Raw genomic sequence first — 42,020 nt, 5'->3', positions numbered from 1 at the left:
AATTTTGCTGACTTGTCCCAAGCGGGATCTGGCTTTACTCAATTGAAACAACCAGGTGCATTGTCCCTGAATATCCAAGGTGCCATCAGCCTTAAAGGCTGGGGCGCCTTCAGGCAATGCCTTCACTATCCGCAATCCGCCATAACCTCCGTGCAGTTGCCAATCCAGCGCGCCGTAACGCCCATCGATTAAGAAGTCGACACGACCGAGCTTCATTTCGCAGAGCCCGATGCTGTAGCTAAGCGGCACTTTGAAGCTGTAGTTGTGTGGTTTTTTCTGCACTTCAGCTTCGAACGATTCCATATGGTCGCGAGTAATATTTCGACCCAAACCGATGCTGTAGGTTTGGCACTTTTCGGGGGTTATTGCTCCGTATTGAGCCTGGACCTCAATGGAAAAGTTGGCGGGCAACTCACCTTTAATGGTGAAGCTTTCAAAACCGCTACGCCCAGTGGTTGCCAGCGCAGCTTCCTTGGCGGCAGAACCAATCCAACTGCAAGCGCCGAGGCAAACCAGCACTGCCCCCATACCAGCAGTTCGAAGGAGTATTTTTTGGGTGCTATCGCTCATCCCTGATTACTCCGCGCAATTAACCGAAGAGTATTCGGCGGTTAATTTTGAACTAATTAAATTCCGTGCTGACTCAACCAGCAATGTAAAAGAGCCACTCCAGGCAGCGTCTTTCCCGCCATCATTTGAATAGACGTTAGCGCTGAAGATGCCAGCTAAAAAAATAAAATGCCAAGACCGAACTCTCATTATCTGCTCCCGGCAAATAAGTTCGAAAAATCTCGACAGCAACGCGCAAAATGCTTTTCTGGACTTTCACCTTCTAGTACATCCCACACTGTATGATTGGCGAGCTCAGGATTCAGTCGATGCTCAAGTAGAAACTGCATACTTTCAAGTGAGAGCCAACCCCACTGTTTGGCCTGAGTCAACTGCATATTCAGCCATGGCGCCAACTCCTGAGAATTCGACAACTGGCGGAGAGTGGCGTCTGAATGCATTTCCCAGAGCCAGTTTTCAAGAGTTATTCGCCTATTTTCGTCTAGCTGGGATTCTGGTTCAGGTAGGTCCAGCCACGGTGTAGCGAAAGGAGGGGGATAGTCAGCCGGACGAGGGTTATTCCTACTCAACCAGCGCTGCTCATCCCAATACAAGGCACTACAGATCGGGCCGAGCAACAGAGGAAGCTGTTGCTCGTTAAGTGCACCTAAGTCTTGTGCAATAACGCGATTGTCTTGAAAACGATAGAACGAGCGCTGGTCCTTCTCTACGATCACCATTCGATCTCGCCAGTGTTGGGCGATTTGTTTCAGATCGCAGTCTTTAGTGCTGACTATCCAGCCCCAGTTCTGTTGTGGGTTGTTCAGTAAATCTGTGATAGCGGAAATGCGCGTAGGGTCAAGTCGTACTAACCAGGGGCCAAGATCGGCCAGGTCAGAAAACTCGCTCTCTTGGTACAGGCTGATGTAATCATTCATTACTTGGGCGGTAAACAACTGCGCGATCGGATTTAATTCAGCCAGGCGATCGATGATTAAGATCAACTCGCGCTGCTGGGCATGCTGTTCGCTTAACCAATCACTGGGTGCACTCACGTTTGTTTGCATACCTGCATCTCTCTTTAGTATTTTATTAGTTTTCATGAGGTCGGCGTTCCTGCATACTTCCAGAGAGACCAACCTTTGACCGCCTCGGAGATAATTATCAGCACTAGGTAAATGATGCTGTATCCTGGAGTGAAGTGGGCAGCAATCAAAATTATTGATATCGATGGAGTAAGCAGGAGCAGCCGGAAAGGAATTTGGGCATAGGCGAGATACTTAGCCCCTCTAATTCTAAAAATAAACAGAACACAAGAAACAATGATAGATATTTGCAGAGTACTGGAAGCCGCAATTAGAGCAACACCAACACCTCCGTGGTCGGGAACTAGTTCCATGGAGGAACTCCAATCACTGATGTAAGGTGTGCGCCAGACCAATAAGCTATTTGCGCAATACCAGGCAATGTAAAGCGCATCAAACATCCCCCAAACCAAGAGCGTGTTACTGCGCGCATTGGACGCTCTCATTATCATTTTTTCAGGCGCCCTTGCTTTCGTTCAGAGTGCTTTTAGAACCCGCCTGCGAATTTCCGGAACTACCCAGTGCATTCATAAGTTGCTCACGACACGCTTCACAGATAAGACAGCGCTTATCCGCCTGCTCTCGAGCCTTGAGCATCAGGCTGTTCTGGACGTTGCCCATTTTCGGCTGGGCGCCTGCTTCATTGAGTTTGGCCGCCCCCGGTATTAGTGGCCCTAGTAGTTGAATACCGGACCCTTTGGCCTGGCCACCGCCTGCGTTGAGGCCCACCTTGGCGCCGTTGATCCACACACCGCTCGGATCAATCGTGATGAAGTGCCCACCGGCCTTGAGCGTCAACTCGGTACCCGCTTCGATCACCACCTTTTGTCCGGCCTTGAGATGGATTTCCTGGCCAGCCTCAACGAACTGCCCGACCCCGGCTTTAAGGTGTTGGCTTTGGGTTATTTCAAGATGGTCACCGGCCTTCAGTTGCACCTTTCTATCGCCATGGGTGACTCGATGCTCTTCGGCTTTCAGCTCGGTAAAGCTGTTGGCCACGACGATGTCATGCCGCTCATTACCGACTTCAATGATTTGGTCATTCTGAATCTTTTGGTTCCAATCACGTTGAGCGTGCAGGTAGATTTCTTCGGCGCCTTTGCGGTCTTCGATCCGCAGTTCGTTAGAGCCACCGCCGCCCAATGAACTGAGCGTCTTGAATACGGAGCGGGTTTTATTCGCGGGCAATGGGTAAGGCACGGCATTGCTGCCGTGATAGAGGCAACCAGTGACCAAGGGTTGATCAGGATCGCCTTCCAGGAAGGTGACCAATACTTCCATACCGATGCGCGGGATGGCGATAGCGCCATAGCGATCACCAGCCCAACTGGATGAAACCCTGAGCCAGCAGCTGCTGTGTTCGTCTAGCCGCCCTTCGCGATCCCAGAAAAACTGCACCTTGACCCGGCCATACTCATCCGTGTGCGCATCTTCTCCTGCTGGGCCGGTCACCCTGGCAGTCTGGCTGCCAAGTACTTTGGGTTTTCGATGTTTGAACGGCGGACGGTAGGTAACACCTTGGGGAGTAGCTTTAAAGGTATTGCGATAGCCTTGATGAAAGTCGTCCTTGCTGTCGGACGTTTCACTGGTCATCGACTCTTCGAGCGCCTGCGGCTGTCGGCCTTCATGAACGATGCCATTGATCAACCAACGCTGGTTCCAGTCCTTGCGCGGATGTTCGGTCATGTGCAGAAAGTGACCGCTACGCAAAGAGGACTGATCACTTTTGCCTTCTGCTAACTGATAATCGCTGCGGTGTCGTTCCAGGGCGCGATTGGCCAGGTGTTTACCGCGCTGCCCAGGCTCGGTGAAACCGCCCGGGTAGTCGTAATCCTCGTAGTCTGGCAACCCCTTGAACTGCTCTGTGTCCCAGCCTTTGAAGGTGGACTCGACCAGCAGGTCTGGGTTTTCAAAGTCATAGTCACGCCGGGTGACCCAAGAGGGCCGCGTTTCCAGGCGTAGGCTGAAGCGTTTGACCACTCGGTTTTCGGCCGCCAAACCGCTGTCCTGCACATACGCGGTTGGACGATCCGGCACCGGAAAAGCGCCTTCATGATCGCCGAAGAACAGGTGGTAGCTGTCTTTGGTGTGTTCAAAATGATAATGAATACCTTCCTCTTCGCAGAGGCGATGAATAAAGGCCAGGTCGGTTTCATCGTACTGGGTGCAGTAGTCGCGAGGAGGGAATACCGTCGGGGTTTCGATGAAGGTGAACACGTTGCTCAGGATGGCGTGATCCTTGAGCACCAGCGTGATAATTTCCGGCACGCTCAACTGTTGAAATATTCGTTGGTTGGTGCGGTGCTTCAGGTAGGCGATATGCGGTACCAAGCGCAGGCTATAGCGTGTCAGGCGTTTGCCTGAATCACCTTGTGCCATGCGATAGATCAGACCATGAACGCCCTCTGCGTTGTCACCGTAGGCGAGGAAAGCCGACTTGTGCAGGAGGCTTTCAAGATCAAGGTTTGGGTTTTCGCTGACCAGTTCGATATCGAAATGGTAAGGCTGGTTAATCGCCTCATGACCTTCAAAGGCGAGCACCTTGAAGTCGTGGTCTAACCCGGTGATGGTCAGGTTGAATTGTGATTGATTGGCGGGAGCGAACATGGCGTCTTCTCTTTGAACCTATAGGCGAGTTGGATTAGCGACGTTGTGCGGGGCGAGTGAGCACACAGGTCTGCCCGTCGAGGTTGATCATGGGTTGAGTCCTTGCTGAGCCTGCCCGGCAATCGTAACGGTGCCGTCAGCTTGTTCCTGGCCGAGCCAACTGGTCCAACCCAAGCGGCAGGGGTTGTTTTCAACGAGGCGAAGCTCACGAATTTCTTCGTACTTGAGCTCCAGGCGGATGTCGTAGGCCAAGGCGTCGCGCAGAGTAAATCGTGTCAGGGCGCAGAGTGGCTGGTAGCCCGCGCCGATGGGCAGGAACTCATGAAAGCGTTCCCAGCTCAGCTGCTTGATATCGATAAGGAACTTGCCGCCGCGATCACGTACGAATTTTCCCAGGATCAGGTTTTCACTTAATTGGTTATTGGCGGTGCCGAGGCCATTTTGTTGCTCGTCGAGGATTTTTTCCGTCCCCTCCAGACACTGCTCAATAAACAGTTCAGGGTGCTTGAAGTAGTAACGCAGCACGGACTCAATCAGGGCCGCAGAGTGTGCGCGCAGGCTGAGCAGGCCGAGGTAGGGTAATAAGCGCTTGCAGTCCAACTCGGGGGCGTCGCGCAAGGCGCTACTCCCCAGGCCAATCAATGCGAATACCTGCTCTGAAAACGAATCCACTGCCTCTGGCTGAAAGCTTGCGCAGTAGCGGTACTTTCGCCAAATCGGGAGCAGTAGCCGCTGAATCCGATTATTGAACAGATCGAGAAAATCGCGGGTGGTGGTGTCGTTCAGCGCTTGCTCGGCATAAAAAGCGGGAAGCGGTGAGTTGGCGCCGACCAGGCTGAGTAGATTAAGGCGCATACGGGCACGGAGTACGCCGTGCTCCTCGAAGAACTCAAGGCTATCAATATCGCTGCCAGGAAAGCCCAGGCTAGGGTTTCCCTGGAACTCCAGGCGCTCATACAGGGTGTGTTCATCCAGCTCCTGGCTCGGATTGGCCGCTTGCAACTGCTCCATGACCCTCTGTATCGCCAGAAACAGGTTGTACTCACGAATGCTGCGGCTCAACTTGGTTAGATCAGGGGCTGTAACCCCATGCGCGGCGTCCATGTGTATTCCTGTCCTTGGGTACTTTTTACGTTCAATTGGTGAAATGAATTGATGCTGGTGTACAGCGCAAAAAACTCGTTGAGTACGCTGGCAAAGAGGTACATGGCGCCTTCGCACTCGTAGTTATCTGGATTCATGTGCAACTCGGTACTGATACCGCGCACCGGGAGCCCACGAAATAAACGACTGCCGTAGGTGTGACCGATACTCATCAGGCCTTCGAGCTTCTTACGGCTGGTCTTGGCGGCCTTCTGGTCGTAGTGACGCGGCAGGTCATAGGTTTCGAGAATCACCCTGAGGGCATTGACGTTGGCCAGCGACAGGTAGTTGAGCGACATGTTGGAAATCAGCTTCCAGAGATAATCGCTGTGCAGTGGCGGGGCATAGCTAGCGGTAGCCAGGGTGATATTGCTGAAGGCGATATCCTTCGGCGTTCCTGAACAGCGCTCGCAGATGTCGCCTTTTTTCAACTGCAACGGTAAGTCCTGATTGGTGCAGGTCAGTTCGATGGACATGGTCAAGGACGCACCCACAGGGCCTCGGCTGAAGCTCAGATACGTATCCAGGCCATTACCGTGCAGGGATGTCTGATGGCGAACGGTGTAATGTGCTCGTGCTTTGCTCGCTTCGGCGCCATGGTCGTGCTCGAAGGACTCAAACGGCACGTAGTGTTCGGAATGTTTTATGCCGGACTGATAACTGGTGACAGTGTCCACGGAGAAGATGCCACAGTGCTGCGGGTCGAGTTCATGTGGCATCACCAAGTATCGAGCCTGTCTACCGTCCTGGGTTATGGGACTGGCGTCGTGCTCAAACAAGTTAACAACGGGGGTGCAGAACAGGCGTACGTTTTCTACGGTCGCAGGGATACGATGGACGTCAGCCTTCTCGATCCTGAAGTACAGTTCAAAGCCGCGAGCTTTTTTCAGGAGTGCTTCGGGCAGCACTGTCATACAGTCCAGGCCATCGAGATCGACGAACATGAACTTCTCCGGAAAGGCGAAGTATTCCTGTAGATACCGATAGCCCCGAAAGGTATTCAAGGGATAGGGGATCAACGCTTCCTCCTCTGCGAACCCTACCGGACGGACGCGCTCAGGCCCCAATTTCAAGGGTCTAGGATTGTGTTCCTGTCCGTCGTTTAGCGGCTTGCCCTCCGCGTCCAGCAGAACGATCTCAACACTTTTGAGGTGATGGAGCAGATCAAGATAGAGGGTCTGGCTGATGTACTTTTCACCGGCCAGGTACAAACGCAAGCGCTTGAGTGACAGTTGGTCCAGAGCATCATCCGAGGTCATCCCCAGCCGCAGAGTCAGCGTAACCCCATCGCCGGTGACGGCGTAGTTGAGCGCACTCAATGCCAGCGGCAGCACCTCGGTGTCATAGGCGGTGCGAAACTGACAATGAACACCCTTGATCTCTTTGGACTGAACAGGTGTATTGCGGGGAACCTGGAGGGACGCAGAGTTTTTCAGCGGCTGGAACTGCAACATGCTGAATGAGGGCAGCGGACGCATATAGTTCGGCCACAGCAGATTCATCAGCGAGTGAGTCAGCTCGGGTAAATCGTCATCGATCTTTTGCCGTAAACGGCCCGTGAGAAACGCAAAGCTTTCGAGCAAACGATCAACATCCGGATCACGCCCGCTATCCCCAAGCGAGGACACCAATGCCGGGTTACGTTCAGCCAAACGCTTGCCGTCTTGACGTAGCGCGGTGAGTTCACTTTGAAAATAGTGTTTGAAGGGCATAGGTAGAAGCTAATCCCAGAGCAGAAGTTTGCAGCACTGATGGATGTCTAAAATGGCGATGTAGCCATCTTTAGTCTCCCTGAATGACCAATCGCCGACGTTAACTAGCCACCAATCAACACTGTTTGCGACCCACCAATCACCACGTTGCCGTGGCTGCCTTCTGAACCGACCACGACGGCTGCTTTGCCATTGATCAGTACATTAGGGATGACATTGCTGTTCAATTCACTGCCGCATCGGGTGCTGTCGCCCTCGCGAGCCGCAGGTAAACCATCAAAAAGCACATCGGGGGAGCCGCTCGTGACTGGGTTATCTCCATGTCTAGGGCAATCGGTAAGATCGCTGACACGGGCTGCTGGCTTACCTGACATGCTCTTTTCCTTATTATTTGACACGTTCGATGGTCAGTTGCCCTTGTATGACAAACGACAGCGTCAACGGATCGTGATCAGACCGGTAATGGGGGGGCAATGGCCTAACCCCGTAGAAGGGGCAGCCGGTAAGACTCGCTAGGCATCATTAAACGGTCTCGACCCTGCTAAAGGTCGAGACTGTAGAACCGCTAATGAGGTTTAGCCTGCGACGGGGATGCGCCAGTCATCAGAACCAGAAGTACCGCACACCTCGTGGGTCCAAGTGATTTTGCGGTAGGTGAACTCGACGTCTTCCAGGTGGGTGAAGTGCGAGTTGGCCGGGTCTTGGCAGTTGTGCATGTAGTCCTTGATGTCCACGATGATCGCGTCTTCAAGTTTGGTGGTGTAGTAGTGTTCTTGGGTGCCTGCCGCCGAGGTGCGGTACCACTGGATAGTGATTTCGCTCAGGCGTTCACCGGAGGTCAGCGCCGCGAGCAACAGTGGCGACGACTTGTCGAAAACCTTGGTGATTTTGACGGGTTTGTGCACGCGCTGGCCTGTGGGTTGGCCGGACTGAGGGTCACGAGGGATGATGACTTCATGGCTGAAGCCCTGAACCATAACTTGGTCTTCGTGGCCTTCCTGGTAGGTGTTACCCACCGAGTCAGCGGTGAAAGCACCGGCAGTGATCAAACCTTGTTTGGTGCCGGTGATGGACATATATGCTGGCGTAGCCATTGATGCGTTCCTTGCTAAAAATGTAGCTATCTAAAAGACGGACCTGTCGTGCGGGCAAAGATATATCAAAAAAATCACTGTCCGATAGGCCGTCGCGCAGGAAAGCTGTTGCGAGATCTTACGCGCTGCATTTTATTAAACGGTGCCGTCAATCGCAAAAACGACCAAAGCCAACCCTAGGCAGAGTGCATCGTTTCCACTTGGCTCAGAGCCTGTTCACGATCTTCTAAGTAGGGCGCCAAAAAGGCTAGGTGGATGAACTGCATACTGATGCCGAGCAGCCTCGCGCAGTTTTTCCACAACCGCGCGCTCTTCTCCAGCAAAGCAAAGTTGCGCTCGACGATCCAGCGCTTTGGCATAACCTTGACGGTGTGCAACTTACTGCGCTTGGCGATCTGCACGGTGACCGCATCGCCCAGTATCTCTTCCACACCTTGCGCAAAGGGCTGGCGACTACAAGTCGCCATCGGCCAGGATATTTTGTACCGAACCCAGCGTATCAACGCCAAGGTGACGCTTGATGCCCGACCTCCTACCCGCGTCATAGCCCTTGAGCGCTGCTGTGTCGGTCTTCTTCATGCTCTGCGCATCCACGATCAAGAGCGTCGGCCCTGCGTTGCGTCCCAGTTTCTCTCGGGCCGCGCCAACCTGATTTTTTAATGCCTGCCCCAGCACGCCACTCCGTGCCGGTCAGGCTGTTTCCACTTCGCAAAGTAGGCATACACAGTTTGCCATATCGGAAACTCACGGGACAGGAACCGCCACTGACAGCCCGTGCGCAGCACATAGCAACACACAGAACACCTCTTACAGATCAACCGTCGCGGGCTTGGTACGCTTGCGCACGCTGCGTAGTAGCGACTCTATCTCTGCGAATTTTCCCCTACTGATGTCACTGGCATATTTTTCTCATCCCGGTAGGTTCGGGGTTTTATACACAATCGTAAACAGGCTCTCAGAACGGAGCGCTAGGATTCAGTTGATACAGCTTAGGCCAAGCAGGCAGGCAGATTTCCCGGTGCTAAATACGGCCTATTTCCAGCTGTAGCATGGACCCACTGGGTGACCACACCTCTCCAGGCAATCGCCCGAGGCGCGCCCCCTGCGCCATCCGCACAGACCAGTCCTTTTGGAATTAGGCCAGAGATGCAGATTACAACAGGTGACTTACCCAAGATCCCGCCGCCCTTCAGCCATCCACACTGCGGCGGTATCGACGATCTCGGTGGTCAATTGAGTGAGTCCGTTGGGCTCCATCAATCGCTGGCAAGCACGCGCCAATTCAATACTGTCGCGCCAGAATCCCTGACTCACCTGCATAAAGCGTTTAGCACACGCTCGTTCTACCTGACCAAACAACGGCTGCAAGATGTACGCTTGCCCTTCATCGATTCGGCGCATCCGGGTCAGGTGTAACGTTTTGGCGCCGATGCGTGAGGCCAACTGTGCCAGGTACACCCCCGTCTGCGGGGTGCGAAACTGGCGATTCATCAGGTCGGTGCCCATCAGCAATAAGGCCATGCCAGCCTCGTCGGCCAAAAAACGCAGACCTTCAAGCTGTGGCCACTTCAAGTGATTCGCCTCATCCACGATCACCAGGCGGTTTTTTACGTGAGGCCGTAAACGGGCAATCTGTGTGGCCGCCGTACCACCACTGGCATCCAGGCCCAGCGCAAGGCATAGATCCAGCATCAGCGTTTTGGTCGACATGCCCTGATAGGCACAGACGCGGACGGCACCCAACTGTTCAACCAAGTAATGGGCAATCGTGCTTTTGCCGGTACCCGGCTTGCCATCGATTTTACCCACTCGGTTGCTGTCAGCGCTCAGCAAGGTTTGCGCCAGGGTCAGGGCTTGTTGCACCGCGACCGTTTCAATCACGCGGCTCATAGGTCACCGCCCGACTGTTCCACACTGCGGGGTGGCAGTATCTGTATTGGCGGTGAACCTCCGTCCTCCTCGTCGAGCTCAGGCAGGATTAAGCCGCCGAGCAGGGCGTTGGGCGGCGTGGCCCATTGTGATGACGTGATGGGCGGACGACGCGTGTTTGTAGTGGTGGCTTGATGAGCCTTGACGGCTTGTAACATGCACGACTGGGTGGGGGTCAGCTGGATACTCGGCCCTAATGGCAGATGGGGGGCTTGCTCGGCCAGCTCGGTACGCCGATGCATGGCCTGCTCCAGATCAAGGCGCACAGTGTGGCTGCGTAAATCACGAATATGCCGCTTGAGTACCTTGGCCCGTTGTGCCTGAGTTTTAGCCCCTTCCTCACCAAAGAATGCAAACGTCTGGGCCTGCTCGGCGGCGCAGATCAGTTGATTGTGCTCATCGAAAACAAACAGGTAACGTTCATCCCACTTGGCAAACCGTACGCACAGGCGTTCTCCCGTGCGTTCAATCAGAGCGTCATTAAAATAGCTGTGGCCATTCCAGCTGACATAACCGCCGTCGTGAATCAGGCGGGTTTCTTCGCTCGAAAACGCCACCCGCAGGGCCAACGGATCCACCTGCGGCGCCCCTGACCAGCCGGCGTCGATGGCAGCTCCCAACGCCTGATGCGGGCTTTGCCCTTTGAGGGTGCGACTGCGGGGTTGGGCGCGGGCATGGTAATACGCCAAAGCACGGTCAAACGATTGATGAAACGCTTCCCAATCCCCAGGAAAGGCACGCGGGGTACGTCCAACGTTATGGGTTTTCTGGCGCATCCGGTTACCGCCGATCCAGCCTGGCAGCATGGACAGGACCTGCTGTTCCAGCACCGAAAAAATACCTTCGATAGGTTTGGCTTGGGCATTATAGGGCCGTGCACGGACGACGGCCCTGAGCGGGGTCACGTTGGACGCGTCAAATCGGGCGTCCATTGCCGCGCCGGTTAAACGGCTCAATTGGGTAAACCCTTCCATCATGTCTTGCCAGCCGTATTCGGAGCCGTTGTCCAGATAGAGCTGACGAGGCAACCCCCACGCGCTGCACATCGCCGCAAAGGACTGGGCCACATGCACCTGTTTAACCCCTTCGCCTTTTTCCAGTTGGATCAGGGTCACGTGCAGCCGTTGGGTAGCTACATCCAGCCACGCGATGGCCCGAGGCATCACCGCCGTACCATCCTCACGGGTTAACCGAATATCAATGGGGTGAACATCGCCCACAATGATGTCCATCGGTTTTAGCCCCTCACGGTGTCGCTGAATGCGCGGTACACGGCTATCAAAGAACAGGCGCGCGTCTTTATCGTGCATCGCCACCAGAGCGTAGCTGCGAAACTGCTCAACGTAGCTGCGACTCAGATGGCACAACGAAAAAGACACCGCTGACCAGCCCGCCGCCAGTGACAGGTCATACAAGATCGCGCTGCCGAGTTCCGCCACGGTGCGATAGCCCGGCGCCCCCGCCGCCCACAATGAGCGCACCTGCTCGGCGAGTTGTTCGCCAATCAGCGCTTGGGTTTCAGCAGGCAAAGGGCAGGCACTGTCCCACTGGCGGGTAATGCCCACTCGTTTGTGGCCAGCGTCGCACCTCGGGTTGCGCATCAGGGCTGTCAGACCTTGGTCTTCGTAGCGGGCGACCCAGCTGTATAGCGTGTCAAGGCTGACGCGACGGCGACGACCGTCCGGAGTCTGGTGACTGCTATGCGATAAGTGGCGCAGTTGCTCGCCACGGGCGGCAGAATGCTTGGGGTAAGTCAGTGCCGATTGAATCACGCGCCATTTCCACAGGGCCAGCTCACGGTGTTTGATGGCCTGTCGGTCTTGAGGGTGAGGACCATGGCCCAGCGATAGTGTTTGAGAAAAGGGGGCGGAAAAAAGCGGTGGGGGTGTGCTTTGCTTGAACCACTGATGGTACAGCTCAGTGGGCAGGCTATCGGCTTGGACTTCGTAGCGTGGGGCAGTCTGACGGCCTGAGTGAGTGCTCTCGCGGACCTGTAGAAACGTATCGCACCAGGGGTGGCCGTCAGCGGATTTGGCGAGAATATGATGGGCTTGAGGGGCAGAAAGGCTGGCCAGTGACGCAAATGCTGAAGTGTCGAGCCATAAGGGGGAAGTACAGGTAACAGTTGTAGAAAAGGGTTGCGGAACTGATGGGGCTGAAGAAATCACCGTCGCAAGCATTATGGAGCTCCTGAGTAGATTCGGAGTTCACCACCGCCGTGTCCAGCGGATAGGTGGCGAACTGTGCGCAGGTTGGACAACCGGGACTCAGAAACCCGGCACACCCGAGGGTGTCCCGCGCACAGCCCGCCATAATGCGAGCACAAAAAAACCGCGTTAGCGGCGCTGTGCGCCTGAGTTAAACCGGGTGTCCAGCCCGTATCGCTGATTTTGCAGCGACGCTCATATTTAACGCGAGCTTAGATTTTGATGCAAGTGCTTGCTGCTAGTGGATATTAAAAATGGGGCAAGAGCTCCGCACCGAAAATGTCCGCCCAGAGGATTTCCACCGCTTATAGATCGATAGATTGCAAGACGGCGTGACGTAGAAATACCGTCACGTAGATGAGAGTGGTTGCCGAGCATTAACCGAACATTGGCACAATGTTTGGCACTGACAGCGATGGTGCGAGCGCTAAAAAACTGGACCTTTTCCAAGCTTAGGGAAAACGGTCCGAGAGAGTCGAATCCCTCGAACCGTACCGCCAAGTTCCGCTTTGTTTCGGCTAGTCCCACTTGCGTTCGCCGATTCGGAGTTAAATACGGCCAAGATTCGGGAATAGAAAGATCCCACCTAACGCCCCTCGGGGCGTTTTTTTTTGCGCACCGGCACTGCGTTGCGACCGATGGTCGCAGTTGACCCTGAAGCTACTTCACCGTTCAGACTTTCCCTACTCCCAAAGCACCCGATTCCATAAGGAAATGGAGCCCTTCTTTCACCTAAAAAAGGTAAATACCCCATGCGTATCCTTGTCGTTGAGGACGAGCAAAAAACCGCCGACTACCTGCAGCAAGGCCTGAACGAAAGTGGCTATGTGGTCGACTGCGCGTCCAATGGCATCGATGGCTTGCACCTGGCAGGGCAGCACGCCTATGAGCTGGTCATTCTCGACGTCAACCTGCCGGGCAAGGATGGCTGGGAAGTGCTGGAGCAATTGCGCCGCAACGGCAGCCAACGCGTGATGATGCTGACTGCCCGTGGCCGGCTCGCCGACAAGATCAAGGGCCTGGACATGGGCGCCGATGATTACCTGGTCAAACCCTTCGAGTTTCCCGAATTGCTCGCGCGGGTGCGCACCCTGTTGCGGCGCAGCGAGCATATCCCACAGCCGGACGTGTTCCGTGTGCTGGACCTGGAACTGGACCCGCGTCGCCATCGCGCGTACCGCGGCAGTCGGCGTATCGACCTGACCACCAAGGAGTTCGCGCTGCTGCAGGTGCTGATGCGCCAGACCGGCGAAGTGCTGACCCGCACGCAGATTATTTCGCTGGTGTGGGACATGAACTTCGACTGCGACACCAACGTGGTGGAGGTTTCCATCAGCCGCCTGCGCGCCAAGGTGGATGACCAGAGTGAGGTCAAGCTGATCCACACCATTCGCGGTGTGGGTTATGTGCTGGAGGCACGGCAATGAAAGTCAGCAGTTTGTCGATGCGCCTGGGGCTGACGGTCAGCCTGATGGGCGCGGGCCTAGTACTGTTGCTGGCAACCCTGGCGTACCTGGCCCTGACCCACGAGCTGGAAAAACTGGCGCGCAAAGGCCTGGAAAGCAAGATGGAACAGATCCAGCACAGCCTGTCACAGGGCCTCAACGCCAGCGGCATCCGCGCCCGCCCGCACTCGCTGATGGACCTGGTGATCGGCCATGACAATTTCTACCTGACCATTGTCGGCACGGCCCCCGATAACAGCGTGTTACTGAGCGCCGGCGCCAAGCCTCAGGAACCGTTGCTGACCGACTTCACGCCGCGTGAAACTCTCGGTTACCTCAACTGGGCCGACAGCGATGGCAACCAAGTACTCAGCGCTTCCAGCCTAATGCGCCTGGCCAGTGGCGAACGCGTACGCGTTTTGCTGTCCCTGGACCGCAGGGACGACCAGGCACTGCTCAGTGCCTACCTGCGCGCCACGGTGATCGCGTTGCCGATGCTCTTGATATTGATCGGCATGGGCGCCTGGTGGCTGGTGCAGCGCGGGCTGGCGCCGCTGAAGCAGTTCAGCCGAGTGGCGGCCAAAGTCACCACGCAGGACCTGACCCATCGCCTGTCCGTCGACAACCTGCCGCACGAACTGGGCGAGCTGGCGCAAGGCTTCAACGTGATGCTCGACCGCCTGGACGCCGGGGTGCAGCAGCTGTCGCAATTCTCCGATGACCTCGCCCACGAACTGCGCGCGCCGCTGACCAACCTGATGGGCAAGGCCCAGGTGACGCTGTCGCGCGAACGCCCGCCGGAGGCCTACAAAGCGGTGCTGGAATCCAACACCGAAGAGCTGGAGCGCCTGGCGCGTATCGTTTCCGACATGTTGTTTCTGGCCCAAGTCAGCCACCCGGCGGCGCGAGCCTCGTTTACTGCCGTGTCGCTGACGGCTGAGGCAAACCGGGTGATGGACTTGTTCGCCCTGAGTGCCGAAGACAAACAGCTGACCCTGACCCTCAGCGGCGAGGCCCAGGTACACGGCGATCGCCTGATGATTCAACGTGCCCTCTCCAACCTGCTGTCCAACGCCATCCGCCATAGCCCATCGGGCGCGCATATTTCGTTGCTGGTGGAGGCTTACGACAACAACGTTTCGTTGTCCGTCAGCAACCCAGGCTCGGGGATCGAAGCGCAACACCTGCCGTACCTGTTCGAGCGTTTTTACCGTGTCGACAGCAGCCGCGCACGCACTGAGGGCGGCACCGGCCTGGGCCTGGCGATCGTGCGGTCGATCATGACCCTGCACCAAGGGCAGGCTGATGTGCGCAGCCTGCCCGGTGGCTTTACCTTGTTCCGCCTGGTGTTTCCTCAAGTCTAAGCCGCCTCTAGGCTGAGCCTGCTCGGTGTGGCAGCGCACCTGTTGTGGCGAGCGGGCTTGCCACAACAGCCCCGGTCGCCACAGCAAGTCCATTCAACACAGCAAGCCCGCTCACCAGCTACTCGTCATTCCTCCTTGCGATGCGCCCACTGATACAACGCCGGCAGCACCAGCAAGGTCAGCAACGTGGAAGAAATAATCCCGCCAATCACCACCGTCGCCAACGGGCGCTGCACCTCGGCGCCGGTGCCGGTGGCCAGGGCCATTGGGATAAACCCCAGGGACGCCACCAGCGCCGTCATCAGTACCGGGCGCAAACGGGTGAGCGCGCCTTCGTTGATCGCCACCGACAATGAGCGCCCTTCCTCGCGCAGGTTGCGGATGAAGGCAATCATCACCAGCCCGTTCAACACCGCCACACCCGACAACGCGATAAAGCCCACCCCCGCCGAGATCGACAATGGAATATCGCGCAACCACAGCGCCATGATCCCACCGGTCAACGCGAACGGAATCCCGGTAAACACCAGCAGCCCGTCCTTGAGGTTGTTGAACATCATAAACAGCAGCCCGAACACCAGCAGCAACGCCACCGGCACCACGATGCGCAAACGTTCGGAGGCTTCCTTCAACTGTTCGAACTGGCCGCCCCATGTCGTCCAGTAACCCGCCGGCACCTTCACCTGGCTGCTGATGGCCGTCTCGGCCTCATCAACAAACGAACCGATATCCCGCCCGCGCACGTTGGCGCTGACGATCACCAGACGCTTGCCATTCTCGCGACTGATCTGGTTCGGCCCGAGTACCAAATCCAAACTGGCAACCTGGGACAAGGCGATAAAACCCAACTGCCCCGACGCGTTACTGGCCAGCGCCGGCACCGGGATCAACAGCCGTGATAGCCCGTCGATATCGGTACGCAACGCGTCGGACAAACGCACAACCATGTCGAAGCGGCGGTCACCTTCGTACAACGTACCGGCCTGGCGCCCACCGACAGCGACGGCAATGGTGTCCTGCACATCGCCCACATTCAGGCCGAAACGCGCGGCCTTGTCGCGGTCAATATTGATCGTCAGTACCGGCAGCCCGGAAGTCTGTTCCACCTTCACTTCCGAGGCGCCCTCAAGCTTTTGCAGGGTCTCGGCGATTTCCCCGGCGGTCTTGTTGAGCACCGCCATGTCGTCGCCAAACACCTTCACCGCCACATCACTGCGCACCCCAGAAATCAGCTCGTTGAAACGCAGTTGGATCGGTTGCGACAGTTCATACGCACTGCCCGGCACAATCGCACTGGCGCGCTGGATATCTTCGATCAGCGCTTCACGAGATTTCTTCGGGTCCGGCCATTGGTCCTTCGGCTTGAGCATCACATAGCTGTCGGAAATATTCGGCGGCATAGGGTCGGAAGCGATTTCCGCGGTGCCGGTACGCGCGAAGACCCGTTCGATTTCCGGCACCTGAGCCATCAAGGTTTTTTCCAGCTGCTGCTGCATCTGCACCGATTGCGTCAGGCTGGTGCCCGGCACACGCAAGGCTTGCTGGGCGAAGTCACCTTCACTGAGGCTGGGGATAAATTCGCTGCCCATGCGGCTGGCCACCACGCCCGAGGCGACGATGGTCAGCACCGCCAAGCCAAACACCAGAGGGCGGCGCGCCATCACCCAATCCAGCACCGGCGCATAGACCCGACGTGCCGTGCGCATCACCAGGTTTTCTTCTTCCTTGACCTTGCCAGTGACGAACAGCGCGATCGCGGCTGGCACGAACGTCACCGACAGAATCATCGCGCCGAGCAGGGCAATCACCACGGTAAAGGCCATGGGGTGGAACATCTTCCCAGCCACACCCGTGAGGGCGAAGATCGGCAGGTACACCACCATGATGATCAGTTGCCCGTAGATCAAAGCCCGTCGAGCCTCCTTGGCGGCCGCGAACACTTCGTGCAGGCGTTCGCTGCGGGTCAGCAGGCGGCCATGGCGCTGCTGCGCATGGGCCAGTCGGCGGATCGCGTTTTCGACGATCACCACCGCGCCGTCGACAATAATGCCGAAGTCCAGCGCGCCAAGGCTCATCAGGTTGGCGCTGACTTTGTTGGTGAACATTCCGGTAAACGTGAACAGCATCGCCAGCGGGATCACCATCGCAGTGATCAACGCCGCGCGGATGTTGCCCAGGAACAGGAACAGCACGGCGACGACCAGCAGCGCACCTTCGAAGAGGTTTTTCTTCACGGTGGCGATGGCTTTTTCCACCAGGTTGGTGCGGTCGTAGACGGTGACGGCCACCACGCCTTGGGGCAGCGAACGGTTGATCTCTTCCAGTTTTTTCGCCACCGCCTGGGACACGGTACGGCTGTTTTCACCGATCAACATAAACACCGTGCCCAGCACCACTTCACGGCCATTTTCCGTGGCGGCACCGGTACGCAGCTCACGGCCGATTTCGACGTGCGCCACATTGCGCACGCGAATCGGCGTGCCATCCGAGGTGGTGATGACGATGTTGGCGATGTCATCGATGGACGCCACTTGCCCCGGAGCGCGGATCAACAGTTGCTCGCCGCTGCGCTCGATGTAACCGGCGCCGACGTTGGCGTTATTACGCTCCAGCGAAGTGACCAAATCGGTCAACGTCAGGTTGTAGGCCGCCAGACGCTTGGGGTCCGGGGCGATCTGGTATTCCTTGGCAAAGCCGCCGATGGTGTTGATCTCGGCCACGCCCGGCACATTGCGCAGTTGCGGCTTGATGATCCAATCCTGGATCACCCGCAGGTCGGTCGGTGTGTAAGGCGTACCGTCTTCTTTGAGTGCGCCGTCTTCGGCTTCGACGGTCCATAGGAAAATCTCCCCGAGACCGGTGGAAATCGGCCCCATCGCGGTTTCGATGCCGGTGGGCAATTGTTCGCGGGCCACTTGCAGGCGCTCGTTGACCAATTGGCGGGCAAAGAACAGGTCGGTGCCGTCTTTGAAGATCACCGTGACCTGGGACAAGCCGGAGCGCGACAACGAGCGCGTCTGCTGCAAACCCGGCAAGCCGGCCATGGCGGTTTCAATCGGAAAGGTGATGCGCTGTTCGGTCTCCAGCGGCGAAAACCCGGCCGCCGCCGAGTTGATCTGCACCTGCACATTGGTGATGTCGGGCACTGCGTCGATGGGCAACTTCTGATAGCTGGCGATGCCGACACCGGCCATCAACAGCACCGCCAGCAGCACGATGATGCGCTGTTCGATGGCGAATTGGATAAGGCGCTCAAACATGGGAAATCACTCGCAGGATCAATGGGCGTGCTCGGCCGAGCCTTTACCCAGTTCGGACTTGAGGATGAAGCTGCCTTCGGTCGCCACTTGCGCCCCGACGTCGAGGCCTTTGCGTACTTCGACATAGCCGTTTTCACTCACGCCCAGTTCGAGGTGGCGGGTGATGAAACCGTCCGCAGTGCGCACAAACACCGAAGGTTTGTCCTCGACGGTCTGGATCGCGGTTTGCGGCACGGTGACCTTGGCCTGGTAGGTGTCGGTGGCCAATTGCACGGTGACAAACAGCCCGGGGCGCCAGGCGTCGTCGGGGTTGGGCACGGTCACGCGCACGGTGGCGGTACGCGTCTGCTCGCCGAGCAGGTTGCCGACGTAGGCCACGGTGCCTTGTACTTCAGTGCCCATTTCCGTGGAGGTGACTTTCACCGGTTTACCGACGCGCACCTTGTTCAAGTCCTTGGGAAACACGCCGAAGGTGACCCACACCTGGGACAAATCCGAGAGCGTGAAGGCATTGCTGGTTTCGCCCACCACCTCACCGACGCCCAGGTGTTTTTCCACCACCACACCGGCGAATGGCGCACGCAGCTCATAGCGATTGCCGCCCGCCAGAACGGCACTGCCGCTGAGCGCCGTCATCTTCTGACGAGCGTTGTTCAAGGCGATTTCAGCCTCCTGCAAGGTCTGGCGCGCCAGCAGGTAATCTTGCTCGGCGGAGATCTCGTCCTTCCACAGTTGGCGCTCGCGCTGGAAAGTGGTGCGTGCCAGTTCGACACGACGCTCACTGGCCGCCAGCTCGCTGCGTTGATCAGAAATCTGCTGGCTGGAGATCACCGCCAACAGTTCGCCTTTCTTCACCGACTGGCCGAGGTTGACCTTGACCTCCTCCACCACACCGGCCGCACGCGGGACGATGTGCGAGGTACGGTCCTCGTCAAAACGCACTTCGCCCGGCAGCGTCAGCAGGGTGCTGATCGCGCGGGGTTGGGCCTGGGCGAGTTGGATACCGGCAGCCTGGATCTGCTGCTCAGTGAGTTCGAGTTTGCCTTCTTCTTCCTCTTCGGCATGGGCAAAACCAGACAGCATCAGGCCCAGGGCGACGGCAAGCGCCACACCGTGTTTATGCTTCATAAAAGACTCCAGAAAAAATCAAAACCGGGCGAGGTCGCCGTAAATCCGTTCGATGCGTACCCAGGCGTCAGTCGCCTGGGCGGTCGCCGTGAGGTATTGGGTGCGGGCTGCGATCAAGGTGCGCTGGGCGTCGAGCACGTCGAGGAAGTTGAACTTGCCCATCTCGAAGCCACGGGTGGCGCTGTCCACCGCGCTTTGGGCGGCGGGCAGGATTTGTTGGTTGAACGTGCGCACTTCAGTGTTGGCGGTTTGCCACAGGTCCAGGGCCTGACGGGTTTCGGTGCGCAGGCGCAGCTCAACGGCATTGCGCAGGTCGCGGGCCTGATCGGCGCGGCGGCTGGCGGCGAGCACGTTGCCCTGGTTGCGGTTGAACAGCGGGATCGGCATCGACACGCCCACCAGGTTCACCCGCTCACGCACGCTGGCGTCGTACTGGCTGCCGATCGACACATCGAGGTCAGGAATGCGCTGGGCTTTTTCCAGGCCCACGCTGGCTTCGCTCTGGATAATCTGCATGTCGGCCAGGCGCAGCTCGGTGGTTTGCTCAAGCCGCGCCAGCAATTGTGCGGAGGCCGGCAAGGGCGGTGCGGATTGGCTTTGAGTGGCCACGGCCTGGAAGTCGGGGGTGGCGCTGCCGGTGCTGGCGGCAAGGCGGCGATAGGCATCGCTCAGGCCGACCTGCGCGCGGTTCAACTCCAGGCGGATCTCCGACAGCTGCACCTGCGCGCGCGTGGCTTCCACCGGCGATGACTTGCCGGCGGTGACGCGGCCCTTGGCGACCACTAGGCCGCGCTCGGCAAGCGCCATCGAGCGTTGCGCCAGGTCGAGGCGTTCCTGGGCTCGCAGCGCGCCGTAATAGCTGTCGATCACATCGGCGCGCAGACCATTGCGACGCTGCTCAAGGGTCAGCGCGGCGGCATCCTGGGCACGTGTCGCCACGTCAATCCGCGCACCGCGCTTACCGCCCAGTTCCAGGGTTTGGCTGAGTTTAATCGTGGTGGTGCGCGTGTTGCGGCGCGTGTCTTCGGCATCCCATGAGGCTACCGGGTTGGGGATCAAGCCAGCCTGTTGGCGACCGCCTTGGGCAATCTCGATTTCCCATTGCGCGGCAGCCAGGTCGGGGTTGTTGGCGAAGGCGGCTTGCAGGGCTGCATCAAGCGTGAGGGTTTGCGCCTGAGCAGCACTGGCTGCCACCCACAACGCAGTCGCCCCTAACAGTGTTCTAACGGCCAACAGTGTTCTAACGGAAAGTGCCATAACGAGAGTTCCAGGCCCAGAAAGTCGCTGAGGTTTCCCAGCGAGGGCAATGTAACTTTCGGTACTTATCAGGGCGGTGGGCGGAACATTACAAATCTGTTAGCCGGGATCAGGCATGCACGTCGTCATGTTCATCGTGCTCAAACCCCTCGCCTTCCACCTGCAACGTGACGTGGGAAATATCGAATTGTTCGTGCAGCAACTCCGTCACCAGCGTGAGGACTTGTTGTTCGGTGCCCAGCGCCGAGTCCGCCACCAAGTGCGCACTCAGCACATTCTTGCCGCTGGTCAGGGCCCAGATATGCAGGTCGTGCACGTCCTTGACCCCAGGCACGTTGCGGATGCCCTGCTCGATCTGATCAATATCAATGCCGTCGGGCACGCCTTGCAGCAGCACGTTCATGCTTTCCTTCAGCAAGATCCAGGTGCGTGGTAATACCCAGAAACCAATCCCTGCCGCCACCAAGGAATCGACCCAGCCCCAACCGGTGAGCATGATCACCAGCGCCGCGATGATCACGCCAATGGAGCCGAGCATGTCGCTCCACACTTCCAGGTAGGCGCCTTTGACGTTGAGACTTTCGCCGCTGCCGGCACTGAGCAGGCGCATCGAAATCAAGTTGATGATCAGCCCCAACACCGCGATCACCAGCATGCCGGTGGACTGGATTTCAGGCGGCGCCTGCAGCCGTTGATAGGCCTCATACAGAATGTAAAAGGCCACGGCAAACAGCAGCAGCGCATTGAACGACGCCGCCAGAATTTCGAAACGCGCATACCCGAAGGTGCGCTTACGGTCAGCGGCGCGCTTGGCCATCTGGATGGCAACCAGGGAAATCGCCATCGCCAGGGTGTCCGTCATCATGTGGGCCGCGTCGGACAACAGCGCCAGGCTGCCGGTGACGAAGGCGCCGATGACCTCGGCGATCATAAAACTCCCGGTTAAGCCGAGCACCATCCACAACTTGCGTTCGTGACCTGCGCGTACCTGGGCGTGATTGTGTCCGGCGCTCATGTGATGTCCTCGTCATAACGGAATGGGCTGATCATAGGGCCATAAAACCATAGCACCGGCACGCCTTGCGAAATTGTCATTCAGCTGTCAGCCAAGCGTTAACCAGGCTCGCACCAAAACTGCGCAATAGCGCTGTGGCACGGTTCTATCAGGTATGCTTTTCGGGCAGGAAACAAAAAGAAACAAATTAGCCAACCTGTTCGATAAGGAGCCCCGTTTTGGAGTTATCGACTGCCGCGTGGATGGTTCACGACACCCGCCTTATGCTCTGCGTGCTGCTGGCGATCGTCAGCATCATTGTGTTGATCAGCGCGACCAAGCTGCCGCCGTTCCTGTCGATTCTGATCGGTACGTTTATCGCCGGTGTCGGCGCCGGGTTGCCTCCGGAAGAAGTCGCCAAAGCCTTCAGCAAAGGCGCCGGGGCGATCCTCGGTGAAGCCGGGATCATCATCGCCCTGGGCTCGATGCTCGGTGCGTTGATGGCCGAATCCGGCGCGGCCGACCGCATTGCCACCACCCTGCTCGGGCTGGGCAAAGGCAAGTCGCTGCCCTGGGTAATGGCGCTGGTCGCCATGGTGATCGGCCTGCCGCTGTTCTTCGAAGTCGGCTTGGTGATGATGGTGCCGATCATCTTCGTGATGGCCAAACGCTCGAACCAACCACTGCTGAAAATCGCGATCCCGGCGCTGGCCGGCATGACCACCCTGCACGCCCTGATGCCACCGCATCCGGGGCCGCTGATTGCGGTGAGCGCGCTGCACGCCGACCTGGGCCTGACTATGCTGCTGGGCTTTTGCCTGGCGGTGCCGGCGGTGATTCTCGCGGGCCCGCTCTACGGCAACTGGCTGTCCAAACGCCTGCACGTGGATGAACCGGCCGACATCGGCGCGCTGTTCAGCGCACCGCCCAAGGCGCCACGCCAGCCGAGTTTCGGTGTGTCGTTGCTGATCATCTTGCTGCCGGTAATTCTGATGCTCGGCAGCACCTTGGCCAAGGTTGCGATGTCGCCGGAAAACCCGGTGGCATTGACCTTGAAATTCCTCGGTGAGCCGCTGATCGCACTTGGCCTGGCCGTCATCGCCGCTGTGATCTGCCTGGGCTGGGCCGCCGGTATGCCACGCAGCGACGTCGGCAACACCCTGCGCAAAGCCCTCGCGCCTATCGCCGTGCTGCTGTTGACCATCGGTGCCGGCGGCGGCCTCAAGCAAACCCTGCTGGACGCCGGCGTCAGCCAGACCATCAGCAAGGTCGCCGAAGGCGCACACATGCCCTACTTGCTGCTGGCATGGTTGATCGCCGTGGCCCTGCGCCAGGCCACCGGCTCGGCGACCGTTGCTACCACTACCACGGCGGGCATTCTCGCACCGATGATGGCGGGTTTGGCGGCGACCCAGAGTTCATTGGTAGCGCTGGCGATTGGCGCCGGCTCGGTGTTCTTCTGCCACGTCAACGACGCCGGGTTCTGGATGGTGCGGGAGTACTTTGGCTTGCAGCTGAAGCAGACGATCTGGGTGTGGTCGGTGTTGCAGACCATCGTTTCCGTCGTCGGCTTGGTGGGTACGTTGGTGCTGTGGCACTTTCTGACTTAAACCTCAGGAGGCCAAGGTGTGGCGCTTACCAAAAATCGCCACACTCGCCACCCCCACCGCGCCCATCACCACGCAATAGCCCACGCAAATCCACGGGCTGGTAGGCATCAGCGCAATCAACAGCAGCGGCGTAGTACTCGCCCACAACGCGTAGGCAATGTTGTAGGTGAAGGAAATTCCCGACACCCGCACCTGCGCCGGGAATAGGCCGACCATCACCGACGGCACCGCGCCCACTACGCCGCAACTCAAGCCCGCCACGGCATATGCCGCGCCCAGCCATACGCCGCCGTTGATCAGGCTGGCGTACAGCACCGCAATGCCCACCGGCAGCAACAGGCTGTAGACCTGCACCGCGCGCCAGGCGCCGATGCGGTCCACCAGCAGGCCGGCCAGGACACAGCCGATATTCAGGAAGACGATGCCCAATGCGCTCAAGGCGAAGGTGTGGCTGGGGCTCATGCCGAAGGTTTTTTGCATCATGGTTGGGGTGATGACCACCAGCACCACCACCGCCGAGGTGAGCACGCAGGTGAGGATCATCGCCGGCAGCAACACGGCGCGATGGTCGCGCAGCACGGTGCGCAGAGGCAGTTCGGCGGCGGCCTGGCGACGCGCCTGCATTTCGAGGAACACCGGGGTTTCGTTGAGCCAGCGGCGCAGCCACACGCCGATCACGCCGAACACACCACCGAGCAGGAACGGGAAGCGCCAGGCGTAATCGAGGATTTCAGCGGGGGTGAAAACTTGCGCCAGCAGGGTGGCAGTCAATGCGCCGAGCAGGTAGCCGAAGGTCAGGCCGGCCTGCAGGAAGCCCAGGGCATAGCCACGATGCTGGGTTGGCGCGTGTTCGGCGACGAAAGTCCAGGCGCTGGGCACCTCGCCGCCCACTGCCGCGCCTTGCAGCACGCGCAGCACCAGCAGGATCAATGGGGCGAAATAACCGATTTGCGCGTAGGTCGGCATGATCCCGATCAGCAGGCAGGGCAAGGCCATCATCAGGATGCTCAGACTGAACACGCGTTTGCGCCCCAGGTGATCGGCGAAGTGCGCCATCAAAATGCCGCCCAGCGGGCGCGCCAGGTAGCCGGTGACGAAGATGCCGAAGCTTTGCAGCAGGCGCAGCCACTCGGGCATTTCTGGCGGGAAAAACAGCTGGCTGAGGGTCAGCGCAAAGAATACGAAGATGATGAAGTCGTAGATTTCCAGGGCGCCGCCGAGGGCGGCCAGGCCCAGGGTTTTGTAGTCGGAGCGGGAAAAACGCTGCGCCTGTGGAGAAAAGGTGGCAGTCATGTGGAGGCTCGGCAGACAAACAAAATGGCGTGCAGGTTATGAGCTGAGCCCAATGATGGCAATCACGACAGATATATTTGTTTTCCTCATGGATCGATGAAGATAACTGCATTCCCATATCAATGGCCGTAGCGGAACATGCCGTAAAACTGCCAACACCATAATAAATACAAGAGGAAAGACTCGTGGCCGATGCTATCGAAGAAAGCCGCTATGCCCGATTTGCCCTGCGTTGTTCCAATTTCGCCGAACGCTGGTTTCCTGACTCCTGGGTGTTTGCCGCCCTTGCGGTGATCATCGTCGCCGTGGCGACCCTGGGCATGGGCGCCGCGCCGACCGAAGCCGCCAAAGCCTTTGGTGATGGGTTCTGGAGCCTGATCCCGTTCACCATGCAGATGGCCTTTGTGGTGATCGGCGGTTATGTGGTGGCCAGCTCACCGCCTGCGGTGAAACTGATCGACCGCCTGGCACGCATCCCGAAGAACGGCCGTTCGGCCGTGGCCTGGGTGGCGCTGATCTCGATGGTTGCCTCCCTGCTCAACTGGGGCTTGTCCTTGGTGTTCGGCGGTTTGCTGGTGCGCGCACTGGCCCGTCGCACGGATTTGCGCATGGATTACCGCGCGGCCGGTGCTGCCGCCTACCTGGGCCTGGGCGCGGTGTGGGCGCTGGGGCTGTCGTCGTCGGCCGCGCAATTGCAAGCCAACCCGGCCAGCTTGCCACCGTCGATTCTGTCGATTACAGGGGTGATTCCATTCACCGATACCATCTTTCTATGGCAATCCGGGGTGATGTTGCTGGCGCTGATCGTGGTGTCGCTGATCATCGCCTACGCTACCGCGCCGGGGCCGAACAGCGCCCGTGATGCAAAAGCCTGCGGCGTCGACCCGGCCTTTAACCTGCCCAAGATTCAAGCACCAACCCGCCCGGGCGAATGGCTGGAACACAGCCCGCTGTTGACCATTTTGCTGGCCCTGCTGGCGGCCGGCTGGCTGTTCCATGAGTTTTCAACCAAGCCGGCAATCAGCGCCATCTCGGGGCTGAACACCTACAACTTCCTGTTCATCATGGTCGGTGCGCTGCTGCACTGGCGCCCACGCAGCTTTCTGGATGCGGTAGCGCGCGCCGTGCCGACCACCACCGGCGTGCTGATCCAGTTTCCGCTGTACGGCTCGATCGCCGCGTTGATGACCGTGGTCAAGGGCGGCGACGGCCAGACCCTGGCGCACCACATTTCGACCTTCTTCACGTCCATCGCCTCCCACGACACCTACGCGCTATTAATGGGCGTGTACTCGGCGGTGCTGGGCTTCTTTATTCCGTCGGGCGGCGGCAAGTGGATCATCGAAGCACCTTACGTAATGCAAGTGGCCAACGACCTGCAATACCACCTAGGCTGGGCGGTGCAAATCTACAACGCAGCTGAGGCGCTGCCGAACCTGATCAACCCGTTCTATATGCTGCCGCTGCTGGGCGTGTTGGGGCTCAAGGCGCGGGACTTGATCGGGTTTTCGTTTGTGCAGTTGCTGGTGCACACGCCGTTGGTGTTGTTCCTGCTGTGGGCGTTGGGGACGACGTTGAAGTATTTGCCGCCCGTCATGCCCTGACGCGGTCAGTGTGGGAGCGGCGGTGTGACTGGCTCGCTCCCACATTATTAACGACAAGCCGCAAGCTGCCGTTCTGATGCAATGTGTGGGGTTCGTCCCACTCTGTGTGTCGACAACGCCTGACTTCTATCGCCAGCGCCTTTGATTAACCTGACTCGGATTACCACTCACCAATCGCCAAGGAAAATCCGATGACGCCCCTATCCAAATCACTGGAAGAGTTGATCAATGATATTTATAAGGACGACAACGTATCGGTCGTTGAGTACACAACCCTGCGAGACGATGCCGATCGGCGCATGGCTGCCGTGATCAAAGAGTTTGGTCTGCACAACAACGTGACAGCCTTCCAAAAAGCCATGGATGTCGCCATGCAACTGCTGCAGACCAGCGTCATCGATGCGAAGAAAGCCAGGTTGACCGATACCGGCGAAGCCATCGTCAAGGATGCGGTGACGGCCCAGGTTGAGTACTTGCGCGCGGGTAGCCAATTGGCGCTGCGCCTGTTGTAATCGCCCGATTCATTTCGCTGTCTTCGTTCGGTCATATTCGGTTGCTACCGTCCTGGCGAAACATCTTGCAACAACTAGCCAGCAGGGACTCCCATTAATGAGTGACGAGCACCAAGACCGCCCTTCCTCCGATTCCACAGCTCTACCACCGGTGGATACCAGCCGCCGGCGCTTCCTGGGAGGCGCAGCGGTACTGGGGGTCGGCGCGACCTTGGGTGCCTGCGGCAATACCGGCGAGCCCTCGGGCAAACCGCAAGTGCGCCCACTCACGCCGCAAGAGCTGGACAAGGCCCTGCACGACAACGTGAAAAATGTGGTGGTGATCTACGGTGAAAACCGCAGCTTCAACAACCTGTTTGCCGACTTCCCCGGCGTAGAGAGCCCGCTGTCCGCGCTCAAACCCGCCGACTACCAGCAACGTGACCGTGACGGCAGCCTGCTGCAGACGCTGCCGCAAGTGTGGGGCGGCGTGACTCAGCTTGGGCCGCAGACGATCGACGGCGTGGTTTACCCCGTCGCTACCCAATATCAAGAACACTTACCCAATGCACCTTACGCATTGAAAGGCCCGGACGGCGAAGACCTGCCGTTGAGCCTGATCACCCGCGACCTGTGGCACGTGTTTTATCAGAACCAAATGCAGATCAATGGTGGCAAGAACGACCAGTTTGTCGCCTGGGCCGACTCGGGCGCGCTGACGTTTGGCCATTACCCGCAAACGCGCTACTCGATGCGCCTGTGGGACGTCGCCAAGGAGTTCGTGCTCTGCGACAACTTCTTCCAGGGCGCCTTTGGTGGTTCTTACCTCAACCACCAGTATTTGATCAGCGCTCAAGTGCCGTTTTACCCGGATGCTGCCAATTCAGTGGCCAAATCGCAGATCGCCACGCTGCAGAGCGACGACCCGACCGACACGCGCCTCAAGCCGCTGGACAAGTCCCCGGCCAGTGCCATGACTGGCCCGCCACAATTCGGCCCCAGCGCATTGACGCCGGACGGCTACGCGGTGAATACCATGGCGCCGCCGTATTGGCCGACCTGGATCCGCGACCCGGAGCGCCCGGACTACGCCAAACCCGACTTGCCCAGCGTGCTGGTGCCGCAGTCTCACGAACACATCGGCGACAAGCTGTCGAAGAAAAACGTGGACTGGGCCTGGTATGGCGGTGCCTGGCAGGCGACGATCGACGAACACAAGGATTCGGCAGCGATCCCGAAGATTCCGAGTTTTCAGTATCACCATCAGCCGTTCAACTACTTCAAGCAGCAAGGCCCGCAAAACCCGGTTGAGCGCAAGAAACGCCTGCGCGACGGCGGCCTGGGCGATGAACCGAGCACCAACCACTTCCTGGCTGATGCCCAGGCGGGAACACTGCCGGCGGTGACCTTCTACAAACCCCAGGGCAACCTCAACATGCACGCCGGTTATGCCGACGTGGCCTCGGGTGACCGCCATATCACCCGCGCCCTGAAGGTGCTGCAGGAAAGCCCACAATGGAAAAACATGGTGGTGATCATCACCGTCGATGAAAACGGCGGCTGGTGGGACCACGTTGCACCGCCAAAAGGCGACCGCTGGGGCCCGGGCACGCGGATTCCGGCCGTGGTGGTCTCGCCATTTGCGCGCAAAGGCACGGTGGACCATACGGTGTACGACACGGCGTCGATCCTGCGTTTGATCACCCGGGTGTTCCAGCTGGAGAAACTGGACGGCCTCAAGCTGCGTGATGACGCGATGACCGCCCGCGGCCAGAAGCCCATGGGCGACTTGAGCAACGCGTTGGAATTCAAGGCGTAGGTTTTCTTATCCAATAGCGACACGCCTGGCGATTTAACACGCGATTTTCCTGGTCAGCCGCTACTGTGTGGAGGTGGGCTTTCAACCCGCGCAGACGGGCTTTCGCTGACAAGGAACCAACTATGTTTAAACCGACCAGGCTGTCCTTCACCCTGGCCGCACTGCTGGCCAGTGCGGTCGTACAGGCCGATATCGAAGTACCACTGGGCAGCACGCAACGCGTCACCCAGTTGTTCGCGTTCCCCAATAACTGCAACGTGATCTGCTTTCGGCCATGGACGCTGGAGCAGACTGCCGAGCACTACTTGAACCAGAGCCTTCAGCGCGACGGCTACAGCCGTGCCAAGGTCAGCGTGAAGACCCACGACGGCCAGGTCTCAGCCACCTTCAGCGGCGTGCCGGACCACTACGGGCAGCCGTTGACCACGTTGCTCAATACCGCTGACCTTGCCTACCAAGGTGCCAGCAAACTCAACGCCGACGGCAAGTGGGCCTACAACTGGTACCTGTTCCTGCCGCTGGGCATGGCGCTGGAACACCGCAAAAGCATCGAGTTGCTGCACTTCCCGCCTGACTATTCGCTGACCCAGGCCCAGGATTACCTGGAATCGGCCACCACTGACCGATGGGCCAGCTTGCTCACCGACAATGGCATCCCGGCCACCGAAACACCGGCTTACCAGACCATCATCGATATTGCACCGATCGCCGCGCCGTCCAACGCGGGTAAAGACCTGGAAAACGTCTACAGCTACTTCGCCGACTATCAGACACGCATGGTCAAGGAACTGAGCCTGCGCGCTAACGGCTCGTTGCCGATGGTCGCGTTCGGTGCCCCGGTGCGCAGCTGGATCACGCAACAGTACGGCCAGACGGTGAGCGTGCTGGGCTTGGCGCAAATCAGCCCGGCAGCGGGCAAGACCGTGTCAGTACTGGGCGCCAACCATCCGAGCTACATCTGGTATGCGGCAGACCCGGCCACCTATGACGGCAATGAACAAAAGGCCGACGAGGCTGGTTTAAAGGTGATGGGCCAGGATCTGAGCGCTGCCTGCTGGCAGGCCGGCATGGGGCAAAAACCCGCCAGCGACCCGAATGTATTGCTCAAGGCCTGCATGAACACTTGGCAAGTCACGCGCAAGGAGCAGACCTGTGAGTTGTTCTACACCTCGGTGCGCAGCCTGACCCCGGAGCAGGCCAACGCAAAATGCGCCACGCCCGCCATCAAGGCACAGTTGAAACAGCTCAAGAACACCGCCCCAGCCCCCCTAGTCACAGCGCCAGCGCTGTAGTGCGCACAAAAAATCAGCGAGTTCTACTGTGAAGGTTGACAGTAGAAATCGCTGACGTGTTCAGCGAGTCTTGATCCAGGCCCATTCGCTGCAAGACTGGCAGTCAGACACCGTTCGCAAGTCGATGCAGCCCACCACAGGAGAGTGATGAAAACTCAAGCCATGGATAAGGCTAATAGTGCGGACGATGACTGCCTGTACCCCTTCGCGACAACGCTGGCCGTGTGCGGCTATCCGTCGTCCCGGCAATTTGAGGTAATACGTGACAAACACGGCGAGGTCATCGGCATCAAAGCCCGTGTGGGCTTCGACAGCCGCACACTCATTGCCCGCGTGTTCGGCTATGCCTTGAGCGAACGGCGCCCGCATACCTTCCAGATCTCGGCACGCATCCGGCTGTACGACCCGTGGGTCTGCGGCCAACTGCATCACTCCTGCGACCCAAATGTATATCTCGATACATCCTATCTGGAGCTCTGGTCAGTCATGCCGATTGCCGCCGGCACGTGGCTGACCATCGATTACGCCAAGACCGGCGACGTCTTGCACCGCCAGTTCGCCTGCCAATGCGGCAGCCCCAACTGCCGGGGCTGGATCAAAGGCCCGGAGGAACAACTCAGCCTGGAAGGCAAGCTGTTCCTGGAGCAACGGGACGACAAGACGTGCCTTTAAGCTTCACCCAACGGGCGTAGGCGGTATTGCGGCGGCAACTGCTCGAAGCCACTGATGGTGGTGTTCAAGCTCTTCCAACGACCGTCCTTGATGCCGTAGATGCAGCCATGGATCGACAGACTCTGCCCACGGTGCCAAGCGTTTTGCACAATGCTGGTATGACCGACGTTGGCCACCTGCTGAATCACGTTCAGCTCGCAAAGGCGGTCCACGCGTTCTTCTTCGGTCGGCAGTTGGGCCAGCAGTTCGCGGTTTTCGTAGTAGAGGTCACGAATGGTGCGCAGCCAGCCGTCGATCAGGCCGAACTGGCGGTCCTGCATCGAGGCGCGCACACCGCCACAGCCGTAGTGGCCGGTGACAAGGATGTGTTTGACCTTGAGCACATCGACCGCGTACTGGATCACCGACAGGCAATTGAGGTCGGTGTGCAGCACCACGTTGGCGACGTTGCGGTGCACAAACAGATCACCCGGCAGCATGCCGACGATCTCGTTGGCCGGCACCCGGGCGTCGGAGCAGCCGATCCACAGGTATTCCGGGGTTTGCTGGCGGGCGAGCTTGGCGAAGAATTCGGGATCTTCCTGTTTGATCGCGTCCGCCCAGCGTTCATTGTTATCAAGCAGGTCTTGTAGTTCGTTCATCAGGGAAAGCCTCAGGAATGATGCGCAGCTGTGTGACAGACAACCGCTCGTCCGGGTCACGCCAAGCCGTAATTAGCTTGAATTTTTAGGGCGCCGTGCCTGTCCACACACTATAAGCCCCACAGTATGAGGATTGGCCATGACTGAATCACGACGTCCCTACGGCGCTACACAGCCGGAACCGATTGATGACAACGAAGATCGCATGGGCGAGATGCGCGAGCTGGACTTTGACGAGGAGACACCGACTGCAGAAATCGGCGATGAAATCCCAGCTCGCGAGCGTGAGCACCTGATGCCCGACGAACGGGTACGCGAAGCAGGGATGACCGGTGCTTCGACGGATGACCATGAGTCCACCGATGATGATATGAGCCCGGAAACGCTGATCCATGAGGATGGCGCGCGGGATGCGCAGGAGGCGGGTGAAGACAACCCGGCGGATTACGATTTGAGCATCGTCGAGGAAGATGAGATCGGCGGCGGGAATGGGCTGGATGAAGCCGAGTTGGCCGGTATCGATCCCGTAGACGGTAACCGCTGACGCACCACAGGCCCAGCGGTGAACACTGCCCCTGTGGGAGCCGGGCTTGCCCGCGATGCAGGCGCCTCAGTGCCCGAGTGAGGCCGAGGTGAGGCTCTCGCAGCGGTTCGACAAGCCAGCCCCCACAGGGGCCTGCTTGCACATGGGATGCCTGCGTTTTAGTCGATCAGGGTGCAGGCCATGACGACCGCATCTTCACGCCCGCCCACAGCGGGGTAGTAATCGCGGCGGCGGCCGATTTCGTTGAAACCGTAGCGCTCGTACAGGCGGAACGCGCCGGTGTTGCTGTCACGTACCTCCAGGAAGCACTCGCGCGCACTGGCCGCATACGCGCGGGACATCAAGTGCTCCAGCAGCGCCAGGCCAAGGCCACGGCCCTGGTTTTCCGGTTTGACGGTGATGTTCAGCAAATGCGCCTCATCGAGGATGATTTGCACCACACCATGCCCCACCTGCTGCTCGCCCTCGAACATCAGCCAGATCTGGTATTTGCCCAACCCATCGAGAAAAATCCCACGGGTCCAGGGATGGCTGAACGCCGCGTATTCGATCTTCAGTACAGCGTCGAGGTCCGCCTCGGTCATCGGGCGGAAGGATAAAGCTTCACTCATCGGTACTTTTCCAGCGCGCCATCAGCCGGCGCATGGCTTGCCAGACATCAGCCTTACGCTGTGGCTCTTCCATTAATAATTCAAGGCCCGGCAGGGCCCACACCGAGCCCAGGCCTTCGACCTGCAGTTCGCGGTACCAGGCTTCGGCATTCGCTTCGCCGGCAAACCGCACGGCGGGCAGGCCGATCAGCCACAGGCACACGCAGGGTTCGTCTTCCAGGCGTGCCGAAACAAAACCTTGTACAAAATCCCGCGCGGCTTCCGGGCCCTGGTCCATGGTGCCGCGCACCAGCAGCGGCCAGCGCACCGGGTCGCCGACAATTTGCGGGCTGTCGGGCAGGCCGGCGGCGCGCAGCATGTCTTTGAGCAGCATGTAAGCCGGGTCGCGGGTCTGGAAACGCTCGCCGGTGGGCAATTCCACCAGCAGTAGGCAACGCCCGGCGCGCAACAATTGCAGGGCAAAGCGCGGCGGCGGCACCACCGGGGCCTTGGCGACCGGCGCAGGCTCTTCAACCACTGCCGGCTTGACCATCGCAGAGGGGCGCGGCACTTCAATCTTCGCCCGCTCGACGGCAGGACGCGCCTCGGGGGCGGGCTTGACCACCGCCACCGGTGCGGCGGCCTCCTCCCCCGAAACTTCGAACGCCTCAGAGGGCTCAAGCGCTTGCAGCAGCTCGGGCCGCGACGGGGCGGCGAACGGCAGTTCGGTGCGGGGCAGCCAGTTGACCACCTGCATGGCGGTCAAGTAAGCGCGACGTCGGGACTCGATAAGCACAGCTCGGCCACTTGTGGATAAGTAAAGAGCGGGGATTCTACCGCTGTTCGGTAACAATCGCCCACTGCGCACTGACCGGCTGTGGATAAATCCCGCGCCTGATGCAGTACAATCGCGACTTTTAATCGCCAACCAGCCGGCCATTCCATGATCGAACCCAAGCGCGTCCTGCGCGCCCTCGCCGAACACTGGGCCTTACTTGAGCCACTGTGCGAACACTTCGACCAAGGCACCTTGAGCCTGGGCGAGCTGCGCGCGCAATTGGCCGCCCAACAACTGGACAGCACGCCCCAGGACATCACCAGCCTGCTGGACGTGTGGATTCGCCTGGATATCCTGGTGCCTGTCGCCAAGAGCCCGAACCGTTTCGAGCTCAACGCACAGATCCACGACTTCCTCGCTTATCTTCGCAAGGAGCACCGGCTTGGCCTGTGCCTGGAAATCGAAGCCTACCTGCGCCACCTTGAGCGCCTGGCCGGTTATATCCAGGACGCCTTCGACATCCGCGATGGCCACGACCTGGCCCGTCAACTGCGCCTGCTGGATATGCGCGTACGCGACGTGCTGAAAAAGCTCGCCAACGACGAACAAGCACTCGCCGCCGTGGCCGACCGCGCCAAGACCAGCGACCGGCAGATCCCATTGCGCCAGCGTTACGCCGAGGTCCTGGCGACGTGGGACGAATACGTCGAACCGATGATCCAACTGGTGAACGCCGACGGTGCCTTCGAGCAAGGCGTGCGCAAGGTCGAGAACGTGCTGCTGCGCATGCTTACCGAACAGCAGCGCCTCGGCCACCTGGTGGACGATGACATGCTGCTGCGCACCCACGCGCGCATCCTCGAAATGCAGACCAGCGCCCAGCTGACCTTGCGTCACGCCCGCGAACTGCTGTTGCCGCTGCGTGAAGAAGCACGCCGGCACAACGCCGTGACCCGTGGTGCGGCGTTGGCCTTGTCGGCCATCCGCCGTAAAGGCCTGGACGCGGTGCCGCAGGCGGCGATGCCGATGTTCACCCGGCCGCAAAGCACCTTCCTCGGCAGTGCCAGCCAGGTCGAGGCCTATGTGTATGCCCTGGCGAATTTCGAGCCGAAACCGGCGCGTTTCCCCAAGGCGCACAAATCCCACAAGGGCGAAGCCCAGCGTGCACCGCGCACGGTCAAGGAAATGCTCGAGCGCTGCGAAGATGCACTGCCGATGCCGGACCTGATGACTTGGCTGCTGGAGCAGGAACCGGACGGCGCCACCGACGAATTGCTGTACTGGTTCTCGCGACTCTCACGCGAGAAACGTTTCAAGCGCGAACGCCTGGAACGCCGCGACTATCACACACACGAGCACCAGGTCAGCCTGCGCTCATTCGCCCTGCTCCCGGCCGGCTCTGATATGGCCGAGAATTCTGCGAGTACACCTAATGCAACTTGATCTATCCGAACTGTCCCAGCTGGCGCCGATCTTTCGCGAGCTGTTCAAGGGTTATCACGTCAGCCGCCGCGACCCGGAGCTGTACGCGCAATTGTCGAACTTCCAGGACCAGTACCGCACGCTGTTCAAGGCCCTGGGCTTTGAACTGGTGTGCGATACCCGTGGTTTCTATTACTTCGTACCGGACTCCGCCATCGCCAGCGCGCAGGTGAACAAGACCGCCCAGCGCCTGGCGCTGTTCACCTTCATCATCGTCGAGCATTTGGCCGACCAAGGCCGCGACCCGATCGCCGTGCTCGACGGTGGCAGCTTGGGCCGCGATGAGTTGCCCTCGCTACTGGAGAAGTACCGCGACCTGTTTATCCAGGCCGAAGTGCAGACCCAGGAAGAACTCGAAGAAAAGATCATGCGCCGCATGACCCAACTGGGCTTTGCCAGCGAAGACAACGGCGTGTACCGCTTCTTGCCGCCGATGCACCGTTTCCTCGACGTGTGCCTGTCGGTGCAGCAAGACCGTGACCTCGCGGCCAGCGTGCACAGCGTGTTGCCATTGCCGGCGCCGGTGATCATCGACGAAGACAGCGACGAGAAACTGCTGAAGACCGATGACCCGCTGGATTTGAGTGATTTCGAAGAAGAAAGCGAAGAAGACGCGATGGCCCGCGCCATTGCCGAAGAACAGGAGACCGATGCATGAGTAAGGAACGCTACGGCATCCGCCGCTTCGCCCTATTGAACACCGCCGGTTACAGTTTGGGCCTGTTCCCGCTGGAAGAGCCGCTGTCGGTGTATGGCGCGAACAACCTGGGTAAATCCGCGTCGATCAACGCCCTGCAATTCCCGATTCTGGCGCGCATGTCGGACATGAGTTTCGGCAAGTACACCCTGGAGCAATCGCGGCGCTTCTACTTTGCCACCGACACCAGCTACATCCTCGTGGAAGTCTCGCTGCCCCACGGCCCGCACGTGATCGGCGTGGTCGGGCGTGGCCCGGGCGGTGGTTTTGGTCACCAGTTCTTTGCCTATGCCGGCAAGCTGGATTTGGCCCACTACCAGAAAAACGACACCTGCCTGCGCCAGAAAGAGCTGTTCACCAACCTTGAGCGCGAAGGCCTGAAAGCCTACGAACTCAAGCCGGATGAACTGCGCCGCTTGCTGGTGGGCGGCCACACGTCGATCCCGCTGGACCTGACCCTGATTCCGCTGCGCTCCACCAGCGAGCAGAGCCTGAAGACCTTCCGCGCACTGTTTATCAACCTGCTGCACATGCGCGAAATCACCGCGGCCAAACTCAAGCAATTGTTCCTGGATGCCTTCGAACACAGCCTGCGCTCCGGCAGTGTCGATTACATCGCCGCGTGCGAAGAAGCCTTCCGCGATGTGCGGCGCATGGAGCAGGACTACAACTCCTTGGTCGCCGCTGGACCGTTGGTTGAAGCCCTGGCCAATGGCGTTCGCCAGCGCGACACGTTGCGCGGCAAATTGCATCGCCTGTCGCCATTGCTGGACTCGTTGCTGGGCACCTGGTCGGACTACGCCAGTGCGCGCAAGGAAGAGCTGACCATCCAGGCCGAGCACTACCGCAATGAACAGGACGCGCTGCAAAACGATCAGCGCGGCGGCACCCAGGAGCTGATGCGCCTGGAGCGGGAAATCAGTGGCATTCAGCGTTGGTTGGGCGAGCTGTCGGTGCTCAAGCATCGCTTTGCGCTGGTGGATGACGTCAAGGTGCTGGAGCAGCAACTGCTGGCCGCCAAGGATGCCCACGATGAGTTGGCAGGTGCGTTGGCACAGTCCCGGCAGTTCAGCGCCGAGGACTTGGACGAGCGTCTGCGCGACCTGGAAAAGCGCCTGAAGTCGGTCAAGCAACAGCTCGACCACGCAGACAACAACAGCTACGCCAAACTGCGCGAGGAGTTTTCGCAGCAGGATGTCGAGCGTCTGATGCGTTTGTTCAACAGTTCGTTGTTCAGCCTGCCATTGGGCGAGCATGGCATCACGCTGGACGAGGACGGCCAGTGGGTGAAATCCCTGGAGCAGATCCTTGATGGCTTCAAAGGTGAGCATTTTGAAGTGCCGGGGCTGTCCATCGACATTTCCCACATCGAGCCACCTGCGTTGCAGGCCTTGGCGGATCGCGCGGCGTTGCGCGACCAGAAAGAGCGCCTGGAAAAAGAACTCAAGCAGCTCAAGACGCAGCAGGCTGTAGCTTCTGATCGTGCGGCGAGCAAGACCCAGACCGAAGCGCTGTACCAGCAAGTGCTGGATGCGCAGAAAGCGCTGGAAGACTTCCGTCGTGCGCAGACCTTGAGCGCCGAAGAAGGCGAGAAGCTGGAAAACCTGGCGCAGATGGAAGCCGCGCAGGATGAGTTGAAGCGCTCCAGTGATGCCTTCACCGAACGTGTGCAGCAACTGTCGGCCAAGCTGCAATTGGTTGGGCGTCAGATCGGCGATATGGAAGCCAAGCAACGCACGCTGGATGACGCGCTGCGCCGTCGCCAGCTGCTGCCGGCAGACTTGCCGTTCGGCACGCCGTTCATGGACCCGGTCGACGACTCCATGGACAATCTGCTGCCGCTGCTCAATGACTATCAGGACAGCTGGCAAGGTTTGCTGCGCGCCGATGGCCAGATCGACGCACTGTATGCACAGGTGCGCCTCAAAGGCGTGGCCAAGTTCGACAGTGAAGATGATATGGAGCGTCGCCTGCACCTGCTGATCAACGCCTATGCACACCGTACCGATGAAGCCCTGACACTCGGCAAGGCACGCCGTGCGGCGGTGACCGACATCGCGCGGACCCTGCGCAATATCCGCAGCGACTACGACAGCCTGGAACACCAGTTGGCCTTGTTCAACCGCGAGATCAACAAGCGCCAGGTGTCCAACCTGCAAAGCTTCCGCATCGTGCTGGCGCCGAACAAGGAAGCCCTCAAGCATATCGACCAGATCATCCACAGTGCCGGTCAGTATGAAGAAGGCGAAACCCTGTCGGTGTTCGACTTAAGCCAGAGCGCCGAGCAGGACAACAAGAACGAAGAGGCCAAGGAATACCTCGCGCGCCTGGTGGCGGCCAACCATAACCAGTTGGGCCTCAAGGACTTGTTCGAGCTGGCGTTCGAGATCACCAAGGTGCATGGCCAGCCGGTGATTCACACCGACATCGACGGTGCGGCGTCCAACGGCACCACCATGACCATCAAAGCGCTGACCAACATGTACTTGTTGCTGCACTTGATGGACCGTGATCAGGCCGGGCGTGTGCGTTTGCCGTACTACCTCGACGAGGCGGCGGACATCGATGAGAAGAACCAGGCGGCGCTGCTGGAAACCAGCTTACAGTTGGGCTTCGTGCCGATTCTGGCCAGTGTGAAGCCGCAGGTGTCCGCCCAAGTGGCGATCGACCTGGAAGGCGGCAGCGGGCCGAATGGCATCTACATTGATGAGGCGGACTGGAAGTACATCCGTCGTCACGATGCAGTAAAGGCTACGGTGAATGTGCAGGCGGATGAGCCGGAGTTGGATGAGGTTTGATCGGTTGAACTGAAATGCAAAAAGGCCCCTGGGTGAGAATCCAGGGGCCTTTTTTGTCGCCTGTTACGGCCTCTGCGCGGGCAAGCCCGCTCCCACAGGTGAGCGCATTCCTACAAGTTAAATGCGGTTGAATGTGGGAGCCGGGCTTGCCCGCGATGGGCGCGCCTCGGTCTATTTGCCGAGCGGAATTTTAGGCGCCCACGTCAGCCATTCATCTTCAAACTTGTCGAACAGCGGGAAGGTTTGCTGCGGCCGTGCAGTGTTGCCCATGCGCTCGCCATCTGGCGTAGCGAAGGCGATGCCGCCCGCGACCAGGGTCTCCAGGGACTCGGTACGTACCGTCGCGCCTTTGAACAGGCCGAAGTCGAGCCCGAAGCCGCTGGTGTTCCAGAAGCGGCTGCCGCTGCGTACCAGTGGCGCGTACTTTGGCTCAATCAGGATATGGATCAGTACGCGGTCGGCGGTCTGGCCCAGCTCGTAGCCGGTGACTTTGCCGACCGTGACTTCGCGGTAGGTGACGGGGACGCCTTCCTTCAGCGAGCCACGGCGTGCAGCGCTGAGCACCAGGCTCAAGCCTTCCTCCTGATGGACCGCCTCGGGTGGCTTATCCAACGCAACGAAGCTTTTTTGTGGCCCGGCGTTTTTCGCGGAGGGCTGTACTTCGATGTATTGGCCGGTGACCAGGGTTTCCAGGTTCGAGGTTTTCATCAGGCCCAGTTCTGGCTTGACCACCCAGAACTGGCTGCCCGTGCGTGCGATCCGGTCAGCCACTTGGGTGATGCGCGCGCTGAGCAACACCGACTGCATGTCGGCACTCAGGTCGACGCTCTCGATCTTGCCCACGTCCAGGCCTTTGAAGCGTACCGGCGTGCCGGGGCGCAAACCGTCGGCACGATCAACCTTGATGGTTACCAAGGTGCCGTGTTGATTGGCAGCCTCGCGATCAGCAAACAGACGGAAGCGCGGAATACGTTTTTTCAGCGGCACGTTCGGTTCCGGGGTTTCGAAGGCGATACCGCCGGCCATCAGGCTGGCCAGGGATTCACTTTTCACTTGGATGCCGCCGGTGAGCCCGCCCGTCAGCGTGACACCGCTGGCATTCCAAAAGCGTGTCGAACCGTTGACCAGGTTTTCATATTCCTTCTCGATGTGAACGCCTATCACCAGTTGCTTGTTCTTGCGCGAGAACTGGTAGCTCTGCACCGAACCGACCTTGACCTGCTTGTATAGGATCGGGCTGCCGACATCCAGCGAGCCGAGGTTATCGGTGAAGAGCACCATGTGCAGGCCTGGGGAACGCAGGTCCAGCGGTGGCGCCTTGGCCCGGGCAACGAACTCACGTTGTGGTGCGCTGCCTTTGTCACCGGGGCGAATGGCGATGTAGTTACCTTTGACCAAGGCTTCCAGGCCAGTGATACCGGCCAGGGAGATGGACGGCTTGACCACCCAGAACTGGGTGTCTTGCACCAGGTAGTCTTCGGCGAGTGGGTCGAGGGTCAGCTCGGCATTGGCGCTGGACAGGTCCGGGTCGATCTTCAGGGTTTTCAGGCTACCGACCTGAATGCCTTTGTACATGACCGGGGTGCGCCCAGCCTGCAGGCCTTCGAAGTCGGTGAGTTTGACCTTGACCTTGATACCGGCGGCGGCAGCGTCAAAGTCTTCGTACAAGCGGAACGGCAGGCTCGGGTCGGTTGGCGGGCTGTCCTTGCGATTCTCCGGTGTGGCGAAAGCGATGCCGCCGGCGACGATGCTGGAAAGGGATTCACTGCGCACTTTGACGCCGGAGAGGTTGGCGTCGATGCTGATGCCGCTGGCGTTCCAGAAACGCGTATGTTTGCGCACCAGGCTGGCGTAGGTCGGTTCGATGTAGACCTTGATTTCGACGGTGCTCTGGTCTTCGGACAGCAGATAGCTTTTGACCTGGCCGACCTGGATCTGCTTGTAGAACACCGGGCTGCCACGATTCAGCGAGCCGAGGCGATCGGCTTTGATGGTCAGGTGCAAGCCGGGCTTGGCATCAGATAAAGGCGGCTCTTCGGAGAGGGCCTTGAACTTGCGAGTCGGCTCACCGTCGCCTGGGCTGGCGGCAATGTAGTTACCCGAGACCAGGGTTTCCAAGCCGGTGATACCGGCAAGGCTGACGCTGGGTTTGACCAGCCAGAAACGCGTATTGGTCTTGAGGTATTGCTCGACATCCTTGTTCATCTCGACGGTGGCGATCACCCCACGATTGCTGCCCTCATCGTCCAGCGCCAGGGTCTTGACCTTGCCGACGGTCATGCCTTTGTAAACCACTTCGGTCTTGTTGACCTGGATACCTTCGCCACTTTCAAAGCGCACCTGGATCTCGATGCCTTGCTGGGAATAAGCACGCCATCCGAGCCAGCCGCCGATGATCAGGGCAATCAAGGGCAACACCCAAATGGCCGACCAGTTGGAGGCTGGGCGGGTTTTAGCTTTTGGCAAATCACTCATGGTCGTCGTCCGACTCCGTGTTGTCCCAAATCAGTCGGGGATCAAAAGTTACTGCGGCAAGCATCGTCAAGATCACCACACTGGCGAACGCTGCAGCACCGAGATTGGCCTCGACACTGGCAAGTCGCCCAAAGTTAACAACTGCAACCAGGATGGCGATCACGAAGATATCCAGCATGGACCAGCGGCCAATGAATTCGATAAAGCGGTACATGATAATGCGTTGTTGCGCGGACAGCGGTTGGTGACGCTGCACCGAGAACAGCAGCAGGCCAATGCCTACCAGCTTGAACGTCGGCACCAGGATACTGGCGATAAACACCACCGCAGCGATGGGGAACATGCCGTGCTGAACCAGCTGGATCACGCCGGCCATGATGGTACTGGGTTCGCCCTGGCCAAGGGAGTTGACGGTCATAATTGGTAATAGATTGGCGGGGATATACAAGATCGCCGCCGTGATCAGCAACGCCCAGGTACGCGTGAGGCTGTTGGGGCGACGGGCATGAATCAGCGCGCCGCAACGGGTGCAGAGCTGCTCATCAGTATCGGTCTTCTGCTTGTTCAACTCGTGGCATTCAGTACAAATCAGAATGCCCGCATCAATCGCCCGCATGATCATCCTCTCCTGACAACGCCTGCCAGATCTGGTGGGGCGACATCACCACCTCAAGCAGTACCTGAACGATTAATAGACTGACGAAACAAATGAGCCCGAGGCCGATGGTGATGGAGGCCATGTCGGCGAGCTTTACGATCGCGACGAGCACACCCATCAGGTAGACCTCTAACATCCCCCAATCCTTGAGGTGATGGTAAATGCGGTAGAGCAGCAGCCCATAACTGCGGCCGATCTTCCAGCGAATGCTGAGCAGCACGGCCAATTGGCAGAGCAATTTGAGCAGCGGGATGCCCATGCTGCACAGAAACACTACGGCCGCGACACTTTGCATACCGGTATCAAACAGGCCGATAACGCCGCTCCACACGGTGTCGTCTGAGGACTGCCCGAGTAGATTGAGCTGCATGATGGGTAAAAAGTTCGCGGGGATGTACAGCAATAGCGCTGCCAGCACCAAGGCGAGGCTGCGCTCAACGACGTTGTGGCGGTGAGCATAGAGCTCGTAACCGCAGCGTGGGCATTGGGCTTTTTCACCGAGGGCGAGTATGGGCTTGCGCATCAGCAAGTCGCACTCATGGCATGCCACCAGATCCTCCAGTGGTAAGTCCGACACCTCGAGGGTATCAACCGGATCGGGCATAGATAGGGCTCGAGCTCTAAAAAAGGTAGGTGCCTATTCTAGTGGTCTGGTTCAGAAATAACTGTGCAATTTTGTCGGGAGGTATTGGTGGATTTGAGATGCAAGAACGGAGTGGCACTTAGGTGATGCTTAGTATCAGTTGGCCGCTTAACGTTAACGTGCTTGGCGAGCAAAATTGCCTCTACGCTTTTCGACCGC

At 59.0% G+C, this 42,020-nt stretch carries 32 protein-coding genes and 2 pseudogenes; 12 read left to right on the top strand and 22 right to left on the bottom strand.

Annotated elements, in window-relative coordinates; genetic code table 11:
* The 11 genes and pseudogenes from ACI77I_RS24785 to ACI77I_RS24735 all read right to left on the bottom strand — a co-directional run.
* Positions 1-570: pseudogene (locus ACI77I_RS24785) on the bottom strand (hypothetical protein); the annotation flags it as partial.
* Between the two features lie 188 nt (positions 571-758).
* Entirely contained in the window at positions 759-1,652 is an 894-nt protein-coding gene (locus ACI77I_RS24780; RefSeq protein WP_406998795.1) for a DUF4123 domain-containing protein, read from the bottom strand.
* A complete protein-coding gene (locus ACI77I_RS24775) occupies positions 1,649-1,948 on the bottom strand; it encodes a hypothetical protein (RefSeq protein WP_406998793.1) in 300 nt (99 codons plus the stop codon). Before ACI77I_RS24775 ends, ACI77I_RS24780 begins: the two co-directional genes overlap by 4 nt.
* Positions 1,949-2,090: 142 nt before the next feature.
* Complete coding sequence (locus tag ACI77I_RS24770) at positions 2,091-4,241, bottom strand: type VI secretion system tip protein VgrG (protein ID WP_406998791.1); 2,151 nt, start codon at positions 4,239-4,241, stop codon at positions 2,091-2,093.
* Between the two features lie 87 nt (positions 4,242-4,328).
* Positions 4,329-5,345 carry a type VI secretion system baseplate subunit TssG gene (gene tssG / locus ACI77I_RS24765; RefSeq protein WP_406998789.1) on the bottom strand — a complete coding sequence of 339 codons (1,017 nt, stop codon included), beginning with the start codon at positions 5,343-5,345 and terminating at the stop codon, positions 4,329-4,331.
* Entirely contained in the window at positions 5,309-7,096 is a 1,788-nt protein-coding gene (gene tssF, locus ACI77I_RS24760) for a type VI secretion system baseplate subunit TssF (RefSeq protein ID WP_406998787.1), read from the bottom strand. Before tssF ends, tssG begins: the two co-directional genes overlap by 37 nt.
* Before the next feature lie 104 nt (positions 7,097-7,200).
* Positions 7,201-7,470, bottom strand: a complete 270-nt coding sequence (locus ACI77I_RS24755) for a PAAR domain-containing protein (RefSeq protein WP_406998785.1) — start codon at positions 7,468-7,470, stop codon at positions 7,201-7,203.
* Positions 7,471-7,671: 201 nt separating this feature from the next.
* A complete protein-coding gene (locus ACI77I_RS24750) occupies positions 7,672-8,190 on the bottom strand; it encodes an Hcp family type VI secretion system effector (RefSeq protein WP_406998783.1) in 519 nt (172 codons plus the stop codon).
* A 176-nt stretch (positions 8,191-8,366) separates the two neighbouring features.
* Positions 8,367-9,081, bottom strand: a pseudogene (locus tag ACI77I_RS24745) (transposase).
* 276 nt (positions 9,082-9,357) lie between these two features.
* Positions 9,358-10,080: an AAA family ATPase gene (locus tag ACI77I_RS24740; protein WP_406998781.1), complete on the bottom strand. Its 723-nt coding sequence runs from the start codon at positions 10,078-10,080 to the stop codon at positions 9,358-9,360.
* On the bottom strand, positions 10,077-11,891 hold the full coding sequence (locus ACI77I_RS24735) for a Mu transposase C-terminal domain-containing protein (RefSeq protein WP_406998779.1): 1,815 nt from the start codon (positions 11,889-11,891) through the stop codon (positions 10,077-10,079). Before ACI77I_RS24735 ends, ACI77I_RS24740 begins: the two co-directional genes overlap by 4 nt.
* Positions 11,892-13,078: 1,187 nt before the next feature.
* Here ACI77I_RS24735 and ACI77I_RS24730 point away from each other — a divergent pair.
* Positions 13,079-13,753 carry a heavy metal response regulator transcription factor gene (locus ACI77I_RS24730; RefSeq protein ID WP_094948859.1) on the top strand — a complete coding sequence of 225 codons (675 nt, stop codon included), beginning with the start codon at positions 13,079-13,081 and terminating at the stop codon, positions 13,751-13,753.
* A complete protein-coding gene (locus ACI77I_RS24725; RefSeq protein WP_094948858.1) occupies positions 13,750-15,135 on the top strand; it encodes a heavy metal sensor histidine kinase in 1,386 nt (461 codons plus the stop codon). Before ACI77I_RS24730 ends, ACI77I_RS24725 begins: the two co-directional genes overlap by 4 nt.
* Before the next feature lie 125 nt (positions 15,136-15,260).
* Here the strand turns inward: ACI77I_RS24725 and ACI77I_RS24720 are convergent, their stop codons facing one another.
* From ACI77I_RS24720 to ACI77I_RS24705, 4 genes are all read right to left on the bottom strand, one after another.
* Positions 15,261-18,395 (bottom strand): CusA/CzcA family heavy metal efflux RND transporter, encoded by a 3,135-nt coding sequence (locus ACI77I_RS24720; protein ID WP_242154238.1) that lies wholly within the window; start codon positions 18,393-18,395, stop codon positions 15,261-15,263.
* A gap of 18 nt (positions 18,396-18,413) precedes the next feature.
* Complete coding sequence (locus ACI77I_RS24715) at positions 18,414-19,523, bottom strand: efflux RND transporter periplasmic adaptor subunit (protein ID WP_263274467.1); 1,110 nt, start codon at positions 19,521-19,523, stop codon at positions 18,414-18,416.
* Between the two features lie 18 nt (positions 19,524-19,541).
* A complete protein-coding gene (locus tag ACI77I_RS24710) occupies positions 19,542-20,780 on the bottom strand; it encodes a TolC family protein (RefSeq protein WP_094948856.1) in 1,239 nt (412 codons plus the stop codon).
* A 109-nt stretch (positions 20,781-20,889) separates the two neighbouring features.
* Complete coding sequence (locus ACI77I_RS24705) at positions 20,890-21,795, bottom strand: cation diffusion facilitator family transporter (RefSeq protein WP_406998776.1); 906 nt, start codon at positions 21,793-21,795, stop codon at positions 20,890-20,892.
* A 218-nt stretch (positions 21,796-22,013) separates the two neighbouring features.
* Here ACI77I_RS24705 and ACI77I_RS24700 point away from each other — a divergent pair, with 218 nt between their 5' ends.
* The gene (locus ACI77I_RS24700) at positions 22,014-23,384 is read left to right on the top strand and encodes a GntP family permease (protein ID WP_263274465.1); all 1,371 of its coding nucleotides are present in this window, start codon (positions 22,014-22,016) and stop codon (positions 23,382-23,384) included.
* Positions 23,385-23,387: 3 nt separating this feature from the next.
* On the opposite strand, the gene ACI77I_RS24695 is transcribed toward ACI77I_RS24700, so the two are convergent.
* On the bottom strand, positions 23,388-24,677 hold the full coding sequence (locus ACI77I_RS24695; RefSeq protein ID WP_094948853.1) for an MFS transporter: 1,290 nt from the start codon (positions 24,675-24,677) through the stop codon (positions 23,388-23,390).
* A gap of 185 nt (positions 24,678-24,862) precedes the next feature.
* Here ACI77I_RS24695 and ACI77I_RS24690 point away from each other — a divergent pair, with 185 nt between their 5' ends.
* The 5 genes from ACI77I_RS24690 to ACI77I_RS24670 all read left to right on the top strand — a co-directional run bounded on the left by ACI77I_RS24690 (position 24,863) and on the right by ACI77I_RS24670 (position 30,555).
* Positions 24,863-26,281, top strand: a complete 1,419-nt coding sequence (locus ACI77I_RS24690) for a short-chain fatty acid transporter (protein WP_221293829.1) — start codon at positions 24,863-24,865, stop codon at positions 26,279-26,281.
* A gap of 191 nt (positions 26,282-26,472) precedes the next feature.
* Positions 26,473-26,793 (top strand): hypothetical protein, encoded by a 321-nt coding sequence (locus tag ACI77I_RS24685; RefSeq protein WP_094948851.1) that lies wholly within the window; start codon positions 26,473-26,475, stop codon positions 26,791-26,793.
* A 97-nt stretch (positions 26,794-26,890) separates the two neighbouring features.
* Positions 26,891-28,591 carry an acid phosphatase gene (gene acpA / locus ACI77I_RS24680; RefSeq protein WP_406998773.1) on the top strand — a complete coding sequence of 567 codons (1,701 nt, stop codon included), beginning with the start codon at positions 26,891-26,893 and terminating at the stop codon, positions 28,589-28,591.
* Positions 28,592-28,713: 122 nt separating this feature from the next.
* The gene (locus ACI77I_RS24675; protein ID WP_406998771.1) at positions 28,714-29,883 is read left to right on the top strand and encodes a hypothetical protein; all 1,170 of its coding nucleotides are present in this window, start codon (positions 28,714-28,716) and stop codon (positions 29,881-29,883) included.
* A gap of 147 nt (positions 29,884-30,030) precedes the next feature.
* Positions 30,031-30,555: an SET domain-containing protein-lysine N-methyltransferase gene (locus ACI77I_RS24670; protein ID WP_406998769.1), complete on the top strand. Its 525-nt coding sequence runs from the start codon at positions 30,031-30,033 to the stop codon at positions 30,553-30,555.
* On the opposite strand, the gene can is transcribed toward ACI77I_RS24670, so the two are convergent.
* Entirely contained in the window at positions 30,552-31,196 is a 645-nt protein-coding gene (gene can / locus ACI77I_RS24665; RefSeq protein WP_034111649.1) for a carbonate dehydratase, read from the bottom strand. The genes ACI77I_RS24670 and can overlap by 4 nt on opposite strands.
* A 139-nt stretch (positions 31,197-31,335) precedes the next feature.
* Between can and ACI77I_RS24660 the strand changes: the two genes are divergently transcribed.
* The gene (locus tag ACI77I_RS24660) at positions 31,336-31,740 is read left to right on the top strand and encodes a serine kinase/phosphatase (protein ID WP_406998766.1); all 405 of its coding nucleotides are present in this window, start codon (positions 31,336-31,338) and stop codon (positions 31,738-31,740) included.
* A gap of 158 nt (positions 31,741-31,898) precedes the next feature.
* Here the strand turns inward: ACI77I_RS24660 and rimI are convergent, their stop codons facing one another.
* Together rimI and ACI77I_RS24650 are read right to left on the bottom strand one after the other, a co-directional pair.
* Positions 31,899-32,351, bottom strand: coding sequence for a ribosomal protein S18-alanine N-acetyltransferase (gene rimI, locus ACI77I_RS24655; protein WP_094948846.1), 453 nt, complete (start codon positions 32,349-32,351; stop codon positions 31,899-31,901).
* A complete protein-coding gene (locus ACI77I_RS24650) occupies positions 32,344-33,087 on the bottom strand; it encodes an energy transducer TonB (protein WP_094948845.1) in 744 nt (247 codons plus the stop codon). Before ACI77I_RS24650 ends, rimI begins: the two co-directional genes overlap by 8 nt.
* 186 nt (positions 33,088-33,273) lie before the next feature.
* Here ACI77I_RS24650 and mksB point away from each other — a divergent pair, with 186 nt between their 5' ends.
* The 3 genes from mksB to mksF are packed head-to-tail and all read left to right on the top strand — an operon-like array spanning position 33,274 to position 38,085.
* Entirely contained in the window at positions 33,274-34,551 is a 1,278-nt protein-coding gene (gene mksB / locus ACI77I_RS24645; protein WP_406998764.1) for an Mks condensin complex protein MksB, read from the top strand.
* On the top strand, positions 34,541-35,248 hold the full coding sequence (gene mksE, locus ACI77I_RS24640; protein ID WP_094948843.1) for an Mks condensin complex protein MksE: 708 nt from the start codon (positions 34,541-34,543) through the stop codon (positions 35,246-35,248). The genes mksB and mksE overlap by 11 nt, the downstream gene beginning before the upstream one ends.
* Positions 35,245-38,085 carry an Mks condensin complex protein MksF gene (gene mksF / locus ACI77I_RS24635; RefSeq protein ID WP_242154230.1) on the top strand — a complete coding sequence of 947 codons (2,841 nt, stop codon included), beginning with the start codon at positions 35,245-35,247 and terminating at the stop codon, positions 38,083-38,085. Before mksE ends, mksF begins: the two co-directional genes overlap by 4 nt.
* A gap of 171 nt (positions 38,086-38,256) precedes the next feature.
* Here the strand turns inward: mksF and ACI77I_RS24630 are convergent, their stop codons facing one another.
* The 3 genes from ACI77I_RS24630 to ACI77I_RS24620 are packed head-to-tail and all read right to left on the bottom strand — an operon-like array spanning position 38,257 to position 41,822.
* Positions 38,257-40,560: a PqiB family protein gene (locus ACI77I_RS24630; protein ID WP_094948841.1), complete on the bottom strand. Its 2,304-nt coding sequence runs from the start codon at positions 40,558-40,560 to the stop codon at positions 38,257-38,259.
* Entirely contained in the window at positions 40,553-41,176 is a 624-nt protein-coding gene (locus tag ACI77I_RS24625; protein ID WP_094948840.1) for a paraquat-inducible protein A, read from the bottom strand. The genes ACI77I_RS24630 and ACI77I_RS24625 overlap by 8 nt, the downstream gene beginning before the upstream one ends.
* Positions 41,163-41,822: a paraquat-inducible protein A gene (locus tag ACI77I_RS24620; RefSeq protein ID WP_094948839.1), complete on the bottom strand. Its 660-nt coding sequence runs from the start codon at positions 41,820-41,822 to the stop codon at positions 41,163-41,165. The genes ACI77I_RS24625 and ACI77I_RS24620 overlap by 14 nt, the downstream gene beginning before the upstream one ends.
* Between the last annotated feature and the right edge of the window lie 198 nt (positions 41,823-42,020).

It is taken from the genome of Pseudomonas sp. D47, assembly GCF_045447305.1.
Lineage (GTDB): Bacteria > Pseudomonadota > Gammaproteobacteria > Pseudomonadales > Pseudomonadaceae > Aquipseudomonas.
The sequence above is the reverse complement of the archived record's forward strand: the minus strand, read 5'-3'. Positions and strand labels throughout refer to the sequence as shown.

What these genes read in the sequence shown, in the direction of transcription:
- ACI77I_RS24720 (WP_242154238.1), bottom strand. Translation starts at nt 18,395, where the DNA reads ATGTTTGAGCGCCTTATCCAATTCGCCATCGAACAGCGCATCATCGTG.
- ACI77I_RS24695 (WP_094948853.1), bottom strand. Translation starts at nt 24,677, where the DNA reads ATGACTGCCACCTTTTCTCCACAGGCGCAGCGTTTTTCCCGCTCCGAC.
- ACI77I_RS24725 (WP_094948858.1), top strand. Translation starts at nt 13,750, where the DNA reads ATGAAAGTCAGCAGTTTGTCGATGCGCCTGGGGCTGACGGTCAGCCTG.
- ACI77I_RS24685 (WP_094948851.1), top strand. Translation starts at nt 26,473, where the DNA reads ATGACGCCCCTATCCAAATCACTGGAAGAGTTGATCAATGATATTTAT.
- ACI77I_RS24630 (WP_094948841.1), bottom strand. Translation starts at nt 40,560, where the DNA reads ATGAGTGATTTGCCAAAAGCTAAAACCCGCCCAGCCTCCAACTGGTCG.
- ACI77I_RS24730 (WP_094948859.1), top strand. Translation starts at nt 13,079, where the DNA reads ATGCGTATCCTTGTCGTTGAGGACGAGCAAAAAACCGCCGACTACCTG.
- ACI77I_RS24660 (WP_406998766.1), top strand. Translation starts at nt 31,336, where the DNA reads ATGACTGAATCACGACGTCCCTACGGCGCTACACAGCCGGAACCGATT.
- ACI77I_RS24715 (WP_263274467.1), bottom strand. Translation starts at nt 19,523, where the DNA reads ATGAAGCATAAACACGGTGTGGCGCTTGCCGTCGCCCTGGGCCTGATG.
- ACI77I_RS24710 (WP_094948856.1), bottom strand. Translation starts at nt 20,780, where the DNA reads ATGGCACTTTCCGTTAGAACACTGTTGGCCGTTAGAACACTGTTAGGG.
- ACI77I_RS24775 (WP_406998793.1), bottom strand. Translation starts at nt 1,948, where the DNA reads ATGGAACTAGTTCCCGACCACGGAGGTGTTGGTGTTGCTCTAATTGCG.
- ACI77I_RS24780 (WP_406998795.1), bottom strand. Translation starts at nt 1,652, where the DNA reads ATGAAAACTAATAAAATACTAAAGAGAGATGCAGGTATGCAAACAAAC.
- ACI77I_RS24625 (WP_094948840.1), bottom strand. Translation starts at nt 41,176, where the DNA reads ATGCGGGCGATTGATGCGGGCATTCTGATTTGTACTGAATGCCACGAG.
- ACI77I_RS24755 (WP_406998785.1), bottom strand. Translation starts at nt 7,470, where the DNA reads ATGTCAGGTAAGCCAGCAGCCCGTGTCAGCGATCTTACCGATTGCCCT.
- ACI77I_RS24740 (WP_406998781.1), bottom strand. Translation starts at nt 10,080, where the DNA reads ATGAGCCGCGTGATTGAAACGGTCGCGGTGCAACAAGCCCTGACCCTG.
- tssG (WP_406998789.1), bottom strand. Translation starts at nt 5,345, where the DNA reads ATGGACGCCGCGCATGGGGTTACAGCCCCTGATCTAACCAAGTTGAGC.
- ACI77I_RS24675 (WP_406998771.1), top strand. Translation starts at nt 28,714, where the DNA reads ATGTTTAAACCGACCAGGCTGTCCTTCACCCTGGCCGCACTGCTGGCC.
- rimI (WP_094948846.1), bottom strand. Translation starts at nt 32,351, where the DNA reads ATGAGTGAAGCTTTATCCTTCCGCCCGATGACCGAGGCGGACCTCGAC.
- mksF (WP_242154230.1), top strand. Translation starts at nt 35,245, where the DNA reads ATGAGTAAGGAACGCTACGGCATCCGCCGCTTCGCCCTATTGAACACC.
- ACI77I_RS24650 (WP_094948845.1), bottom strand. Translation starts at nt 33,087, where the DNA reads ATGCAGGTGGTCAACTGGCTGCCCCGCACCGAACTGCCGTTCGCCGCC.
- ACI77I_RS24750 (WP_406998783.1), bottom strand. Translation starts at nt 8,190, where the DNA reads ATGGCTACGCCAGCATATATGTCCATCACCGGCACCAAACAAGGTTTG.
- mksB (WP_406998764.1), top strand. Translation starts at nt 33,274, where the DNA reads ATGATCGAACCCAAGCGCGTCCTGCGCGCCCTCGCCGAACACTGGGCC.
- ACI77I_RS24770 (WP_406998791.1), bottom strand. Translation starts at nt 4,241, where the DNA reads ATGTTCGCTCCCGCCAATCAATCACAATTCAACCTGACCATCACCGGG.
- ACI77I_RS24705 (WP_406998776.1), bottom strand. Translation starts at nt 21,795, where the DNA reads ATGAGCGCCGGACACAATCACGCCCAGGTACGCGCAGGTCACGAACGC.
- ACI77I_RS24670 (WP_406998769.1), top strand. Translation starts at nt 30,031, where the DNA reads ATGAAAACTCAAGCCATGGATAAGGCTAATAGTGCGGACGATGACTGC.
- ACI77I_RS24620 (WP_094948839.1), bottom strand. Translation starts at nt 41,822, where the DNA reads ATGCCCGATCCGGTTGATACCCTCGAGGTGTCGGACTTACCACTGGAG.
- acpA (WP_406998773.1), top strand. Translation starts at nt 26,891, where the DNA reads ATGAGTGACGAGCACCAAGACCGCCCTTCCTCCGATTCCACAGCTCTA.
- can (WP_034111649.1), bottom strand. Translation starts at nt 31,196, where the DNA reads ATGAACGAACTACAAGACCTGCTTGATAACAATGAACGCTGGGCGGAC.
- tssF (WP_406998787.1), bottom strand. Translation starts at nt 7,096, where the DNA reads ATGCCCTTCAAACACTATTTTCAAAGTGAACTCACCGCGCTACGTCAA.
- mksE (WP_094948843.1), top strand. Translation starts at nt 34,541, where the DNA reads ATGCAACTTGATCTATCCGAACTGTCCCAGCTGGCGCCGATCTTTCGC.